The sequence below is a fragment of the Acidiluteibacter sp. genome (assembly GCF_055129545.1).
In genome coordinates this window covers 1-57,671 of the sequence record NZ_JBSRUB010000034.1, presented here as the reverse complement: position 1 = coordinate 57,671, position 57,671 = coordinate 1, and the positions used below count along the sequence as shown (strand labels likewise).

Annotated in this window: 38 protein-coding genes (1 of these 38 running past the window's edge); 13 read left to right on the top strand and 25 right to left on the bottom strand. The window is 35.2% G+C overall.

What is annotated here, in order from left to right:
- The 12 genes from ACTB0X_RS16165 to ACTB0X_RS16110 form a co-directional block, all read right to left on the bottom strand.
- Positions 1 to 939 carry the 5' portion of a hypothetical protein gene (locus ACTB0X_RS16165; RefSeq protein WP_463026073.1) on the bottom strand. The gene continues 816 nt to the left of window position 1, outside the view, so only the first 939 of its 1,755 coding nucleotides appear in the window; it begins with the start codon at positions 937 to 939; its stop codon lies off the left edge, out of view.
- A 75-nt stretch (positions 940 to 1,014) separates the two neighbouring features.
- Positions 1,015 to 2,406, bottom strand: coding sequence for a hypothetical protein (locus tag ACTB0X_RS16160; protein WP_463026072.1), 1,392 nt, complete (start codon positions 2,404 to 2,406; stop codon positions 1,015 to 1,017).
- A 227-nt stretch (positions 2,407 to 2,633) separates the two neighbouring features.
- A complete protein-coding gene (locus tag ACTB0X_RS16155; RefSeq protein ID WP_463026071.1) occupies positions 2,634 to 3,350 on the bottom strand; it encodes an LOG family protein in 717 nt (238 codons plus the stop codon).
- The gene (uvrA, locus tag ACTB0X_RS16150) at positions 3,347 to 6,199 is read right to left on the bottom strand and encodes an excinuclease ABC subunit UvrA (protein WP_463026070.1); all 2,853 of its coding nucleotides are present in this window, start codon (positions 6,197 to 6,199) and stop codon (positions 3,347 to 3,349) included. The genes ACTB0X_RS16155 and uvrA overlap by 4 nt, the downstream gene beginning before the upstream one ends.
- 39 nt (positions 6,200 to 6,238) lie before the next feature.
- A complete protein-coding gene (locus ACTB0X_RS16145; RefSeq protein ID WP_463026069.1) occupies positions 6,239 to 7,174 on the bottom strand; it encodes a lytic transglycosylase domain-containing protein in 936 nt (311 codons plus the stop codon).
- Positions 7,171 to 8,247: an MraY family glycosyltransferase gene (locus ACTB0X_RS16140; protein WP_463026068.1), complete on the bottom strand. Its 1,077-nt coding sequence runs from the start codon at positions 8,245 to 8,247 to the stop codon at positions 7,171 to 7,173. The genes ACTB0X_RS16145 and ACTB0X_RS16140 overlap by 4 nt, the downstream gene beginning before the upstream one ends.
- Positions 8,247 to 8,789 (bottom strand): dTDP-4-dehydrorhamnose 3,5-epimerase, encoded by a 543-nt coding sequence (gene rfbC / locus ACTB0X_RS16135; RefSeq protein ID WP_463026067.1) that lies wholly within the window; start codon positions 8,787 to 8,789, stop codon positions 8,247 to 8,249. The genes ACTB0X_RS16140 and rfbC overlap by 1 nt, the downstream gene beginning before the upstream one ends.
- On the bottom strand, positions 8,786 to 11,230 hold the full coding sequence (locus tag ACTB0X_RS16130) for a polysaccharide biosynthesis tyrosine autokinase (RefSeq protein ID WP_463026066.1): 2,445 nt from the start codon (positions 11,228 to 11,230) through the stop codon (positions 8,786 to 8,788). The genes rfbC and ACTB0X_RS16130 overlap by 4 nt, the downstream gene beginning before the upstream one ends.
- A gap of 22 nt (positions 11,231 to 11,252) precedes the next feature.
- Complete coding sequence (locus tag ACTB0X_RS16125; RefSeq protein ID WP_463026065.1) at positions 11,253 to 12,017, bottom strand: polysaccharide biosynthesis/export family protein; 765 nt, start codon at positions 12,015 to 12,017, stop codon at positions 11,253 to 11,255.
- Positions 12,018 to 12,085: 68 nt separating this feature from the next.
- On the bottom strand, positions 12,086 to 13,285 hold the full coding sequence (locus ACTB0X_RS16120; RefSeq protein WP_463026064.1) for a glycosyltransferase: 1,200 nt from the start codon (positions 13,283 to 13,285) through the stop codon (positions 12,086 to 12,088).
- A gap of 65 nt (positions 13,286 to 13,350) precedes the next feature.
- Positions 13,351 to 15,246, bottom strand: coding sequence for an asparagine synthase (glutamine-hydrolyzing) (gene asnB / locus ACTB0X_RS16115; RefSeq protein ID WP_463026063.1), 1,896 nt, complete (start codon positions 15,244 to 15,246; stop codon positions 13,351 to 13,353).
- 72 nt (positions 15,247 to 15,318) lie between these two features.
- A complete protein-coding gene (locus tag ACTB0X_RS16110) occupies positions 15,319 to 15,708 on the bottom strand; it encodes a DUF423 domain-containing protein (RefSeq protein ID WP_463026062.1) in 390 nt (129 codons plus the stop codon).
- An 89-nt stretch (positions 15,709 to 15,797) separates the two neighbouring features.
- On the opposite strand from ACTB0X_RS16110, the gene ACTB0X_RS16105 reads away from it, so the two are divergent.
- Positions 15,798 to 17,135 (top strand): saccharopine dehydrogenase family protein, encoded by a 1,338-nt coding sequence (locus ACTB0X_RS16105; protein ID WP_463026061.1) that lies wholly within the window; start codon positions 15,798 to 15,800, stop codon positions 17,133 to 17,135.
- A gap of 31 nt (positions 17,136 to 17,166) precedes the next feature.
- Here the strand turns inward: ACTB0X_RS16105 and ACTB0X_RS16100 are convergent, their stop codons facing one another.
- The 4 genes from ACTB0X_RS16100 to ACTB0X_RS16085 all read right to left on the bottom strand — a co-directional run bounded on the left by ACTB0X_RS16100 (position 17,167) and on the right by ACTB0X_RS16085 (position 23,424).
- A complete protein-coding gene (locus ACTB0X_RS16100; RefSeq protein ID WP_463026060.1) occupies positions 17,167 to 17,781 on the bottom strand; it encodes a fumarylacetoacetate hydrolase family protein in 615 nt (204 codons plus the stop codon).
- A gap of 6 nt (positions 17,782 to 17,787) precedes the next feature.
- A complete protein-coding gene (locus ACTB0X_RS16095; RefSeq protein WP_463026059.1) occupies positions 17,788 to 18,555 on the bottom strand; it encodes an exonuclease domain-containing protein in 768 nt (255 codons plus the stop codon).
- Positions 18,556 to 18,642: 87 nt separating this feature from the next.
- Entirely contained in the window at positions 18,643 to 22,005 is a 3,363-nt protein-coding gene (locus ACTB0X_RS16090) for a hypothetical protein (RefSeq protein WP_463026058.1), read from the bottom strand.
- A gap of 105 nt (positions 22,006 to 22,110) precedes the next feature.
- Complete coding sequence (locus ACTB0X_RS16085; RefSeq protein WP_463026057.1) at positions 22,111 to 23,424, bottom strand: dihydrolipoamide acetyltransferase family protein; 1,314 nt, start codon at positions 23,422 to 23,424, stop codon at positions 22,111 to 22,113.
- Positions 23,425 to 23,554: 130 nt separating this feature from the next.
- Here ACTB0X_RS16085 and ACTB0X_RS16080 point away from each other — a divergent pair, with 130 nt between their 5' ends.
- Positions 23,555 to 24,160 carry a T9SS type A sorting domain-containing protein gene (locus tag ACTB0X_RS16080; RefSeq protein ID WP_463026056.1) on the top strand — a complete coding sequence of 202 codons (606 nt, stop codon included), beginning with the start codon at positions 23,555 to 23,557 and terminating at the stop codon, positions 24,158 to 24,160.
- On the opposite strand, the gene ACTB0X_RS16075 is transcribed toward ACTB0X_RS16080, so the two are convergent.
- Positions 24,157 to 26,130: a glycosyltransferase gene (locus ACTB0X_RS16075; RefSeq protein ID WP_463026055.1), complete on the bottom strand. Its 1,974-nt coding sequence runs from the start codon at positions 26,128 to 26,130 to the stop codon at positions 24,157 to 24,159. The two genes, ACTB0X_RS16080 and ACTB0X_RS16075, sit on opposite strands and share 4 nt — an antisense overlap.
- 8 nt (positions 26,131 to 26,138) lie before the next feature.
- Entirely contained in the window at positions 26,139 to 26,759 is a 621-nt protein-coding gene (recR, locus tag ACTB0X_RS16070; RefSeq protein ID WP_463026054.1) for a recombination mediator RecR, read from the bottom strand.
- A gap of 135 nt (positions 26,760 to 26,894) precedes the next feature.
- Here recR and ACTB0X_RS16065 point away from each other — a divergent pair, with 135 nt between their 5' ends.
- From ACTB0X_RS16065 to ACTB0X_RS16055, 3 genes are all read left to right on the top strand, one after another.
- Positions 26,895 to 28,349, top strand: coding sequence for a sodium:solute symporter (locus ACTB0X_RS16065; RefSeq protein ID WP_463026053.1), 1,455 nt, complete (start codon positions 26,895 to 26,897; stop codon positions 28,347 to 28,349).
- A gap of 81 nt (positions 28,350 to 28,430) precedes the next feature.
- Positions 28,431 to 29,336, top strand: coding sequence for a hypothetical protein (locus ACTB0X_RS16060; protein ID WP_463026052.1), 906 nt, complete (start codon positions 28,431 to 28,433; stop codon positions 29,334 to 29,336).
- 4 nt (positions 29,337 to 29,340) lie between these two features.
- The gene (locus ACTB0X_RS16055; protein WP_463026051.1) at positions 29,341 to 30,021 is read left to right on the top strand and encodes a hypothetical protein; all 681 of its coding nucleotides are present in this window, start codon (positions 29,341 to 29,343) and stop codon (positions 30,019 to 30,021) included.
- Positions 30,022 to 30,024: 3 nt separating this feature from the next.
- Here ACTB0X_RS16055 and tamL read toward each other — a convergent pair whose 3' ends face one another.
- Positions 30,025 to 32,304: a translocation and assembly module lipoprotein TamL gene (gene tamL, locus ACTB0X_RS16050; protein ID WP_463026050.1), complete on the bottom strand. Its 2,280-nt coding sequence runs from the start codon at positions 32,302 to 32,304 to the stop codon at positions 30,025 to 30,027.
- 50 nt (positions 32,305 to 32,354) lie between these two features.
- On the opposite strand from tamL, the gene ACTB0X_RS16045 reads away from it, so the two are divergent.
- Positions 32,355 to 33,098: a TrmH family RNA methyltransferase gene (locus ACTB0X_RS16045; RefSeq protein WP_463026049.1), complete on the top strand. Its 744-nt coding sequence runs from the start codon at positions 32,355 to 32,357 to the stop codon at positions 33,096 to 33,098.
- On the opposite strand, the gene ACTB0X_RS16040 is transcribed toward ACTB0X_RS16045, so the two are convergent.
- Positions 33,073 to 34,749 carry an NAD(P)/FAD-dependent oxidoreductase gene (locus ACTB0X_RS16040; protein WP_463026048.1) on the bottom strand — a complete coding sequence of 559 codons (1,677 nt, stop codon included), beginning with the start codon at positions 34,747 to 34,749 and terminating at the stop codon, positions 33,073 to 33,075. The two genes, ACTB0X_RS16045 and ACTB0X_RS16040, sit on opposite strands and share 26 nt — an antisense overlap.
- Positions 34,750 to 34,767: 18 nt before the next feature.
- On the opposite strand from ACTB0X_RS16040, the gene ACTB0X_RS16035 reads away from it, so the two are divergent.
- From ACTB0X_RS16035 to ACTB0X_RS16005, 7 genes are read left to right on the top strand one after another with little or no spacing between them, the layout of a single operon-like run.
- Positions 34,768 to 36,072: a T9SS type A sorting domain-containing protein gene (locus ACTB0X_RS16035; protein ID WP_463026047.1), complete on the top strand. Its 1,305-nt coding sequence runs from the start codon at positions 34,768 to 34,770 to the stop codon at positions 36,070 to 36,072.
- Between the two features lie 48 nt (positions 36,073 to 36,120).
- Positions 36,121 to 38,256 carry a hypothetical protein gene (locus tag ACTB0X_RS16030; RefSeq protein WP_463026046.1) on the top strand — a complete coding sequence of 712 codons (2,136 nt, stop codon included), beginning with the start codon at positions 36,121 to 36,123 and terminating at the stop codon, positions 38,254 to 38,256.
- A gap of 25 nt (positions 38,257 to 38,281) precedes the next feature.
- Positions 38,282 to 40,468, top strand: coding sequence for a T9SS type A sorting domain-containing protein (locus tag ACTB0X_RS16025; protein ID WP_463026045.1), 2,187 nt, complete (start codon positions 38,282 to 38,284; stop codon positions 40,466 to 40,468).
- Positions 40,469 to 40,518: 50 nt separating this feature from the next.
- The gene (locus ACTB0X_RS16020; protein ID WP_463026044.1) at positions 40,519 to 41,946 is read left to right on the top strand and encodes a hypothetical protein; all 1,428 of its coding nucleotides are present in this window, start codon (positions 40,519 to 40,521) and stop codon (positions 41,944 to 41,946) included.
- A gap of 3 nt (positions 41,947 to 41,949) precedes the next feature.
- Complete coding sequence (locus ACTB0X_RS16015; RefSeq protein ID WP_463026043.1) at positions 41,950 to 44,799, top strand: TonB-dependent receptor; 2,850 nt, start codon at positions 41,950 to 41,952, stop codon at positions 44,797 to 44,799.
- Between the two features lie 2 nt (positions 44,800 to 44,801).
- Positions 44,802 to 45,818 (top strand): PorV/PorQ family protein, encoded by a 1,017-nt coding sequence (locus ACTB0X_RS16010; protein WP_463026042.1) that lies wholly within the window; start codon positions 44,802 to 44,804, stop codon positions 45,816 to 45,818.
- Positions 45,818 to 47,011: an NHL repeat-containing protein gene (locus ACTB0X_RS16005; protein ID WP_463026041.1), complete on the top strand. Its 1,194-nt coding sequence runs from the start codon at positions 45,818 to 45,820 to the stop codon at positions 47,009 to 47,011. Before ACTB0X_RS16010 ends, ACTB0X_RS16005 begins: the two co-directional genes overlap by 1 nt.
- Before the next feature lie 56 nt (positions 47,012 to 47,067).
- On the opposite strand, the gene ACTB0X_RS16000 is transcribed toward ACTB0X_RS16005, so the two are convergent.
- From ACTB0X_RS16000 to ACTB0X_RS15980, 5 genes are all read right to left on the bottom strand, one after another.
- Positions 47,068 to 47,736 (bottom strand): T9SS type A sorting domain-containing protein, encoded by a 669-nt coding sequence (locus ACTB0X_RS16000; protein ID WP_463026040.1) that lies wholly within the window; start codon positions 47,734 to 47,736, stop codon positions 47,068 to 47,070.
- A gap of 180 nt (positions 47,737 to 47,916) precedes the next feature.
- Complete coding sequence (locus ACTB0X_RS15995; RefSeq protein WP_463026147.1) at positions 47,917 to 49,545, bottom strand: acyl-CoA carboxylase subunit beta; 1,629 nt, start codon at positions 49,543 to 49,545, stop codon at positions 47,917 to 47,919.
- 139 nt (positions 49,546 to 49,684) lie between these two features.
- Positions 49,685 to 50,932: a T9SS type A sorting domain-containing protein gene (locus ACTB0X_RS15990; RefSeq protein ID WP_463026039.1), complete on the bottom strand. Its 1,248-nt coding sequence runs from the start codon at positions 50,930 to 50,932 to the stop codon at positions 49,685 to 49,687.
- Between the two features lie 130 nt (positions 50,933 to 51,062).
- Positions 51,063 to 57,122, bottom strand: a complete 6,060-nt coding sequence (locus tag ACTB0X_RS15985) for a T9SS type A sorting domain-containing protein (RefSeq protein WP_463026038.1) — start codon at positions 57,120 to 57,122, stop codon at positions 51,063 to 51,065.
- 358 nt (positions 57,123 to 57,480) lie between these two features.
- Positions 57,481 to 57,671: T9SS type A sorting domain-containing protein (locus tag ACTB0X_RS15980; protein ID WP_463026037.1), on the bottom strand; the 191-nt coding region annotated here is incomplete at its 5' end.

Sequence of the window (57,671 nt, the reverse complement as noted above, 5' to 3'; positions counted from 1 at the left end):
TTTATCATAAAAATCAATGATACCATCTTCATCGTAATCATTATTGTCGTAGGCTGCAAAGTCAATCACTTCATCTTTATCAAACCCATCTTTGTAGGAGTCCACTTTTCTAAAGTTATAAGTAATAGAAACGGTCGATGCTAAAAAATAATCATTGTTCGCATTTGCTCTATCTCCTGCAAGTCTGCTTGGAGGTGAGTGCACATCAATTCCATCTATGTCATCAGTAAAGGTTAAATGGATGGTAGATGCTAATCTAAAATTAATTTGATCCGTAATTTTCAAACCAAATCCAACTCCCAAAGGAATTGCCACTCCTCTTTCAGGATATAAACTTTTTCCACCAAATTGGGCTTGGCGAATATCAGTTTCATAAGAATAATCACGAGTTACTTCCACAGCAAACTCTGCACCTGGGTCATCCTGAGCGATATTTCTGATTGTTCCATCGTTCCAGTAATAATAAGGATTCCCTTTACTGTCGAGAAGATCAGTTTTGGAATTAAACTCAAAAATCTCAACACCTGCTGTGATAAATGGACTGAAATTTCTATCTGGATTTAAGAAATTCCCAAAATTGTATTCAAAGTTTAATCCACTTGCTCGAATAGTCGTTTCAAAGTTTAGGTTTCTCTCCACACGTCTTTCTTCAACACGCATTTTTCCAAACATGAAATAGACATTTAAACTCAAATAGTCTAAAATGGGTTGATGAACATATAATTCATAAACTGGATTGCTCACAAATGGATTACCGTATTTATAATCCCTAAGATCTCCGTAAAACGAAATGAGACCAACTCCTAAACCAATTGTAGGGGGAGTGAAGGTTGATGGAGATTTTTCTGTTGCTTCTGTAGTATCAGACTCATATTGAGCAGATAAATTAATCGAAAACAACAAGCATAGTATGGTTATAAAAAGGGATGAGGTTTTCATTGGCTTGCACTCTAGTTATCAGGATTTAAATATACGTGCTTTTTTGTAATTTATGAAGAAAGCAAGCCCAGAATGTTACTTAAACCACTGTTGGTTGCTAATCATTAATGCCTCCTGAACTGTAATTCGGTTACCTTGATTGTATGCAGTTACAAATGCATCAGAAATTTTATTGTTTGCTGCCCATACTTGATTTCTTTTATCCCTAGCTTCTTTATAAACTGGAAATTTACCTATGGTATATTTTCTCCATCCTTCATGAAATTCTGTAGCAACTTGTTCTGATATGGAATGTACTTTCGAAAAGTAGTTATTCGCCACTTCTTTATGTCCCGCTGCAATTTGAACTTTATAGGATATTCCTGTTTCCGGGGATGGGATGTTTGTAATGTTTTCTACTAGTTTATCTTCTTTAATTTCAGGTTGTTTAGTTTGAATAGGAGTCTCTACAATTTCTTCATTTTTTACTTGTGTGACTTCCTCTTTTGCTTCTTTGATCACTTCAGGTTTCACTTCTTCTTCAATCTTTTCCGGCGCAACGTCAGCTAATTGTTCAGTTTTATCAACTTCGGTTATATTGTCAGTGTTTATGATTGAAGCGGATAAATTAGTAGCATAGGTCTCTTCATTTTTTAAGTAGGAAAATTTTCCAGTTATTTCTGGTTCACCCGTAATTTCAGCAGTAGCTTCGATGATGTAGGTTGAAGTTACTGACTCGCCAAATGGCAATGCCATCCAAAGTAATTTTACTTGATTTCCTTTGAATGAAAAGAAACCTTCATTGGAATTTTCTTCTGAAGCAACAAATCCATTTGGAATTGTTTCTTCAATTTTTCCAAAACTGTTAATTTCATTTTTTTCAAGAATAAGTGTCACTCTAAACTGATTTGTTTTGTTTGGGATTTGAGCAATTTCCCTATAAATTAAATAATCATCTCCCTCTGCAACCAGTTGGTTTTTAGGTTTGCCTTGTTTTGTCGCTTTTTTCTCTTCTTTTTGACTTGGTTTCTCCATTTTTGTTTCAGATGCAATAGCATTCTCTTTACCTATTGTTACTGATGATGGGCCAAAATCAATATTTTGTCTTTCATTTTCCTCAATGTATGAAAACTTTCCTGAAAATGAGGCAGGACTTTGAACATCACTATTCGGTGTTAAAGCATATTTAACTAGAATTTCATTTTCTGATGGAAGAGCAATCCAAATAATCTTTAAAATATTGTCTTTAAATGAAAATGTTCCTCCTTTTGAGTCAATTATTTCAACATTAAATCCTCTTGGTATGTCTTGTTGAAGTTTAGCGAATCCATTTAATTCATTTTTTGTAATGGTTACCTCAATCGTATCTGTTACATTGATTTCCATATTGGTTGGGAAGTCTTGTTTTACTGTAACTACTTCGCCATAAAATAGTTCAAAAATAACAACCCCAATAAGGTTTAATAATAGAATAATCGACTTTACCATCTCTATAGTATTTTGTATTTGTTAATAAGGTGTTAGTTAACTGTTGAAGGTAGAATTTCGCTTTTGTAAGTTATTTTCTACTTGATGTTTGAGCTAAGTGATAATTCAAACAGAGTTTTCAACAATTGTTAATAACAGCTAAAACAAAGCTATAGATTAACATCCTAGAGAAAATGATGGTTGTGGTTAAGTTATTAACGCTTTTTTGTTCAAAAGGCTAATTGAGCTTAGAAGTTCGGTTTAAGTAGGTACTTTTTATAAAAAGAATCAATGTATTCAACAGCTTCCTCTTCTGTATCAGCTAAAAAGAAAAGATCTAAGTCGTCTTTATGAATGTTGTTATTGGTTTCTAGAAGTACCGTTTTCATCCATTCAATCAGTCCTCCCCAAAAGGATTTGCTCATTAATACGATTGGAAATTTTGCAATTTTATTGGTTTGTATTAAGGTTATAGCTTCAAAGAGTTCATCTAAGGTTCCGAAACCTCCCGGAAGAACTATAAATCCTTGAGCATATTTCACAAACATCACTTTTCTAACAAAAAAATAATCAAAATTCAATCGTTTATCATCATCAACATATGGATTAAAGTGCTGCTCAAAGGGCAACTCAATATTCAATCCTACGGATTTTCCACCAGCTTCATGTGCTCCTTTGTTAGCTGCTTCCATAATGCCTGGGCCACCACCAGTAATAACTCCGTAACCTTTTTTACATAATTTATAAGCCAGATTTTCAGCAATCTTATAATATTTATGATCTTCTTTTGTACGTGCAGATCCAAAAATGGAAACACAAGGTCCAATTTTAGATAACTTCTCATAGCCTTCTACGAATTCAGACATGATTTTAAATATTGCCCAAGAGTCGTTGGATTTAATCTCATTCCAATCTTTATCTTCAAACTTGTCTGCTATTCTAAAATCTTTTTCGTCTTCTTTCATGATTTGCTTTTTAATTCTTCCAAAAGAAATGGTGCTGTATGGCTTGTTTTAGATCGACTTACTTGTTCAGGTGTTCCTTCTACTATTATTTTTCCGCCTTTTTCTCCACCTTCTGGGCCTATGTCAATTATATAATCAGCTACTTTAATAATGTCTAAATTGTGTTCAATCACTAAAACGGTATTGCCAGCATCCACTATTTTATTCAATACCTCTAGTAAAATACGAATATCTTCAAAATGCAATCCTGTAGAGGGTTCATCTAAAATGTAAAAAGTATTGCCTGTGTTCTTTTTAGACAACTCAGTCGCAAGTTTTACCCGTTGAGCTTCTCCACCTGACAAAGTAGTGGAAGCTTGACCCAATCTAATGTAGCCTAAGCCAACATCCTTTAGTGTTTGAATTTTATTTAGAATTGAAGGAATATGACTAAAATACTCCACCGCTTCATTAATTGTTAAATTTAGGACATCGGAAATAGATTTTCCCTTGTAACGTATTTCAAGCGTTTCTCTATTGTATCGTTTTCCATGACATTCTGAGCACTCAACATAAACGTCTGGCAAGAAATTCATTTCAACAGTTTGGAGGCCTGCTCCTTTACAAGTGTTACAACGACCTCCTGATACATTAAAAGAAAAACGGCCTTGTTTGTAACCCCTTATCTTAGCTTCTGGCAATTCACTGAATAATGCTCTGATATCTGTAAAAACACCCGTATAAGTTGCCGGATTTGACCGTGGTGTTCTTCCAATTGGAGATTGATCGATGTCAATGACTTTGTCAATGTGCTCTAATCCTGTTATTTTTTGATAAGGTAAAGGCGATTTTCTACTTTTATAAAAATGTTGACTGAGTATAGGAAATAAGGTTTCATTGATTAAAGTAGATTTGCCACTTCCCGAAACGCCACTCACACAGATAAACTGACCCAATGGTAAGCTGATGTCTACCGATTTAAGATTATTTCCTGTGGCTCCTTTCAATACTAACTTTTTTCCATTTCCTTTTCTTCTATCTTTTGAAAACGGGATTTGCAAATCACCATTTAAATATTTGGCAGTCGTGGTATTGTTTTTAAGAAAATTCACAGGGGAATCTTCCCCAATTATTTGACCACCATTTACACCAGCCATTGGACCAATATCGATTAGATGGTCAGCAGCCAACATTATTTCTTTGTCATGTTCCACTACAATAATGGAATTGCCTAAATCTCTTAAGTCTTTTAAGGAGTTGATTAATCTGATATTATCTCGCTGATGCAATCCGATACTTGGTTCATCTAAAATATAGAGTACTCCAACTAATTGAGATCCAATTTGTGTGGCAAGACGAATCCGCTGAGCTTCTCCTCCTGATAATGATTTTGATGGTCGATTTAAACTCAAATAATTAAGGCCTACATCAAGTAGAAATTGAAGTCGGGTGTTAATTTCTTTAAGAATATCCTTAGCAATGACTTGATTTTTTTTAGTGAGCTTTTTATCGATAGAAAGCATCCATGCACTTAAGTCTTCAATACTCATGTTGGAAACATCGGCAATGTTGAATTCATTTATCTTGAAGTAATAAGCTTCTTTTTTTAATCGATTGCCGTTGCATTCAGGGCAATCTATTTTATTCATAAACTTGACTGCCCAGTTGGTAATTAAACTTGATGGATTGTCATCAAATTGGCGACTTATAAAATTAACTATTCCTTCAAATTCAAATGAATAGGAGTTGTTGACCCCTGCGATTGAATCCTCCATTTTTAGCGGAGATGATGTGCCATAAAGTATAATTCGCATGGCTTCATCACTTATTTCATTGACTGGTGTAGTTATTTTAAAGTCATATTTTCGGCCAATTGCCTCTAACTGTTTAAAAATACATTTATCTGTATATTTTCCAAGAGGTTCAAAAGCACCTTGTTTGATCGATTTTTTATCGGATGGAATTATCTTATCTAGATCTACTTCAGATACTTTTCCTAAGCCACTACAATTTTCGCAAGCACCATATGGCGAATTAAATGAGAAAAAATTTGGCGCAGGTTCGTCATAACTAATACCAGTTGACGGACACATTAAGTTTTTACTAAAGTGTCTTGGATCATCTTCTCCTTTCGGTAAAATCAGGATGGAATTTTTACCATGCTTCATTGCTGTAGCAATTGATTCGTCTAATCTTTTTCTAGTCTCTTTTTTTATTTCTAAACGATCAATAACAATTTCGATATCATGCACTTTGTAACGATCCAATTGCATGGTGTTGGTTATTTCTTTTACTTCTCCATCCACTCTAACACGGAGAAATCCCATTTTTACGATTTGCCTAAACAATTCTCTGTAATGGCCTTTTCTACCTTTAATGATGGGCGCAAGAATTGAGATGGCTTGGTTGTTATAGTCAGTTGAAATTAAATCTACTATTTCATTCTGGCTATATTTGACCATTTTTTCTCCTGTGTTGTAGGAGTATGCGTCAGAGACTTTAGAAAATAACAATCGAAGAAAATCGTAAACTTCAGTGATAGTTCCAACTGTAGATCTTGGATTCTTACTCACTGTTTTCTGCTCGATAGATATAACGGGACTTAAACCTGTGATTTGTTCTACATCTGGTCGTTCTAGGTTTCCTAGGAATTGTCGAGCATAAGATGCAAAACTCTCTATATATCTCCGTTGACCTTCTGCATAAATAGTATCAAATGCTAAAGAAGATTTTCCACTTCCACTTAATCCGGTTATGACCACAAATTTTTCGCGTGGTATCGTGACATCTATATTTTTGAGGTTATGAACTCGAGCACCTGAGACAACAAGTGGTTCTACTTGCTTGGTTTCAATTGTTGATTTCGGCATAAATTATTAGAAATAGGGTCTCTAACTATAAAATGAAAGTTATTTTAACTCTCCTTCATTAGGTAATTTTATAACATACGTATTGCCATTTTTGTTTTTTAGATAATTTTCACGTAACCATGGATTGAAAAATTTCAATATTTTATAATTGATTTTTTTCTCTTTCGCATAGGTGGCGAAATTTTCAACACTTCCTGTTATTGTATCGGTATAAAAACTAAAATTTTTGTACAGATCTTTCTTTCGAATGTTAAACCCGAAGTTCTCTGGATTTTCAAATATTAACTTTAGGGCAGCAATTCTAAAAACATATCTTTCGGTCTCAGAATTCAATAATAAATCCCAATAATTAGTGGCCAATTGACGACTCATTTGAGATTCAATTCTGCCCATGCCCGCATTATAAGAAGCTGCTACAAGGCTCCAACTGCCAAATTTAGCATATGATTTTTTTAAATATTGACAAGCTGCGAGAGTCGACTTTTCAACGTTATAACGCTCATCAACTTCATCATTAATTTCTAAACCATATTCTAAAGCTGTGGGCTTCATAAATTGCCAGAACCCTGTAGCTCCTGCTGGCGAAATTACATTATCGAACCCACTTTCTATTAAAGCGAGGTACTTAAAATCTTCAGGAATGTTCTGCTCTTTTAAAATCGGCTCAATGACAGGAAACCACCTATTGGCTTTTTTAAAAAATAATATTGTTTGGGAATGAAAATAAGTATTTACATGCAGCTCACGATCCAACCTTTCTCTAATTTCAAAATCAGTTAAAGGGATTTTTTCATCAGCAAAAGAAACTTGATCAGGAATTGAAAGAGAATAGATATTATAATTTAGGTCTATTCGCTCTTGATATGTTTTTTCTTCTTTTGAAGTATCAAAAGCGTAACTGAAAAGACTAACTATTCCTATTCCGGCTAAAAATGTTAGAAGGTAAGATCCTATTTTTGAGAATGTATCTTTCATATTTTGACTGCTTTTGGTTTCGTTCTTTTAGTTATTAAAAATAACGATAAGAAAACCAAAAAAGCGTATCCACCGAATAAAAATGTGAACATTCCAGACCAATCTTCAATAGAGAGTATATAAATTATTAACAATGTATTTACAGACCCTACTAAGCCTATGATTAGCGCGACTTGTCGGTCTGAGAAACCTAGGTAAGACAAATGATGTGTTGTGTGATCTTTTCCACCGATGAATGGAGAGTTGCCTTTTGCAAGTCTGTTGATGACCACCGTTGTGGTATCGCTTAATGGAATTAAAAAGGCTAAAATAACAAATACAAATTGTTTTGAAATTGCAACTTCTTCAGTAAAACCAATAGGATTCCATAAAAAATGAATGGACATCGCACTTAAAATAATTCCAAGAAATTGACTTCCAGTATCGCCCATGTACATTTTTGATGGGTTCCAGTTAAAATACAAGAAACCAACTAAGCCAGAGATCATGCAAGAGGTGAGCAGAAAATAAATGGATTGCGTATCTGTTGAATAGGCTCCAACTATTAACATGGAGGTAAATGCAAAAATAGAGGCTAGTGTGCTGATTGCATCCATATTGTCTAGCATATTTATGGAATTCATCATACCAACTACCCATAATATAGTGATTACGTAATTTGCAACAGTGGAGTCAAAAAGCTGAATGTAAGTGCCACTAATAATTAATACAATGGCACTCGCAAATTGTACAATAAACTTGAGTGAAGGGTTGGTGTCATATGCATCATCAGCAAGCCCCATTAAAAATGCTAAAGTAGATGCTATTAGGATGCCTAATGTTTCTGGTTTTGCAAAAATTAAACCATGGTCAAAAAATAAGGGGTAGGCTGAATAGGAGAGTAAAAAAACAATGAAAAAAGAAATTCCTCCAAATGCGGGTTTTGTCACACTAGCCCATCTAACAGTATTTTCATTTTTTGCTCGTCCACCTAAATTTTTTGAAAAGCTTAGAAACAACTTATTAATCAAAAATGAAAAACAAAAGGCAATGAATAAAAAAATAAGGTATTTACTAGCGTATATGTTTTCCATTAAAAAGGACTTGTAAAACTTTTGAAATCAATATAATTAATATCTTTTTCTGATAAGATGGGAGATTGAAGCCCCCAGTCGATAGCGATACTACTGTCGTTCCACATTAAGCCATCTTCTGATTCCTTGTTATAGACGTTTGTGCATTTATAAGAAAATATAGTGTCATCTTCTAAAGTTAAAAATCCATGAGCGAACCCTGGTGGAATATAGAATAGTTTCTTATTTTTTTCTGAAAGCTCAATCTTGAAATGTTGACCATAAGTTTTAGAATCTTTTCTAAGATCAACCGCCACATCAAGAACTGCTCCTTTCAATACTTGTACCAATTTACCTTGAGAGTATGGTGGTCGTTGAAAATGTAACCCTCTTAGTACATTTTTTGTCGAACGAGAGATGTTATCCTGTTTAAACTGTACGGTGAAACCTAAATCAATAAATTTAGATTCATTGTAAGATTCATAAAAGTATCCTCTATCATCATGAAATACTTTTGGTTCTATAACTAGTAAGTCAGGAATTGGGGTAGTAGTTATTTTCATTTTTCTTTTCGTTTAAATACTCTTTGAAATAAATTGTCTTTTTGGTTATTACTTTCTTCATAATATCCATAGCCATAACCATAACCATAACCATAACCGTATCCATAGCCATATTTGCCTCCGTATCCATAACCTGCAGAGTTTGCATTGAAACCATTTAAAATTACTGACAATTTTGTAATCTTATTATCAGTGATTAATTTATCAATATTCTGAATAAAGTTCTTTTTCGAATATTCAGATCGAACGATGTAAAGCGGGTAATCTGCTTTTTGGATAATACTGATACCATCTGTTACTAGACCTACAGGAGGGTTGTCAATAATTACTAGATCGTATGATTTTTTGAGAGTTTCAATAAGTTCATCTAACTTCCCACTAATAATTAGTTCAGAGGGGTTTGGAGGTGTAGGTCCGGCAGTAATAAAGTCTAAGTTTTCCTGCTTACTGTGTTGAATACAACTTTCTAAGTTATCTTTTTCAATAAGGAGCGTACTCATACCTTTAATGTTTTCTGCTCCAAAACCCAAGTGTATCTTAGGTTTTCTCATATCTAAATCAAGTAAGATTACCTTTTTTCCAGAGTAAGCTATAATTCCAGCAATATTAATAGCTACAAACGTTTTGCCTTCTCTTGAAATAGTAGAGGTAACGGCCATCAATTTTGGTCCTTCTTTGGCAGAAATAAATTGGAGGTTACTTCGAATTGTTCTAAAAGCTTCAGCGATTAATGATTTAGGGTTTTCGTTTACGACAAGTTGCGATACGGGGATGTCTTTTTTGTATTTTGGTATGATTCCGAGTATACTAAAGTTAACTTTTGAATACTTTTTTATATCAGCAATGGTAGTAATCTGATTATGTAAAGTATACCTGATTACTAATAACACAATACTTAAGAAAAGGCCTCCAAGTATAAATCCAATTACAATAAACTCTTTATTCGGTGTTATTGGTGTTCTTGGAGTTGAAGGTTCTTCTAGAATAATCATTTGTGAAACAAAACCAGCTTCGGAGATAGAATACTCTGTCCTTTTTTCAAGCAACATTGTATAGAATTTTTCATCTATTTCAAATGTCCGTTGAAGTCGATTTAATTCTATTTCCTTTTCTGGAACACCAAAAAAATCTTTTTCTGCAATTTCTAGCGTTTTTTCAAGTTCGCTAACTCTATTGTTCATTTTTGAAGAAATTGCCTGTACGGTAGTGATCAACAGCTTTTTTTGAATATCAATCCGAAAATTAATGTTCTTAACTTGATCACTTGAAACTGTATTGGAGTACAATTGATTTTGTTTCTCGATTAATAAGCTGTTTAAATCTTGAATTAGGCCTTCTAAAGAACCCTGGAAATCAGATCCCATTAAAACAGGAATGATTTGATAAACATCTATTTCTTCAGGATTTACATTTATTTGGTTGTGGATTTCCTCGAGAATGTTTTTTTGAATAGTAGCATCAATAATTGCATTGTCTAATTGATTTAGCTTTTCAATATATAAAGAAGAAAATTCTTTAACACCTGAAACTTTATTATCTCTTTTAAACTCCTGTATTGTCTTCTCAGATTTTTGTTGACGTTGATATACGCTGCTTAGCTGTTCATTAATAAAGTCTAGAATTCTGGAAGAGCTTTTTTTCCTTCTATTGATATCATATACTTGAAATTCCTTAATTAATGCTTCAACAAAATCTTGAATTTTAAAAGGATTTTCATCAATGAAAGAAATTTGAATTGTTTTTGCAGCAGGATTTAGAATCGAAACAGATAGTTTATTTACAAAATCACTTGCTAGAACTTCTTTATTATTCAGTTTAAAAAATAATTGATTTTGCTTTATCTGATTATTGAAATTCTTGATGAAGGCAAAGTTTATTATTTTAATCTTTAAACGTCCTTCAGGAATTTCAATCCATTTATCAAATGATATATCCTTGTTGATATTTTCTTGATTTGAAGCAATGTATTGAATTGTTCCTTTTCGTTCATTTTTAAAATCAATATAAATTTCCCTACCTACTAAGCTAGAGTCAGTTAGGTCGAATTCGACGGAAAATGGGGATTCAATGTATAATTCTTTTTCTAAAAATTTCCCTTGAGAATAATAACTAACCTCCATTGGGAGATTTTCAATTGTTTTTAGGATGAGGTATTTTGATTTTAAAAGTTCTATTTCTCCAGAAATATCACTTGTTTCATTAAATCCTTCAACTTCTAATAATTGATTGGCTCTGTCATTTTTTTCAATTTGAATAACTGCATTTACTCGATAGGTAGGAACAGAATACCTTAATGTTAAGAAGGTTGCTACTAATGCAATCAACAGAATTAACGCTATCCAGATTAAGTTCTTTCGTAAAATGAACAATAAAAGCCCAAGGTCGAACTCATTCGCAGCGCTAGTATTGTTTTGATTGGATAGGTTAGAATTTTCATCCATAAAAAGTACTCAGCTTGAATTATTATTGTCGATTTATAACAAGTAACAATGTAATTGTAGAAACTAATAAACTTATTATTGGGGCAATTTCAGCAATGACTTGTCTTCTTGTTACACCAACTGGTTCTACATAAATAATGTCATTTGCTTGAAGAATAATATCCGCATATTTCAATCCTTCAATTTTAGATAAGTCGATTAAATAAATATCTGGATCTTTTAAGTTTCCTCGAATTAGTTTTATTCTATAAGCTTTTCCTTCTTGGGAAATTCCGCCTGCTAATGCAAGAGCTTCTATTAAAGTTGTATTATTATTCATTAATGTGATGACCTTACCACTTCCGTCACTGCCAGGAAAAATAGTTACTCTTCGATTTGTAATGTTTAGTAATACAAAAGGGTCAATATATAATTCTGCGTATTTTTCTTCTAAAAGTAATTCAGCTTCTCTCAAAGTTAGTCCTGATATCTGAGTCCTTCCAAGAATTGGCAAATTGCAATATCCGTCAAATTCCACTAAATATTCCAGTGAAACATTTCTTAAATTTGTGTTGGTAGCTGTTGTGTTTGAAGTTGTAAAATCGATTAATTTAAATCCATCATTTGTATATAAACGAAAATCTATTAGATCATTCGGGGCAATCTTATACTCTAAATCGCTTTCTTTTGGAGGTTCGTCAAATTTAAATTTTTTTGAAGTCTTGAGCATGATGCTAGGATTTAGTGGATTACAAGAGTATAAACCTAGGAATGCTATACATCCTAATAAATAAAGAATTTTTTTCATGAATGTTTTGACTATTGATGAATGAGTTGCAAAGCTATTAAAATATATCAACTTGGAGTAACAAAAGCTTATCGACCCTTGGTTAATAATTCATTGTACAACCTACTCATATCTGATGCTAATCGTTCATAATGAAATTTGCTTTTAACATGTTCCCATCCGTTTGCTCCTAGACGATCTCTTAAGGCTTTGTCTTCAATTAGTTTGATTAGATTTCTAATGTAATCTTCTTTGTCATTTTGATTGACCAATAATGCTGTCTCATTTTGAAGGACAGTGTTTTTAATTCCACCAACTTTAGTGCTTATGATCGGCTTATTGGCTGCTTGAGCTTCTATCAAACTAACCGGTGTTCCTTCATTAAAACTAGTTAGTGCTATTATATCTAACCCTGAATTGGCCCAATCAATATTTTTAATCCAAGAGGTGAAATGAAGAGGAGCAGGGTTGTTTCCTGTGAATTCTCCGTTAACATGTGGCAGACCAATTTGTGTGGCGTATGCTTTTAGGTTTTCTCTTTCTTCACCATCACCAATAATAAATCCTCTCACTTTAAGATTAGTTCGATTTCTAACTTCATTAATAGCATCAATAAATAGGGGATGATTTTTTATGGGAACTAATCGTCCAATTATTCCAACTGCGACCTCATCATCTTTAATGCAATACTGCTTTCTAAAGGAAGCACGTTTCTCAATGTTGTTAATTTGAAACTTATTTAAATCGAATCCTAAAGGAATGACTTCAACTTTATCTGCACTACAGATATTATATCTTTTTGTTAGTTCTAACTTTTGACGATCACTAATGGCCACTATTTTATCAGTTTTAAGTGCCAAGCCACGTTCTATGTTTTTGTAGATGTTTGTTTTAATACTTCCAAAATAGGAATGAAAAACATGGCCATGAAAGGTGTGAACGATTTTAGCTTTTCCGTAATTAATTGCGGCTAATCGACCAAGTGCGCCGGCTTTGGAGGCGTGAGTATGAATGATGTCTGGTTGAAAGTCTTTGATTATTTTTTTTATTCTTTTGTAGGCTTCTCTGTCTGAAGACATGCTAACCTCTCGTTTCATCTCTTCAATTATAGTTGGCTTTATTCCTAAATTAGTTAGAATATGTTGTGAGCTTTCTTCCGTCTCATCCCACTGCCCACCTAATAAAAGTGTTTCAAATTCGGGTTCAAGGTATTTTGTCAAATAGGCTGCATTAAAGGTTGGTCCACCTAAATTGAATCGATTAATAATACGAAGTACCTTTTTAGCCATGAATTAAAACTTTGAAACAAATGTAAATTGCTTTGGTCGGATATATATCATTATTCGTCGAACTGTCAAGATAAGTATTTTTTCCACCAATTGTTGAAGATAAGAAGCGCAAAAATAGTTGCTGGACTATCTCCGGGATAAGTTGATTGTAATTTATTCTTCAGTTCAGTTACGGATTTTAAGTTAAAAAGGTTTTGGCTTTTGATGAATTCATCCGAAAGTAAATCATCATGAATAAGGGATTTAAGTTCTTTGTTGAACCATTTGACTAATGGAACCTCAAAGCCATGTTTAGGTCGATTATAAATTTCATCAGGTAATAGATGTCTACCTGCATCTTGAAGAATTTTTTTCTTCATTTTTCCATCAATTTTATAATGAGAAGGCAACGAAAATGCAAACTCCACTAAACGATGATCTAGAAATGGCACCCTTACTTCTAAACCATTTCTCATACTCATGCTGTCCACTTTTTTAAGCATATCTCCTTTAAGAACTATTCTTACATCAGTTAATAAAACTTCATTAAAGTCAGAACTATTAACGGTGGATAGTAGTTTTTCTTTTCTTGAGAAATAGGTGTTTTTTGGTGTTTCTTTTAACAACATATTTGTTACAGATGCTTCATCCATTAAGGATGCCCAAGCCCAATATCTATCTTTATTACTAAGTTGAAGACCTTCACTAAATTTTGATAGTTTTCGAAAGAGATTCCCAGTTTTAGAGTTTCTAGATTGTGGCATATACTGCCAAACTGGGCCAAGATTAGAAACCATCTTATTGACTAGATTTCCTTTTCTTGCTTGAAATTCTGCCATATGCTTATGATAGCCCGAAAATATTTCATCTGCACCATCACCCGATAAAGCTACTGTAACGTGCTTCTTAGTTTCTCTACTTAATATGTTGACTGCAAGAGCTGAAGAGTCAGCAAAAGGCTCGTCTATGTTCTCCATAAAGTCATAAAAACTAGCTAACAAATCAGTGTTGGATAGCTTGAATGCATGGTGATTGGTTTGGTATTTATTAGCTACTAATTCGGCATATTTTGTTTCATCGTAAAGTGGCTCATCTTTAAATCCAATTGAAAATGTTTCAATTGCCTTTTTTGAAGATCTCGAAGCAATTGCAGTTATTAATGAAGAATCAATACCTCCACTTAAAAAAGTGCCTAACGGTACATCTGCTACCATTCGTTGCTGAACCGATTCTTCTAAAATTGAGATCAATCTTTTTTGAGCAGACTCGTAATCAAGTATTTTGTTTGATGGCAGTTCACTTGTAATCTCAAGTTGATAATAAGTGTCCATTTGGATTTTGCCATTTGATTGAATAATTGCAAAACTTCCACTATCAAGTTTCTTTACATTCTGAATAAAGCTGTGTGGCTCGGGTAGGTAGTTTAATTGCAAATAGATATTTAAGGAAGTATGGTCTAATTCTCTTTTTATTGGAAATGCAAGTAAACTATCCATATTGGAAGAAAAGATGAATTGATTTTCATCCTTATAATAGATCAATGGTTTAATTCCAAATCGATCTCTTGCTAAAAATAACTCTTGAGTTTGTTTGTCATAAATAGAGAATGCAAAGAATCCGTTTAAAAAGGTGAGGCATTTTTCTTTATAATGAATGTACATTTGAAGAAGTACTTCTGTATCGCTCGAAGTTTTGAAGTGGCAGCCAAAGTTAATTAGCTTCTCTTTTAACGTCAGGTAATTGAATATCTCACCATTGAAAACGATAATATATCTGCCAGTTTCATCAGTAAATGGTTGATTGGATTGATCAGTTGTATCAATAATCGATAATCTTCTATGTCCTAATCCAACAGTATTGTCAAGGTGAACTCCTTCTGCATCAGGCCCTCTTTTCTCTAATTTTTTTGTGGCGTTAGCAACATGGTCAATGTTTAATTGTCCACTTTCGTTAAAAGCTAATATTCCGCAAATTCCACACATTTAAGAAATCATTAAAGTCTATTCTATTGAGAAAGAAAGGTAGTTATGCTAATTTGTATGGACAACTATTTATTATATTTTTTTTCGAATTGATGCAATCAATAAAATTATCCAACCTGAGATTAATAGTAATCCACCGATAGGAGTTATAGGACCCAATAAGGATAATCCATCAATACCTAAAAGTGATTTTGTACTTAATAAATAAATAGAGAATGAAAATAGTATGGTCCCGATTATAAATAAATTAGTGACAATACTTAGTGGTTTGGAAGTAGAATTAATTCTACTTCCAATGAAAAAAAGCATGATGGCGTGAAATAATTGATAACGAACACCCGTTTGAAAACTTTCTAATTGCTCTATTGAAAGGTGACTTTTGAGTGCATGCGCTCCCATGGCACCTAAAGCAACAGCCAGTAGGCCGAACGTTGATCCAAAAATAAATGCTTTGTTTTTCATTAGAGAATATATTTTAACTGTAATATAATTTGATATTGACAAAGGTAAACCATTAATTTAGCCTACTCACAAAAGAGAATAAATTTCACATGAAAAAGATATTGTTGATAGGAGCAGGGCGATCCACTATTTCGTTGATTGATTACTTGCTAGAGAATTTGGAAAAGGAAGATTGGACGTTATTAGTTGGGGATCAAAATATCGATTTCGCTGAATCAAAAATTGGAAATAATAAACGGGCTACTGCTATTGCATTTGATGTAACTGACGATGATCAGCGGACAAAGGAAATTGAGGCAGCGGATATTGTAATCTCAATGTTGCCTGCTCATATGCATGTTTCTGTTGCTAAAGATTGTATCCGATTTAAGAAAAATATGGTTACTGCTTCCTATGTTTCAAAAGAAATGCGAGCATTAGAGCAAGAAGCCATCGCGAATGGAGTGACGATTATCAATGAAATTGGTGTAGATCCAGGCATTGATCATTTATCTGCCATGAAGGTGATAGATGAAATTAGAGGAAAAGGAGGAAAAGTGATAGAATTTGAAACTTTCACTGGTGGACTAATTGCACCTGAAAGTGACAATAATCCTTGGAATTATAAATTTACATGGAATCCAAGAAATGTGGTGCTGGCAGGACAGGGAGGAGCGGTAAAGTTTATCCAAAGCGGAACCTATAAATACATCCCTTATCATAAATTATTCAGAAGAACTGAGATTATAGATGTGGAAGGGTATGGCAAATTTGAAGGATACGCCAATAGAGATTCTTTAACGTATCGTTCTGTTTACCATCTAGAGGATGTTAAAACAATGTATAGAGGGACTTTGAGAAGGCCTGGATTTTCTAAAGCATGGAATGTGTTCGTTCAATTAGGCGCAACGGATGATTCTTATCAAATTGAGCATTCTGATCAGATGACATTTAGAGATTTTATAAATCTTTTTTTGGCCTACAACCCAAATGATTCTGTGGAATTAAAATTGAAATACTATCTAAATATGCATCAGGATGACGTGGATTTATTTAGCAAGTTAGAATGGTTGGATATTTTTAAACCAATAAAAATTCCTTTAAAGAATGCTACGCCAGCTCAAATCTTACAATATATTTTAGAGCGCAAATGGTCATTGAATAAAGAAGACAAAGACATGATTGTGATGTGGCATAAGTTTGTATACGAATTGGATGGAGAGCAACATGAATTGCATTCATCAATGGTAGTGAAAGGAGAGGATAGCTTAAGAACTGCGATGGCAAAAACAGTAGGTTATCCAGTTGCTATTGCTGCAAAAATGTTATTAAAGGGAATAATTGATATGCCGGGTGTCCAAATTCCAATTGCAAAAGAGATCTATGAACCTGTTTTGGAAGAATTAAAAAAATACGGAGTCAATTTCAAGGAGAAAATGATCCACTAAAATAAAAGGCTCGGCGATTTCGCCGAGCCTTTTATTTTATCTTCAAATCCAATACTTTTTGATTGGCCAAGAATCCTTCGAGGTGGTCGTTGATACTCACTTTTCCGACCCCTTCAGGAGTTCCTGTAAAAATTAAGTCGCCGATTTTGAGCGTAACAAATTGTGAGATGTAAGCAATAATTTGATCGATTGAAAAAATCATATCTACACTGTTTCCAATTTGCCTTTGCTCCCCATTGATAGTTAAATAAAAGTCGATGTCTTTAATGCTTTTAAATTTATTAATCGGAATGAATTGATTTCCAACTGGTGCAGACCCATCAAATGCTTTCGCTTTTTCCCATGGCAACCCTTTTTCTTTACATTCATTTTGTATGTCTCTTGCTGTAAAGTCAATTCCTAAACTAATTTCATTGTAATATTTGTGGGCAAATCGCTCTTCAATATTTTTTCCCAATCGATCTATTCGAACTACAATTTCTGTTTCATAATTGATCTCGTTTGAGAATTCAGGAATGAAAAATGGCATTTTTTTTGGCAACAGAGCAGTGTCAGGTTTAAAAAAGAAAACGGGCTCGGCTGGTAATGGATTATTTAGCTCTTTAGCGTGTTTGGCGTAATTTCTGCCGATGCAAATTATCTTCATACATTCTTATTTACCAAAACTTCTCATCTTAATCGCGGTCAATACTTTTTTTGTGTAAAGCGGGAAATCGCCTTTCATCATCCAATCGTAGTAGGAGGATTCACTTTTAAGAATTGATTCTACTGATTTTCCTTTGTGCTTGCCAAAATTGAACACTTCAATATTATTATCATCAAATACAATTCGACCCATCAAGTCCGCATTGTTTCCTCTTTTTGAAAATTCAGACAAAAAGTTAACATCATTTTCTAGTTCAGGGTATTTTTTGATTTGTGCTTCTAATACCTCATAAGTTGCCAAGTTATCTGCTTCAGCTCCGTGAGCTCCAACTAGTTCTTTATCACAATAAAATCGATAAGCAGCGACTAAGGTTCTTTGTTCCATTCGGTGAAAAATATTTTGAACATCCACTAATTTTCTAGTAGAAAGATCAAAGTCAACTTCTGCTCTTAGAAATTCTTCCATTAGCATTGGCACATCAAACTTATTGCTGTTGTATCCTGCTAAATCTGAATTGCCAATGAATTGTGCTATCCCCTTTGCCAATGCTCTAAAGGTTGGTTCATCTTTTACATCTTCATTAGAAATCCCATGAATACTAGTGGACTCTGCTGAGATAGGAATAGTCGGATTGACTCTTCTTGTTTTAATTTCTCTTTTTCCATCTTTATGCAGTTTTAAGATAGAAATCTCTACAATTCTATCAGAAGCTACGTTTACTCCTGTAGTCTCTAAATCAAAGAATACAATTGGCTTGTTTAATTCTAAATTCATTGGTTTGATTTTTTACAAACTTAATGGATTATTAAAAAAAAAGAGGGAAACTTTTAAAGTTTCCCTCTTTTCAACTTATATGTGCTGTTATTTCACGAATACTCTTACGTATTGGAATTTTTCGTAAACCTTCTTATTGGTTAAATAATCTCCTTTGTATTCAGGTCCTGTAATTAGCGTGTTAATGTCTACAAAGTTGTATTGACTAGGTTTTAATCCTCTCTTCAACATCACTCTTTCTAGTAATGCTTTCGTGTCATAAGCTCGCTTAGAAGAAACGATTGTATTGTTTTTCCAAGTTCTTGTTGGCACTTTAGATGCACTGGAAGTAATAATGATATCAGCATAACCTCTTTGTTTAACCAATTCTGCAATATCATTTGCAAACATTAAGAACTGTTGATTATTCTCACTAATGTCTTTTACGTTGTAAGTAAAGAATTTCTGGAAATATACAATTACACCTTCTAGTTCAGCAGGAGTAGGGTATGACTCATCATACTTAATCCCTTCTCTTGCTTCCAGGCTGTATGCTTTTGTATTGTATACTCTTTCTCCATTAGGCCCAATAGAATAAGTTAAACCAATATTTTTCTTCACAGTAGGAGTGAAAACATATAACCCATCTTTAACTTTATTCAATACCATTGGTTCTCCATCCGAATTTGTCAATAAAATTTGACTAGCTAGAGGATACTCCCCATCTATTGCATCAAACTCTACAAAATATTGTTTGTCAGTAGAAAGGTTGTAGAAGTTGAACGAACCTACTTGGTCGGTTGTGGCAGAGGCTAATAATGATTGCACATCATTTAATAACCTGACGTTAGCACCACTTACTGGTTTATTATTTATGGTTAGTAATCCACCAACGTTAGTGACATAAACAGGAGACTTGTCTGCTTCAGGAACAAATTCATACAGCCCTTTACCCACTTTTTTGAAGTTTAGTGGCTTGCCATCTTTGTTCATGATTACAATGTTATCATCCGTTGGTAATTGCTCATCTGGTGCATTGATTCGAATTAAATACTTTTTAGTCGGATCTAATTTGTAGAAATTGAATACTCCAGCATCATCGGTAGTAGATGAAGACAGTAAGGATTGTTTATCGTCTAACAAATCAATACTAACACCTCTCAATGGTTCTCCATTGCTTGCGATTGCTCCTTGAACTGTCGCTTCTTTGGAGACGGTTGTTTTTATGTTATCCGGAATGAACTCAAATTCCCCCTCACGTATTTTTCTAAATATAAGTACCTCGCCTTTTTCATTCACGATTGAAATATCATTCTCGTCAGGCAACTGTTCTTTTTCTACATCAAAAACAATGAGATAACGTTCATTAGAATTTAACTTACTAAAATTAAAAACACCGGCATTATCAGTTTCTGTATAGGCAATGAGGTCATCATCTTTATCAAACAGTTTCACATTAACTTTCTTTAAAGGCATTCCATTTTTTGTAGCTAATCCTGCAATATCAGTTGTGTAAGTTGCTTTTTCAGCTGCCTTCCTTGGGTTAAATTGATAAAGTCCTTCACCGATCTTTTTGAATAGAAGTTCTTCACCTTTTTCGTTCATAATGACTATCTGATTACGACGCAAAACTTCAGGGTCTTCTGTATTAATTCTTATAAAGTAAATACTGTCAGGATCTAAGCTAGCGAAATTAAAAACTCCTGCATCGTCTGTCGTAGAGCTATTTAATAAGTTTTTGTCCATGCTTAGAAGGTCTATTGAAACACCACTTTTCTTAGCACCTTCAACAGTTAGGACACCATTTATATCTTCTTTCTCTCCTGCAATAAGTTCACCGTTTTTCCCGACACGAACCGGCTTCAAACGAATTGCTTTATAGATTTCTTGATACATAGAACCATCAGGAACGAATATATCTTCTTCATAAGACTGGTATTCGTCAGCCTCATAAACTAAATGATAGCTCGTGTTTGGACGAAGTATAGCACTAAATTTTCCATCTCGTTGTCTTGGCGTGTAGTACCCAACTAAAGTTCCTGTAGAATTGTCCACAATAGTAACTTGTGCTCCTTCAGGGGGAGTCATTCGATCTATAAAAGTAAATTCTCCTGTGTATAAAGTAAGTCCAGTTTCTTTTGCATCGAAAAGTTGAATCATATAAATATCTTTGTCTCCGTAGCCTTTTTCTTTAAACGAAGAAAAATAACCTCTTTTACCATCTGGCGTGGTTACAAAAAATACATCATCATCCACTGAGTTTATTGGATAACCTAAATTTACTGGTTTTGCCCATTTGTTACTATCTTCTAAATAAACCACACTAAAAATATCATACCCTCCGATACTTGAATGTCCATTAGAACTGAAGTACATCGTAACTCCATCGGGGTGAATAAATACACCATCTTCATCACCTGAAGTGTTAATTTGTGGACCAGCATTTTGAGGTGCAGCCCAATTTCCTGTAGGTAAAAGATTACAGAAGTATACATCTTTACCGCCAAAACCACCTTCACGGTCACTTACATAGAATAATTTTTTTCCGTCAGGGGAAATGGCTACGTGAGTTTCATAAGCATCTGAATTAATATTTGATCCAAACTTTGTAGGGGTAGACCACACTTCAATGCCTGCAGAGTCAGATTCTAGTTTAGAATAATACAAATTTCCATCGCCATTATCATCTTTATAGATATAGAGTGTTCTGCCATCAATTGAAAGATTTATTGTGGCTTCGTGTCCTGTAGTATTTATATTTAATCGCTCTGGTTTACCCCATGAGCCATCGTCATTATAGGAAACATAAAGGTCTTCGTAATACAATGCATCATTGTAATCCTTTAAATATAAATTGGAGCTATCATCTAACAATCTTCTTGAAGTAAAGTAAATCGCTGACTCATCAATTCTGACAACTGGACTGTAATCCGGGTATTCAGAGTTTAATTCTCCACCCAAGTTTGTTACCTCAATATTTACAGGGTGAGCTACAGAATATTTAGCATATTTAGCTTGTTCAATTCTTCGCTTATTATTGTCGTATAAATAGTTTTTAGAAGTAATCGCTTTCTCAAATTTTTCAAAACTTACTATTGCTTCATCAAATTTGTAATTTAAATGCTGCGCTATTCCTAAATAATAATGGGCATAAATAGGAGCACTTTTTTCACTTGTTGAATAGGGATCATAATTTGTAGCCACATCGTTTGCTGCTACTTTTAAATAACTTATTGACTCTGCTTTCTCCTTATTGCTGGTAGAGTTCAACATACAAACACCAACGTTATAGTTGATGTTGGCGTTGTCCTTATTCCCGTCGTACAAATCCATCCAGATTGGAAGCGCTACTTTATAATTATTTTCTTCCATTAAATAGTTGGCTTCAACAAACTTATCGCGGAAGGATTTTTGTGCAAAAGCAGTTATAGTTAATAAACTAATGCACAATAAAAAAAGCGTCTTTTTCATAAAAAGATATAATAAGGGATTATTAATATCCTACAAATATATTCTAAATGAGGAATATTAAAAGAATCAAAAGTAAATAATCTACGAAGTGTAGGGTTTCGTCGATTAAAAACCTCGATTCAAGTCAAAATTTTCTAAATAATCAGCTACTTTTCTTACGAAGCTTCCACCCAAAGATCCATCAACCACTCTATGGTCATATGATAATGATAAGTACATCATATGTCTAATTCCAATTGTATCCCCAAAAGGAGTTTCGATTACGGCCGGCTTTTTCTTGATGGTTCCAATCGCCATAATTGCAGCTTGTGGCTGATTGATGATTGGAGTGCCCATTACGTTTCCAAATGATCCAACATTGGTCACTGTAAAGGTTCCACCTGAGATTTCGTCTGATTGTAATTTGTTGTTTCTAGCTCTATTTGCTAAATCATTCACGGCTTTAGTTAAGCCAATTAAATTTTTCTGATCTGCGTCTTTAATAACAGGAACAATAAGGTTTCCAGAAGGCAAAGCTGTAGCCATTCCAATGTTAATATGTCCTCTTTTTATAATGTTGTTTCCATCAATAGAAACATTAATCATCGGAAGATCTTTAATCGCGCTAGCAACTGCTTCAATAATTATTGGAGTGAAAGTAATTTTTTCACCTTCCCTCTTTAAAAATTGATCTTTTATTTTGTTTCTCCAAAGCACGATGTTTGTTACATCTGCTTCTACAAAAGAAGTAACGTGAGGAGAAGTGTGCTTAGAACGAACCATGTGTTCAGCTATCAGCTTTCTCATTCGATCCATTTCAATAATCTCATCTTCACCGCCAATACTTATCGCTGGTGCAGATGGAGTAGGAGTGCTAGATTTTGCAGGAGCCGGAGCCGCAGCAGGCTTTGATTCAACTGGAGCTGTATTATTTCCTCTATTTTTTAAATAACCCAATAGGTCATCTTTTGTAATCCGATCATCCTTACCTGTACCACTAATTTGATCAAGTTCGGCTGAAGTAATGCCTTCGGTATCTGCGATACTTCTCACTAATGGAGAAAGGAATTTACCTGAGGTAGTGTTTTTTTCTAATTTTTCAGATGACGCTGTTGCAGCCGGAGTTTCTGCTTTTACTGGGCTAGCTGCAGTTGAAGAAGCAGCAGCAACTGGAGCGGCTGAAGTAGCTGAATTAGATCCTTCAGTTTCTATTATTGCGATTACTTGTCCTACTTGAACTACATCATCTTCTTTGAATAATAGCTTTTTTATGATTCCATCTTCAGGCGAAGGAATCTCTGAATCAACTTTATCAGTGGCTATTTCAATAATAGCTTCTTCGGCTTCTACTCTGTCACCTTCGCTTTTTAACCATTTAATAATAGTTGCTTCTGCAACACTTTCGCCCATTTTAGGCATAACTAATTCTACTTCTGCCATCTGTTTCTTTTAAATAATAACGTTGCAAAATTAGCCAAAATAATAGTTTTCACAGAGACGGAATCATTAAAAATCACTTCGGCCAAAATATGGTCAATTATTTTTCGTTTACTTAACTTTAGAAATCAGTATGAAAAAATATATCCTTGTCATTTATTTCGCTTTGTATTTAATTAATAGTGCTTTCTCTCAAGTTGATCGCATTGTGAAATTTTCTGCAGAATTGTCTGGTCAAAGTGTAATCGTTACATGGGTTGTTGGGGCAGGCTCTACTTGTCAAGAAGTCGTGGTTCAGCGAAGCGTTGATTCTATAGAATTCAGAGATGTTTATTTATATCCATCCATTTGTGGAGATTCTGACGAACCGGTGGTTTACAATTGGATTGATCGTTCGCCAACAAATTATAGTTTAAATTATTACCGAATGAAAATTGAAGGAGTTGACTATACTGAAGCTGTAAAAGTTGATTATAATTCTAAGGTATTATTTGGAGAAATTAATCTTTTTCCCAATCCTGTTGAGCAACAATTGGAGTTTTGGTTTGAAAACAATCTGCGGCAACAATTTCAATATCGGATTATAGATTTTTCAGGCAATGTACTTGTTTCAAGTTTGAAAACTTCTGGACAACACGTTAAATGGGATGCAACTATATTGAACGCTGGCGTTTATATTTTGGAACTCAAAAATATTGATAATGGAACCGTAAAGACCAAAAAGTTTGTCAAACTTTAATGGGGATAGTTCCCTAACTTCACCATGTTTTTAATAATAATTTCGATATCCTTAGCTGTGGAATAATTTCTAGAATATTGATAATTTGTTTTGTTTATTAAATCTGGATCAATTAACTCTCTTTCAAAATTATCTGCAGGCGTAAGCACTCCTTTTTTATGCAATGGCAATTGGTCACCAATTTTGTCAGACCAATGGTAACCGACCCATGAAACTTGACCTTTCAATACACTGAAAATATTGGATATAAATTGTGCCTTTGTTTTAACAATTAAAAGCAGAATTGGGCTAATTAGCATTGACACTATAGAAATGCTGATATCTAAGGCTCGCTTTTTTCTGCGATTACTTGGCTTGCTTATGGCATTTGTATCCATAATATAGAACTCTCCACTATTCTGGATGGAGTTGCTTCCAATGATGTATAAACTTTCTGGAGGTGCAATTTTAAACTCAACGTTTTTGTCTTTTATCTCAGACATTTGAGATAAAATTTCATTGGCATCAATATCTTTGCTGCAAAAAATCACCTCATTTATCTTGTAGATTTCTACTACATCGTTTAGCTGATACAATCGGCTGAGGTAATAATTGTCTGCTTCTATATTGCTTTCTTTACTTGGATTAATTCTTGCCAAGAAATCTGCTTCAACTAATGTTTCTTTTAAAAACTGCTCTATTCGCTTAATTTCTTTTTTGGTACCTACAATTGCTATGCGTTTTGATTGTTTTCCTCTTAGTTTATTAATGCCTAAAAAATGCAAAATTAATCGAACCAATGGCAGCGCTATTAATCCCCAAAGAATACTGAAAACAATAATGGCTCTTGAAAATCGAAATTCTTCATCGAGTAATGAGTAGGAGGAAAGAATAATGATTCCACCTAAGGAAATGCCCTTAAAAAGGTTTGCTATTTTATGTTTTCTACTGTAAACGCTACTGAAAATATTGGACACAATAAAGATGGCGATCATTACTATAAACCCAATGTTAATGAGTTCATCTGGGTATGCTCCACCATCGACAAATCGCACATTCTCTTCATAATAATCTGTAATGAAGTACATTCCAATTAAAAGGATCAATGCGTCTAAAATAGGCAAAGCAATTTGGCGCACGAATCGCATCATTAGTGCAATTGCAGCTCTGAGGTAAATCGCTAAATTGATAAAGAATGAAAACAGCTTCGCATTCTTCTGAGAGAAGTGTTTCTTGGCAAAAATGACCATTGCTTTATAAAACACAAACACATAATTGATGCTGCTCTTTTTAGTGCTTTCTCCTTTGTAGTGGATTATCCTAGCGGTTGGGAAATAATAATTTTTATATCCTCCTAGTGTAATTCGATAACTTAAATCAATGTCTTCTCCATACATGAAAAAGCTTTCATCCAACAACCCTACTTTATCTAGTGTTTCTTTTCGGAGCCACATATAAGCACCTGAAAGTACATCGACTTCATTTGTTTCATTATTGTCTAAATAGCCCAAATGGTATTTCCCAAATTTCTTAGATTTTGGAAAGAGTGAAGACAATCCAAAGATTTTATAAAAGGCAACTGAAGGAGTCGGTAATCCTCTTTTAGATTCGGGCAGGAAAATTCCTTTCCCGTCGATCATACTAATTCCTAAGCCACCTGCATCTGGCGTGGCTTTCATAAAATTATAACAGTCAAGGAATGTATTTTCTTCTACTACTGTATCAGGATTTAATAACAAAACAAACTCACCCTTAGATAATAGAATTGCCTGATTGTTCGCCTTGGAAAAACCTACATTTACTTTGTTCTCAATTCGAATAACATCCGGATACTTGTCTTTTACCATTTTCATGGAGCCATCTACCGAATTGTTATCGACCACAAAAACCTCACATTCTCCGAGCTTGTTTGCAGCGATTTGCACTGTTCGCAAACAATTCTCTAAAAAATATTGAACATTGTAATTGACTATAATTACGGATAACTTCATGCGATAAATTAAGAAGAGAAGGTTTGTTCAAACGGAATTCTATTTTGAATGGAGCGTCCTAGTGTGATTTCATCGGCATATTCTAATTCGTCTCCAATTGCCACTCCTCTTGCAATAGTAGAGAGATTAACGTCAAAATGTTTTAATTTCTTATAAATGTAAAAATTGGTGGTGTCACCTTCCATCGTTGCACTTAAGGCCATGATCACCTCTCTTACTTCCCCTTTGCCCACGTTTTTAATGAGAGAGTCTATATTCAAATCGTTTGGACCAATACCATCCATAGGGGAGATGATTCCACCTAAAACATGGTATTTGCCTTTAAATAATTGGGTATTCTCAATGGCCATTACATCCCTAACATCTTCGACTACACAAACAATAGATCCGTCTCTGTTCATGTTGCTACAAATGTCACACATTGGCGTATCCGAAATGTTATGACAATTTTGACAATAGGAAATGTTATTTCTTAAATCGATAAAGCTTTGACCGAATAGATTGACATCTTCCTTTTCTTTTTTAAGTAAATGAAGTACTAGTCTCAATGCAGTTCTTCTACCAATTCCAGGTAAGGTGCTAAATTGCTCTACGGCATTTGATAAAAGTTTGGAAGGATAATTTCCCACAGAAAGGCTAAAATTTTAGATTGATTCAAAATTACCATCTTTATTGGAATATCGGTTTTAAGTATTCATAATTTCCGTTTGTTCCTTCGGTCAATTACAGAAAAAAAGCTTTATTTCGTGACTCAAAATCGAACTATGAGTCCTATTGTTATTCTATCCATCATTATTGCTTATTTTCTATTACTTATAGGAATTAGCTATTTCACCTCAAGAGGAGCAGATAATGATTCCTTTTTTGTAGGGAACAAAAATTCCAAATGGTATTTAGTTGCTTTTGGAATGGTGGGTGCATCATTGTCGGGAGTAACTTTTGTCTCTGTTCCAGGATGGGTCAATACGAGTCAATTCTCCTATATGCAAATGGTTTTTGGGTATTTGTTTGGTTACTTTATTGTAGCCAATGTGTTGATGCCGATGTATTATCGATTAAATCTAACATCAATTTATACCTACTTGGAACAGCGTTTTGGTTTTTGGTCGTATAAAACTGGAGCGTTTTATTTTTTAATATCAAGAATTATTGGCGCTTCATTTAGACTGTTTCTAGTAGCTAGTGTGCTTCAATTGTCCATTTTTGAAAGTTGGGGAGTTCCTTTTTGGGTCACCGTTGCCATAACTATTCTCTTGATCTGGGTTTACACTTTTAAAGGCGGAATTAAAACAATTGTATGGACAGATACGCTTCAAACTTTTTTCATGTTAACTGCAGTCGGAGTAACCATATTTGTTATCGCGAATCAATTGGATTGGAGTTTTGGAGAAATGGTAAGCCAAGTAAAGGAAAGTGATTATTCTCAGATTTTCTTTTTCGATAATTGGAACTCTAAACAGTATTTTTTAAAATCATTTTTAAGTGGTATTTTTATTACTGTAGTAATGACTGGACTGGATCAGGATATGATGCAGAAAAATTTGAGTTGTAAAAATATTCAAGAAGCCAAATGGAACATGTATTCCATGAGCATAGTGATGGTATTTGTTACGTTTGTCTTTCTATTTTTAGGAGCATTGTTGTATTTATATGCAGCCCAAAAAGGAATCGTTTTGCCAGAGAAAGCGGATCAATTGTTTCCAATGTTAGCAACTGGGGGATATTTAGGTTACACTGTTGCTGTTTGTTTTATATTGGGGTTAATTGCCGCAGCTTATTCTAGTGCGGATAGTGCATTAACCGCTTTGACCACTTCGTTTTGTGTTGACATTATTGACATTAATAAGAAACCGGCTCACAAAAAGGAAGCATTGCGAAAAATGACCCACATCGGAATGTCATTTGTGCTATTCTTAGTGATTCTGTTGTTTGAGTTAATCAATGATGACAGTGTTATCGACTCCTTATTTAAAGCTGCAGGATATACTTATGGGCCACTATTGGGGCTTTATGCGTTTGGATTGTTCACCAAATTGAATGTAAAAGACAAATGGGTTCCATTAATTTGCTTGGCATCTCCGATCATATGTTATGTAATTAATGCAAATTCTGTTCAATTGTTTAATGGATATCAATTTGGATATGATTTATTGATTCTTAATGGAGGGCTTACTTTTGTTGGGCTGTACCTCATAAAAAGTAGAGAAGTTGAAAAGTAATGACATTATTTTTACTTAACAATTTTGAATCCCATTACTTATTTCTAAATTAGTTGACTCAAAACTTTATTTGTTTTCAAAATGAACATATTAAAAATCGCATCAACTAGTTTTGCCGTTTTAACAATTAGTACAATTGTAGCTTGTGCAGAACCTCAATCTTCCCAATCGGAAAATAAAACTGAAAACGCAGACTCTCTAGAGATGGCTGCAACTTCAGCAATCAAACCGGATGAAAATTATTATCCCATTCCTTCACCTGAAGAAATGTTTGCATTTATCAAGGCAAATCAATTAAAGTATGACCCGTCAAAAGTGATGGAAAATGATATTTCATCATTTTTATCCGAGCAACAAAAAGCCATTGCGTTTGGAATGTTTTCGACAAATTTAGCCTACGTAGCTTCATTTGAAGATTTTCAAAAGTCTATTGCCTATTATAAAACAATTCGACAACTAGGAATTGATTTGGGGATTGAAGGAGCTGTTTCGGACAATACGATGAATAAAATTCAGGCGAATTTGGATCAGCCAGACTCATTAATGAAAATTGTAAATAACTCTTACAGAGAGTCTGTTGAGTTTTTAGAGAATAATCGACGTGGTAATATAATGGCAATTATTGCCGCAAGTGGTTGGATTGAAAGTATGCACATCGTTCTTTCTTCTCTTCCGAAATATGATGAGTCAAATCCTGTGATGCAACGAATTGCCGATCAGAAACTAATTTTTGGAAACTTATTGGCCTATTTAAAAATGCACAGCGATGATGAAATGGTTTTAGAAACAATGGAAACCATAAGTCCGGTGAGGGATGTGTTTTTAGGCTTTGAAGAAAGAAAAGTTGGTAAGGTTACCAATGAAAAGAAAGGAAAGAAGTTGATATTAGGTGGGGGAACAAAAATTTACATGTCTGCAGATCAATTCAAAGAGTTGAAAGCAAGTGTTGAGCAGGTTAGAAAATCAATGTTAAATGAATCAATTTAAGAAAATGAAAAACAATATACTTTCAATTGCTCTTTTCGGAATTGCAACAATCCTGATTGGTGGGGCTCAAGCTCAATCTTGCAATTATTTTCACAAGAGGAACTGTGTTTCTGAAAGCGAAATTCCTATGCAGGAGGACACTCAATCTAAAAGTGCTTTATTTTCTAAAGGACAGCAATCAGATTTTAACATGGTAGCCTACAAAGGTCAAGATTATAGAATTGTATTGTGTACGGATGAAATTTTTTCGGAGCCATTGGAGTTTAGAATCTACGAAAAGGTGAGAGTAAGAATTGACCCTGCAGCAGAAGCCGCTGCAGCTCTAAAAGAAGAGCCTGCACCAGCTAAGCAGGAGGAAGCAGCTGCCGATGACGATGGTTGGGGAAGCACTGCATCTTACGATTCATATAGTGATGACAGTTGGGGTGATTCTGGCGGCGATAATAATAACTCTGGCGGTGGAGAATATAAGGAGACCAAGTTTAAATTGGTTAAAGAATTATTGTACGATAATAAAGAAGATGGAATGGTTCAAGAAATTGAATTTACCGCAGAGAATACAAAAAGTTTAACTATTGAAGTGAAAGTTCCTGGAGAAGCCGTTCAGAAAAAATTAAAAATTAAAGAAGTTGGTTGTGTTGGTGTAATGGTAGAGCATACGAAGTCGGGTGGACTAGGGTTTTAATTCTTAGAATGGATACCCAATACCAATATTGAAATTAGTATTCTTTATACGAACATCATATGTTAGATTTTTTGGAGCACCTGGATCTTTAAATGGAGTAGCGGCATCAAAACGTAGAATAAAAAAGGTAAAATCTAAACGAATTCCTGCACCAATACCAATAGCTAAATCATCCCATAGCTTATTGAATTTAAATTCGGTAGAAGGGCGATTGTCGCCTTGTTTGTATTCCCAAATATTTCCTGCATCCACAAATGCTGCACCTTCAATGATTTTTGTAATGTCAAATCGATATTCAACATTGGCTTCAAGGCTAACATTACCTATTTGATCCACTTGATTTTCTTCATCATTTGGTAGGGAGCCTGGACCTAATTCCCTTGCTTGCCACGCTCGAATTCCATTTGCTCCTCCTGCAAAAAAGCTTTTCTCAAAAGGCATTACATTAATATTGCCATAAGGCATTCCTAAACCTGCAGCAAAGCGGTAAACTAATGAAGTAAACCTATAATTACGGTAAATTCTTAAATCGATATCTGACTTAATGTATTGCGCATATCGGATTCCTGCAATATCATATGTTTCGCTTTCATTCTTTGGTGTTCCGGATAATTTATTTACGGCGGTTAACGTATTTCCGGCAAACTCTATGTTCCCTCTAAAAAAATGAGCATTTCTCTTTTTGGTATAGTCTTGATTATTGAAAATGAAACTGTATTTAGTAGCTGATATAAAGTGATCTCTATAGCTGTTTTGAATAAACGGGTTGTTGATTGATTCCAATCGTTTATTAAAACTCTCGCTTTTGTCTAGTTTAATATAACTAATGTCAATAGGTTGAATAATATGTGTTTTTTCGGGTGTTTCATTCCATGAATAGGCCAAATATACTTTTGAAACTCTACGCGTATAATCTGGGCGTTGCTGAAAATTATAGGACAAGTTAATGGTAGTTTTAGGGTTGGTCCTTGCCGAAAATTTATCTGCAGAAAAGGGCAATAAAAAACGTGGAATATCTAGGTTGATTTCTGGTCCAAATTCAATGGTGTTAAATGGGAGGCCATTGGTAATGCTTGAATTGGATTCATTATCTAAAACCTGTTGTGCTTCCAAACCTCCTTTTAGCCTTACACTAAAAGTTTCAGCTCCTTTGAATGCATTGGCATTTTGAAACCCAACATTTCCTGAAATACCCAAGTTTCCACCACTGTTTGTTCCTTCAGCTTCAATGGAAAAACTTTTTGCTTTTCGAGGGGATAAACTAATGAAACAATTTAGCGTGTTTGGGTTTTCAAAATCTTTTTCAAATCGAATACTGATGAAGTTAAAGGCCCGAAGTGCTGATAAATTTCGGTAGGTTAAGTCTTGATTTTTTAATAGGTACAGTTCTCCTTTTCTTAAAAAAATAGACCGTGCTATTGCTTTGGGCTTAAACTTAAATCTTCCCTCATCAATAAAGTAGATGTCTTTTTCAAAAAGCGTATCACTGGCAATTTGATAGGTTAATTGATTGTCGTAATTAAATCGAACAAATACATTATTAATGGTGTATTTTTCGTGAGGCTCGAAGTAAACTTCACCTTCATAAGTTTTCTTTTCTACATCTTTTATCCCCAATTGAATCGACGCCAATTTATTGGATGTGTCAGCTTCAAAAAAAATGTATTCTTTAGTGAAGTAATAATAACCTTCATTTTTCAGTAAGCGTGTCAATCTATTTCGTTCTTCTTGCAATAAATCTACATCGAAGCGTTTTTTCGGTTTTATCAATAAATTGGAGCTATCTCTTTCTACGTGATAATAAATAGTCTTGTCGGTAATCGAGTATTCTAAGTCAGAAATTCGATATGGTTCACCCTCGTCAATATGATAATCTACTTTTATCTTTTGTTTATTGATTGATGTAGTGTAGCTTACTTTCGCATCATAGAAGCCTCGATTGTTGAGGTACAACTTAAGTTGACTCGCCGTTTTTCTGGTCAATAAGGAATCATAAATGACAGGAGGTTCTCCAATGGCATCCTTAATTCTACTTTCAGCCTTGTCGTAGTATAAGTTGTATATCCCTAAATATAATGGGAATACGCCAAGAAGTCTTCGGTTAGGTTTCTGTTTTACTAAACCGTAGATGGTTTCTTTGTCAAGTTCATCATTCGTAACTTTTACTTTAACTTTGCTCACCAACAACTCATTCTCGTTGAGGTGTCGAGTAGATTTACACGCATTCATTAACAGCGCAGTAACGATTGCGAAAAAAATTAATAAATGACGATTGAAATTCAACTGACTGAGAAAAGTTTAGATGTTCATTTTCTGCGAAATTAATAATAAGCATGCTTTCAAATCGTCAAATTAAACTAATCCAATCGCTCAAGCAAAAGAAATTTCGAATCGAGCATCAATTATTTGTTGCCGAAGGTGAGAAAATAGCTGCTGAAATAATAGAAAATCAATCGTTTGAAATAGAAACTGTTTTTGCAACTAAAGGTTGGATTCAAGAGAATCAATCTTCTATAAAATCAACAATGGAGATTTGTGAAGTGTCAGAAAAGGAGTTGGATAAAATCTCTTTTTTGACCACGCCCAATCAAGTCCTTCTTTTGCTTAAAATGTCAACTGTTAAAAATCAACAACCAGATTGGACGATAGCCATAGAAAAATTACAAGATCCCGGGAACTTAGGAACCATTATTCGCATTGCGGATTGGTTTGGAATTTCTCAAATTATATTAAGTGATGACTCGGTTGATGTTTATAACCCTAAAGTGGTGCAAGCTACAATGGGATCTATTGCCAGAGTTTCTATAGAGTACCAAGATCTAGAAAAATGGCTTTCAACTCAAAAAAGACCAATTTATGCGGCAGCTTTGGGTGGAGAAAGTCTTTACCGGACTACTTTTGAATCAACAGGAGTTTTATTGTTAGGTAATGAAAGTAAAGGCTTGTCAACTGAAATATTGAGTAAAGTGACTCATTCAGTTGAAATTCCGAAAAGGGGAGGGGCTGAGTCACTAAATGTGTCAGTAGCTTGCTCAGTTTTCGCAAGTGAAATTATGCGTCAAATTTCGTTGCGATAGCCGAAGCACATTTCATTCCATCTATAGCAGCAGAAACTATTCCTCCCGCATATCCTGCACCTTCTGCACAAGGATACAATCCTTTTAAAGTGGTGTGCTCTAGGGTGATTTTATCTCTAGGAATTCTTACAGGAGATGAGGTTCTACTTTCGACACCTACAATAATTGCATCGTCGCTGAGGTAGTTTCGCATACTTTGTCCAAACAATTCAAAGCCTTTGATTAATCTGGTTGCGATTGGTTTTGGTAGTTCTAAATCTAGTCGGGTTTCTTTCGTTCCTGCTTTGTAAGAGTTGATTGGAAGAGAAGAGGAATTTCGTTGTTTTACAAAATCTTTCAGTCGTTGTGCGGGCGCTATCTGACCAATCTGGGTGGTCAAATCATTTCCTGCAACTTTAAATGCCAATTTCTCTACATATTGTTGGTATTGCATGCCCCCTAATGGACCGCTAAATCCAAATTGATGAATGTCTTTTTCTTCTACAGGCACCACAATTCCAGAGTTGGCAAATGGATTGTTCCGTCTAGATGGAGACCATCCATTGGTAACAATTTCTCCGGCATTGGTAGCACATGGAGCTATAATTCCACCTGGACACATGCAGAATGAATAAACACCTCTGCCATTTACTTGCTTCACTATTCGGTATGCCGCTGGTGGTAAAACATCGTCACTGCTTTTACCGTGATACTGCATGCGGTCTATTAATTCTTGAGGATGTTCTACACGAACGCCCATTGCAAAAGACTTTGCTTCAACTTCTATTTTACGATCATGTAGTAAGGTAAAAATGTCACGGGCGGAATGTCCTGTTGCTAAAATTAAGTTACTGCAAGTGATTTTTTTATCATTATTGATTTCAATTCCTTCCAACTGATTGTTAGAATAGAAAATATCGGTCATTTTTGAATTGAAATGTACTTCGCCACCTGCTTCTATAATTCGGTCACGCATCGCAACAATAATTTGAGGTAATTTATTGGTTCCAATATGCGGGTGCGCATCCACTAAGATCTCTGAACTAGCGCCATGTTCTACAAATAAGTTCAGGATTTCATCGACGTCACCACGCTTAGTGCTTCTGGTGTATAATTTCCCATCAGAATATGTGCCGGCGCCACCTTCTCCAAAACAGTAGTTAGATTCAGGGTTCACTGTTTGCGCCTTTATAATCGCTGCCAAGTCTCTTCTTCTCGCACGAACGTCTTTTCCTCGTTCAAAAATAATCGGTTTGATTCCTTGCTTTAATAGCTCTATCGCTGCAAAAATTCCAGCAGGACCAAACCCAATAATGACAACTTCTTTGGAAGGTTTTAATTTTTTGAAGTTGGTTTTATAGGGAGCCTTAGTTTCTGGAACAGCAGTGTAAATATCGACTCTTAAATTTATTTTTATATCCCTTTTTCTAGCGTCAATCGATCGCTTAATAATTTCAAAAGTCAGAATAGCCTTTTCAGGTATTCCTGATGCTATCGACAATTGTTTTTTTAATTCATCGTCATTTCTATATTGATCTAAAAAAAGGGTGGTGTCGATTGTTTTTTTCAAAAGTTGGTTGGCACATAGCGCCGAATTAGGATTGATAATAAATTGTTCAAAAATACTTGTTAAATTATTTCGGTATTCAGCGGAATAGAAGTTTTTTTGCATAAAATTATAACTATTATAATGGGGAAGTTCTTCTCGATTGCGTTCATTTTTATATCAGCTATAAATAGTGTTAGTTCTCAGCAACTTGACACTGTAAAGATCATGTCTTACAACTTGCTGAATTATAGAAATTCCACTACTTACTGCACCAATTCTAACAACAACACCGCCGATAAAGAGGGGTATTTAGCAACTATTGTTGGGCATGTGAATCCAGATGTCATTGTTTGCAATGAAATTGGAGCCAATTTTGCCAATGGGTTTTACTTAATGCAGAACTCACTAAATGTGAATGGAGTGAGTCATTGGGCGCAAGCCAATTACTTTGCTTCCTCAGGCTCTGACCTCAGTAATATGTTGTATTTCAATACGACAAAAGTAGGCTTGGCTTCGCAAGATCAAATTGAACGTGATACGAACAACTCTCCAATCGTCCGATTGATTGATGTGTATCGGTTGTATTACGAACAACCCAATATGACGGCTCAAACGGATACAGTATTTTTTACTGTTTTAGCGGCTCATTTAAAAGCAAGCAATAATGCAGCAGATCGATTAGAACGTGAAAAAACGACCGCCGCAGTAATGAAATACTTGGATGATAATAATTTGCAAGGAAATGTATTCATCTGTGGCGACTTTAACGTTTATTCCGGTTCTGAGGGCGCTTTTCAAAACCTAATCAATTATTCTGCAAATCCATCCGTACGCTTTTTTGATCCAATTAATGCCATTGGAAGTTGGAACAACAACAGTAGCTTTAGTTATGCACATACCCAATCTGTTCGTTCATCGAGTAATGGTTGTGCTGCAGGTGGTGGTATGGATGATCGATTTGATTTTACGTTAGTTTCTGATGAAGTCTTGAACAATGTAGATCGGATGAAATACATTGCTAATTCATATTCTGCCTTAGGTCAAGATGGGAATCGATTTAATGGAAATATTAATTCTCCCTTGAATACGTTGGTTCCAGTAAATGTTGCGAATGCGCTATATAATATGAGTGATCATTTGCCTGTGGTTTCGTCTTATGAGATAGATTATTCTATTCCAACTGGGGTTGCTTCTTTTCAGAACAATGAACAGATTCGAGTGGTAAATCCCATCAATGCTATTTTAGCCATCATTAAAGAGGGAGCTAACTTTAATCAAGCAAGTATTCAATTGTTTGATATGAATGGCAGATTATTAATTGATGAAACCAGTAACCAGTCGTCTTTTATTAGAATTAATACGTCTTTCTTACAAAGAGGGGCTTATATCCTAAAAGTATATGAAGGAAAGGAATTGGTGAAAATTCAAAAGTTAATAAAGATTTAACACAACAATCAAATTGCCGATTTTATAATAAGGAACTTTGCAACGCTTATGAAAAAAGGATTATCTATATTATTTCTCTTTAGTAGTATTTTGGTTATTGGCCAAACGGCTTCTTTTCAGGAACGAGTAACATCAGTTTCTAACACCCGTTTGACAGTGACCAATGTTGGTACATTCGGAAATGCTTTTAGAGGGTATCGAGATGGAAGCGGAAATGAATCTTGCGAGTATCCTGCTGGTTCAGGAATAGAGCACCTTTTTGAAGGTGGAGTTTGGTTTGGTGGATTATTGAATCAAAAGGAATTGGTTTCTACTTCAGCTTTTGATCAGCCACAAGGGTATGCTACTGGTAGAGGAGGGTACGAATTTACGGGAGCCATTGGGAGTCGTCTGAATGTTCGTTCTTCATTGTACGACAGTCCAAATTTTAATCCGCAAGCTGTTTCTCATGAAGATTTTGTAGCTACTTTTACTGATACCAATTTGTTTGTACCTGGAACTAATGTTCCTATCGCAAGTCATACAGAACCCTTAAATATTAAGATTATACAGAAAACCTATAACTGGAACTTTACGTTCAGTGATTTTTTGGTGTTTTTAGATTTTGAGATTATTAATTTGGGTCGTCCAGGTTCAGTAAATAATGCAATTGATAGTGCCTTTTTTGCTTTTTACGCCAATTCAGTAGTCCGAAATATTAACATTACCCCTGCAGGTTCAGGTGGAGTTTCTTTTTATGATAAAGGTGGAAATGGATTCGAAGATTCTTTAGACTTGGCTTATACTTATGATAAAACTGGTGATGTAGGTTTTACAGACAGTTATATCGGTCAGAAATTTTTAGGAGCTGAAGATAAGTTTGGCTTTCACCATCCGACATTGGATCTAACGTTTAACTCACATTACAGTGCATGGACGTTTAACAGTTCATCTGATCCAATATTCTTTCAACCAGCAAATGATAAAGCTCGCTACGATAAAATGGCGAAAGGGTTGAATGATAGTCCTTGTTGGGAAGATGGATCTGCACAAGGATGTACTGGTCGAAAGTATCAAGACATAATAAATGATGCCGGGAATCGCTCTGACTTGGTTTCCATAGGGCCGTTTAGGGATTTTAAAAAGGGAGATACCATTCGAGTTTCCTACGCCATTATTATGGCGAAAAAGTTTGACGATGGAAAACCAACCGCAGACAATTCATTCGAACAAAAAAAGAACTTATTTGCCAATGCCGATCGAGCACAATTGGCTTATTATGGAGAAGACATCAACTTTAATGGGGTCTTGGATCCAGGTGAAGACAACAATAACGATGGAAAGATAACTCGATTTATTTTACCTGAACCACCTGCAATTCCAAGAACGAAAGTAGTTGCTCAAGATAAAAAAATAGAATTGTATTGGACGGAAAACTCAGAAGAATCCATTGATCCAATTACCAATAAAAAAGATTTTGAAGGGTATAGAATTTACCTATCAAAACTAGGGTTTGATGTCACTGGTGTTCAAAATCTATCAGAAGATTTAGTGGCGTTGGATGAATATGACTTGCCCAACAATGGAAAGTTTAAGGACATTGGGTTGGATGACATTCGTTTAACAACTCCGGCATTATTTACTGGTGACACCAACGTCTATCATTACAAATATGTCATTGACAATTTATTGGACGGATGGCAATATGCAGTGGCCGTTTCAGCCTTTGATACTGGTGACGAAGAAAGTAATTTGGAATCATTAGAATCAAGTATTTTAGGGAATAACTTTAGAGTATTTCCTGGGAAAAAGCCTTCAGAATCATTTGATGAAAACGAACCTTATGCTTATCCAAATCCTTATTATTTAGGAGCATCTTGGGAAGGAAGAAGTAATTTTCAAGAACAAAGTAGAAAGTTGATTTTTAGCAATCTTCCTGAAAGATGTGTGATTCGAGTATTCGCGCCTGCAGGAGATTTAATCGATGAGATTTATCACAACCCTGAATACGATGGTAGCGATATCAAATGGTTTGATACGTTTGGAGCAGAAAACAAAAAGAACAATAAGTTCTCAGGTGGTGAGCACGCTTGGGACTTACTTTCAAAATCCACTCAGATTATTAGCAGAGGAATTTATTTGTTCTCAGTAGAGAATTTAGACAACAACGAAACATATAGAGGAAAATTCACAATAATTAAATAGTAATAGAAATTCAAAAATTAAAATGATGAAAAAAATTTTACTTTCTTTAGTCGCAATGGCAGCAGGAACTTGGGCAATGGCTCAAACATCCGCTTCTATATACGACATCAGTTATGTTAGCCCAACAGATTTGGCTGCTTGTAATGATTCAAGCCAATATTTAGGGGATACAGTAAGAACAAGAGGTTACGTAGTTACTCCAGGTAACTTATCTGAAGTGGCTTCTGGTTCAGTTACAGGTGGTTCAAGACCATTTATTTATTTGATGGACACAGCTTCTGCCAATGGTGCTGCTGGATCTTTCAGAGGTATTGAGATTATGGGTGCAGCGGGAAGTCCGTTAACTCCAGTTACTGCAATTGAGAATGCACAAGCAGGAGATATCTTAGAAATTGTTGGAGTGCTTTCACAGTATCAAGGTGGATTACAAATGGCTCCTTTAAATAGTAGTTCTGTAACATTAATTTCTCCATCTTCAGTTACTCCAACCCCAGCATTGATCTCTATTGGAGATTTAAATGACCAGAGTAGAGTAAACAAATTGGCTACAGGTGAGCAGTGGGAAGGTTCTTTCGTAGAATTTCAAAATGTAACTGTTACAGCGGTTAGTTTCTTTAGTGGAAACAGAGTAAGTTTTGATATCGCTGATGCCAATGGGAATCAGATCAACGTATCAGATGAGTTTTTAGCTCAACGTTTACCATCTCATACGGTGGTTAACCCAAACTCTCCAAATTCAGTGGCGAATGGTGGCCCAGGTACAGGTACATTCGTTCCTCCAGTTGTTGGAACTTTATTTAGTTCAATTAAAGGAATGATTAGACATTCTGAAAATGGTTGTACAGGTGGTACAGGAAGAGGTTATGAATTGAATCCTTTTGACTCAACGCATTATGTAAAAGGAGCTACTCCTCCTGCACTTACTAATGTAGTTAGAACACCTTTAGTACCGAATGCTACACAAAATGTAACCATTACTGCAAATATAGTCGATAATGATGGTGTTGTAGTTTCTGCAAGCTTGTTTTATTCTGCAGATCAATCTGCGACTCGTTCAACATTTACTTCTGTAGCAATGACTGCAACAGGAAATTCATACACTGCAACTATTCCAGCATTTCCATTGGATACTATGGTAAGGTATTTCATCGAAGCAACTGATGATAGTGCTAATGTATCAACATTTCCAAGTGCCAATAGTGTAGGTTTTTATACTGTTAGCGCAGCAGGATTCTCTATAGTTGATGTTCAAAACCCTGGTCCAAATTCAAATACTGATTCTCCATATAATGGACAATCTGTTACTTTCACAGGAGCAGTAACTTCTACTTTGAATCAATTCAATTTAGGATATGTTTATATGCAAGATACTACTGCTACTGAATATGCAGGTGTTTATGTAACAGGTAACGCAGCCTTAGCAGGATTGGCAATTGGAGATGTTGCAACGATTACAGGAGACGTTTCTGAAGTATTTGGTGTGACAACTGTAACTGTTACAAATGTGACTAAATTAAATACCACTTTCAATATTGCTCCAATTTCAGTAACTCCTGATGCTAACTTTACTTCAAAAGGAGAAATGTATGAAGGTATGTTAATCAGCTTAGATGACCCGAACAATGGAAAAATCGATGTGATTGAAGCAGACTTAAATAATGGTGAATTTGGTATTGGTTTAACCGGTTCTACTGATTTTGTTCGAGTATTAAATGGAAGAGTAAGTGGTACATCTGCTCAATCTTCTTTAAATGTATCGTTGATTACAGATTCATTCTATATTCAAAATCAAGGTGTAATGAATGTGCCAGCTATCATCACTGATACAACTCAAGACATGGACGCAATGGTTGGAATCTTATGGTATTCTTTTGGCAGCTTTAAATTGACTCCAAGAAACAATGCAGATATCATCAATTTCTCTTTACCATTGGTAATTGTTGGTGTTGATGAAGTAGTGAATAATACAATCGAAATGAAGTATTATCCAAATCCTGCTTCAAACAATGTGACTATTGAAGTGAAAAATGCAGAAGGCGTAAACTATGAAGCGTTTTTCTATGATTTAAAAGGACAATTATTGAAGTCTGAATCATTGAGAAATACAACAACAAACGTAAACGTATCTAATTTTAACAACGGTGTTTATGTTGTTAGAATAATGAATGGCAATGAAGTAGTAGGAACTACTAAATTGGTTATTTCAAAATAATTTCTTTTATTGGGGAGTGGAACTTTATCCACTCCCCTTTATTTTTATCTATGAAGCATTTAGCAATCATTTTTTGTTTCTTATTTTTAGTCGCTTGCGACAAGGGAGAGAAAGAGTTTAATCAAGCTCCTGAAACACAATTTTCCGTTAAAGAAATCAACCTATCCGGTGAAAACAGATTGAACAGTGTTGTTCGATTAAGCTGGTATGGTAAAGATCCAGATGGGTATGTAAAAGGCTATGAATTGTCTTTTGACAACACCAATTGGAGTTACATCACCAACCAAGATTCTACTTTTCGATTTTCAATTTCTGCAGAATCTGATACAGTAGATATTAATATTTATGTAAGAGCAGTAGACAACGAAGATCTTGTTGATCCTACTCCGGCTTATTTAAGAATCCCTTTAAAAAATACACCACCTGAAGGAATGTTCAATGATCAATTGGAATTTCCGGATAGTGTAAATATTGTCGCAACAGGCGCATGGACTGCGACTGACGTTGACGGCAATGAATCTATCAAAGCTGCTTTCTTGAAAATTAATGATGGTCAGTGGTTTGAAATTAATAGAGATAGAAAAACATTTTCAATCATTCCACAGAATCCAACAGTGAGTGGCAGAGGGAATGCATTGATTTACTATGAAAATGACAAAAATCCGAGTTCTACTATTTTAGATGGAATTCGAGTGAATGATACCAATACGTTCTACTTAAAAGTAGTAGACGTCTCCAATGCAGAAAGTAAAGTTGATACTTCTAAAACCTTCTACTTGAGAGGAAAGAACAATGATGTCCTGTTGATTTCAGGATTGTCATCCATTCCTTCGGATATTTATAAAAATACCATGAACAACATTGGTGTTTCTTACGATTACATCGATTTCTTGGCAAATAATTCACAAAATTTGCCCCGTTTATGGAACCCTACTTTTACGTTGATGTTGTTGCAATACCAAAAGGTAGTTTTCTTTTCGGATGAATCAGCAGTTATAAATCCATACAACAATCAATCAGGAATGTTGCTGGAATTTGCAGCTCCTTCTTTTCAAGAATATGCGAACATAGGAGGGAAATTTTTTATCACCACTGATTTTAAAACGACTTCAAATATGCAACCCATTTATGGAGTAATGCCGATTGATACATTGGCAGAATCTTCTGATTTTGGGGTGCGAATTTTTAATGACAGTGCGATTGTCCCTACAGATAATAACTTCCCAATTTTACAGCCAACCAATTTCGTGGATGGGGTAAATACTTTTTATCCTACTTCTGATGCAGCTGTTTTTTATACCGCTCAGATTAAGAAACCAAATAACAATTGGAAAGGTCCAAAAACTGTGGCTTCAGTGCGGAGAAAAAATGGAAAAGCGTATCAAGTGTTCTTTTCAGTTCAGTTGTGGAAGTTCAAAAAAAATCAATCAGATTTAGACGCATTGTTTAATCAAGTATTGAATGTAGAATTCAATTAATAGATGAAGAAATTTAAATTAATAATAGCGCTTCTTTTAGCGAGTTTTAATCCTCTTTTTGCTCAAGAGGATAAAGGAGATGCCGCTAATACAGGAACGATAAAAGGGGTGATACTAGACGAACAGACAGGTGAACCTTTAATTGGAGCGACTGTTCTGATTGTTGGAACATACCGTGGAGCATCAGCTGATTTGGATGGGAATTTCGAATTTCTAAAAATGAAGCCTGGTGATTATTCCTTAAAGTTTACATTTATTGGTTTCGGAGAAAAGCAATACAATGGAGTAACCGTAAAAGCGGGAGAAACAGCGACTCTAAATGTTAAAATGCTACCAGCATCTCAAACCCTAGAAGGGGTTACAATTGTCGGAAATAAAAGCATTGTCAATTTAGAATCTGCGAGTACTGAGGTTACCATTTCTCGAGAAGAGATTAAAGAAATGAACGTGAGAGACGTTCAAGAATTGGCCGCCATGCAATCGGGAGTTTCCAAAACACCAGATGGATTGCAGATCAGAGGAGCAAGAGTATATGAAACCCGATACATCGTTGATGGGATTTCTGCACAAGATCCATTGGCCGGAACTGGTTTTGGTTTAGATGTTTCTTCAAGTTCTATTGAAAGCCTGAACATCATTACAGGTGGAGTGGGAGCTGAATATGGCGATGGTTCATCTGGAATTATTTCTACTACCATTCGAGAAGGTGGAGAAAAAGTGGAAGTTTCTGGAAGCTGGATGCGAGACAACTTTGGGTTTAATGAAAACCAAGGAACAGCTTGGAATACTGATATAGCAGAATTTTCAATTGGTGGCCCAATGCCTTTCACAAACAAAAGACTTTCCTTTTTTGTGAACGCTACTATGAATTTGTCCGACAATTATTTTGGACCAACTGCCAATCAGTTGCATTCATCTTTGTTCTCAAACAATGATTCTTTGTGGTCGCCACGACAAGACAATGCTTACACAAATACGGTAAAGTTAGCCTACAAGTTTAAAAAAGGAACCAAAATTACCATTACTAATCAGCACAGTTTACGTGTCAATCAAAACACAAGGACGCTGCAAATTGTTGGATTCGACGCAATACTTCAACCAGGTTTTCAGTGGGAAAGAAGTTTGAATTTAGACAATGCGACTACCTATACACACCAGTCTAATTTGACTGCTTTAAACTTAAAACACCTCATTAATGAACAATGGTGGGTTAATGTTTCAGTGGGTCGATTGTTTACCAACTTAAGAGCTGATGCCAATGGTCGACCATTTAGATATCCTACTGTTGATCAGATTTACGATGAAAATTCAATTGTTACTGATCCGGTTACGATATTCAACCCTGGAGAAGATGTTCAGTATGTGTTGCCTGGGCCTGGTTTGTACAACAACAATGGAATTTCTCCAGTGTGGCACGATCACTATGCTAGAGAATTGACTTTGAATACTTCACTTTCGAGATATTCTAAAAGCGGAGATAATAAATTATCGTTTGGTTTCGAGCATAAGTCTACTGCTTACCAATGGGTAGATGTAACCAAGCCATGGATTGGAGCACCCATTGTAATCAATGATTCATTAACAACGCCATCGACTAGTGTTGGATCGTCGAATGATATTTGGGCGGTAAAGCCTTTTAATGGTGGTTTTTTTGTTGCTGATGAAATACATTACAAAGGAATCATAGCCACAGTGGGTTTACGATTGAATTATTGGGCACCAGGAAAATTTGCTGATAATGCAGTGAACGATCCAAACTCTCCAGTGATTGATCAAGTAAGAGAAGATTATAAAGACAAAACAATTGATGTTGCAGGATATAGAGTTAAGACTCGATTACTGCCAAAGATTAATGTTTCCTTTCCTGTGACAGAAAACAATGTGCTGTATTTCAACTACGGGCATTCTATGAAACTGCCTCATCCACGCTTTTTATATGCAGGGTTGGATCCTGATTACCAAGATCAATCCTTCTTATCAAACTTAGGAAACCCGGACATCGATCCTGAAGTAAATATTTCTTACGAGATTGGGTATAAAGCTCAGATTACAAAGGATTTTGGGGTAAATGTAGCCGCGTTTAACAACAACCGATTTGATTACATCGTGCAGCGAAGTGTGATCGTAAACGATCAAACTGGACGACCAGTAACCAAAAGAATGTACATCAATCAAGATTATGCAAAAGTGATTGGAGTTGAAGTAGGTATTTCTAATCGTTTTGGAAAGTTTGTGAGAACCTTCTTGAATGTGACTTACCAAGTAGCTAGAGGAAAATCAAACTCTGCTAGAGAATCTGGGTTGCAGATTGAGCAAAATGGTTCGGTTCCTTTAACTTCTGAGCAGTATTTAGCTTTTGACCGACCTTGGGACATCACAGGGGGAATTATCCTAAAGGGAGATACTTCTCTTAGAATCTTAGGTGTTTCTACCAATGGCTTTAGAGCTTTCTTCTCTGCTAATTATCAATCTGGATTTAGATACACGCCTTATGCCTTTGATGGGTATAATGATTTGGGAAGACCTTTGTATCGATTGGAAGAAGATAAATATTTGTCTAAAAGTGCCAAAGCTTGGTTTAGTGGAGATTTAAAATTGAGCAAAGACATTTCATTAAAGGATAAGAACTCCGGTATTACCCTTTCAATTGAAATAAGAAATATATTCAATAATAAGAACGCACAAATTGTGAACCCGATCACTGGTAAAGGCTATGAAGTGGGAGATGATGTACCGAACGACTGGAGAGATCCAAGATACATTGGTCCTGAAGAAAGCGGAGTGCCTTCAGATAACCCTGCTAGATATTTAGCACCAAGACACATTTTATACGGAATCGCATTTAGATTTTAAGCATGAAAAGAACTTTATATATACTCCTTCTAGTTTTAGGTATTGTCGCATTCAATAATGCTTCAGCTCAACTGCTGCCTAACTTTGGAGGTCAACGAGCGGGATTGTCGTCATTGTCGTTTTTGAAAAATGACATGAGTCCAAGATCTGCAGGTTTATCCGGAACAAGTGTTGCGCTTTCTGGCGATGCTTTTTCGTTGTATTCTAATCCAGCTTCAGCCACAGATGCAAAAGGATTTACTTTGGCAACTTCTAATTTGAGTTTAGGAGCTGGTGTTCAACAGTCTTATGTTTCTGCTATTTTTCCAAGAAAAAATGAATCGGCATTTGGCGTAAGCATGAATATTTTAAATTCAGGTAAAATGGATGTTCGAACAGAATTTCAGCCTGAAGGAACCGGAGAGAAATTCTATGTGACCAATATGGCTTTGGGGTTGACCTATTCCAAAAAGTTGTCGGATATGTTTTCGGCAGGAGTGAGCTTTAAATACATCTATGAGCAAATTGCAGAGTATCGAAATTCCACTGTTGCAGTAGATGTTTCTTTCTTGTATTACACCGATTATAAAGATTTGAAATTTGCCGTAATGGTGCAAAATTTTGGAGGGAATTCAGCCCTAAGTGGTGATGAAGTGCAAGTAAGCTTTAATAGAGATTTAAATTCATTGGAGTTGCAAGATTATACGGTGCCTACTGTGTTTAAATTGGGCGCATCTATCGTTCCATTGAAAAAGGATCGATACTCATTAACAACTGCAATACAGTTGAATCACCCGAATGACAATGCGGAGAATTACAGAGTAGGATTGGAGTTTGAGTACATGAAACTGCTATTTGTAAGAACCGGAATTAAATTGAACATTGATGGACAAGGTTATCCAACCTTTGGTTTAGGTGTTCGGGCTAATGTAGCTGGGTTTCCAATTCACATTGATTACGCTGCCAATCCAACAGAATATTTTGGATTTCAACACATGATTGGATTGTCTATGGCATTTAATAAAATGGAGGAACGGTAATGATAAAAAATAGAATTATTCAATTATTAATGTTGACGTCCATTTTGCTTTTCACTTCATGTGAAAAATATTTTGGAGATAAAACAGACTTGGACTTTATCGAAGTACCAACCCAAAACTATAGAGAAGTGGCGTATGTTCCTGTGCAGCCTGCTTTGGTAAATTTTGCTCGACCTACTTTTGTATTGGCAGGATTTGACGAATTGATTTATGTTGTAGATCAAGGCACACAAGAAATTATAGCATTTGATGAGTCGGGTAGAGAATTGGGTCGAAAGTTTGTACCAGGAGTGATTTCAATTGCTCAGGATAGAAGATTAGATATTTTGGCAATCGGAAGCAAGGACACTATTATCAGTGGAAAAACAAAAAAGTTAACTTGTATTTATCGACTAGATCTCTCAACTCCTTTTGGATATGGAATTAAAAATGCAAAAATAACGAAGCAAATCATTCATCCTTTTTACGATCGAGTAACGCTGCAAAATTCGGATTCATTGGTAGTTTTCAATGGGATTGCGACTTTAGCAGATAATAAATATTATGTTACACGTCAAGGAACAGTCAATAATCCCAATTCAGCGCGAACTCCAGATGATGCTGTTTTGTTATTTGATGCCAATGATAAATATGTTACTCCTATAGCAGTAACTGTTAGTGGTGCGAATGTGCGTGATTATTTTAAGAAACCTTACGCTATTTCTTCATTGGTAAAACCACCACAGATTAACGCTTCTTCAAGTCAAAATTTTATTGTGACTTCTTTAAGTGATGAAACGGTGCTAAAGGTGCAACGAATTGAATATACAGAGTCTGATTTTGGAAGTCAGTATAATTCTGCTGTATCAGTCCCCGGAGACGATTCAGAAGCTGATGGTTTCTTGTTTACGCCTTATAAATTTGAACAACCTTATGGAGTAACAATTACAGGAGATGGAACGAACTACATCTTTGTTGCAGACCGCGAAAAAGATTCTATCTACCAGTTTTCTGGAAGTGGCTTTGAAGGCGTAACGCCACCACCTGCTTCTGGAGAAACCAAGTTTGTAAAGACTTCTTTTGGAGGAACAGGTAGAGAATTGACTCAATTTAATGAACCTACTTCTGTTGCCTACAACAATAAGATTCTCTACGTAGCCGATGCTGGTAATGGCAGAGTGCTCAGATTTAAATTGACATTGGATATTAGATAATAACCGATTTCTTTATATAAGTTAACGGCTCTTTCAAAATTCTGAAAGAGCCGTTTTTATTTCTTTACAAATTTCGTCGTCTTTGTATTAGTACTCTCCCTTATTCTCAAAAAATAAATCCCCGGCTCTAGATCAGCAACCGAAACTCTCCCATTGATTGTAGAAGTGGTTCTTAAAATACGCCCATTAAGATCAATAATTTCAACTCTATTATCTTGACCGCTATAATGAGAAAGAATGATTTCATCATCAACAGGATTGGGGAATACACTGAATGGTTTCTTTTCCAATTCAGCAATAGATGTTGTGTTTCTAACATGAATTTGAATGGTGTCAGAGCCATATCTTCTATATTCAGTTGGAGGGTTACTATTATTATTTATCCAACTCCAGTGACATTGCAGGTTGTAATCTCCTGGTTGTGATAAAATAAATTGAAGAGTATCTTTTCTGCCTCCACAATACATGGAGGATGCACCAGAAAAGTCAAATGTTAAATCAAAAATAATATCTTGACCTTTTAATGAATCGGTTAGACTGTAAAGTGGACTACAAAAAGTTGGGGGCGGACCATTATCTTTTAAACCTGAAAAAGTTTCAAAAATTAAAGTATCTCCTAGAGTGATGGTATCTGGATAGGTATTGGAGATGTAGTAGGCAGAGGATTGGGCCTTTATACCAATCCAAGAACTAAGAACGAATATTAATGAGATTAAATACTTCATGTTTTCAGGTATCAGTATGGAAAGGGATTGTAAAAATCTAACTATTTGTAATTACGCTCTCTAAAAATAATAATTAATTCATTGAAACCACAATTATAACTGAAATAAAAAATCCCCATCAAAGTATTTTTAACTCTGATGAGGATTTATTCGTTTTCTATTGAATATTCATTTCAAATTCTACGTCTGCATGACGCCTACATTAAATGGCTTTTCGATAGGAGCGTGGTTTGCTGCTTCTATACCCATAGAGATCCAATCTCTGGTATCTTTAGGGTCAATGATAGCATCAACCCATAAACGCGATGCTGCGTAGTAAGGAGACGTCTGAGTGTCATAACTGGACTCAATTTCGGCCAACATTTTTTGTTGAGCTTCTTCAGTAATCACTTCTCCCTTTGATTTTAGAGACGCCACTTTGATTTGCAACAATACTTTTGCTGCTTGAGCACCGCCCATTACCGCTAATCTTGCTGTTGGCCAAGCCACAATTAATCGAGGATCGTATGCTTTTCCACACATGGCATAGTTTCCTGCTCCATATGAATTTCCCATTAAAATGGTAAATTTAGGAACCACTGAATTGGCCATGGTGTTTACCATTTTAGCACCGTCTTTTATGATTCCTGCATGTTCAGATTTAGAACCCACCATAAATCCAGTCACATCTTGTAGAAACACCAATGGTATTTTCTTTTGGTTGCAATTCATAATGAATCGAGCTGCCTTGTCTGCCGAGTCAGAATAAATCACTCCACCAAACTGCATTTCTCCTTTCTTGGTTTTTACTAATGTCCGCTGATTTGCAACAATTCCAACTGCCCAACCATCAATTCGAGCGTAGCCACACACCAATGTTTGACCGTATAATTCCTTAAATTCTTCAAAACTGCCATCATCTATTAAATTTGAAATGACATCTTTCACATTGTATTGTTTCGATCGATCTTCTGGAATTTGACTGTAAATATCTTTTAAAGGAGCTTTTGGCAAAATTGCTTTTTTACGGTTAAATCCGGCTTTATCAAAGTCCCCAATCTTATCCATAATGTTTCGGATAGAAGTCAAACAAGCCGAATCATCTTCACATTTATGGTCGATCACTCCTGAAATTTCACTTTGAGTAGTGGCTCCACCCAACGTTTCATTGTCGATGTTTTCACCAATTGCAGCTTTCACCAAATAGCTTCCTGCTAAAAAGATAGTTCCTGTTTTGTTGACGATCAAAGACTCGTCGCTCATGATTGGAAGATATGCTCCACCAGCCACACAGCTACCCATTACGGCCGCTATTTGGGTAATTCCCATTGCCGACATCTTCGCATTGTTTCTAAATATTCGACCAAAGTGTTCTTTATCAGGAAATACTTCGTCTTGTAAAGGCAAGAAAACACCTGCACTGTCTACCAAATAAATTATCGGAATTCGGTTTTCCATGGCAATTTCTTGTGCTCTTAAATTTTTCTTTGCAGCAATTGGAAACCATGCGCCAGCTTTTACCGTTGCATCATTGGCTACCACTAAACATTGCTTGCCAGAAACGTAACCCATTTTTATAACCACACCTGCCGAAGGACAGCCGCCGTATTCTTCATACATGTCATTGGCGACAAAGGCACCAATCTCAATGCTTTTAGTTTTTTTGTCCAATAAAAAATCGATTCGTTCTCTTGCAGTGAGTTTGCCTTCTGCATGCTGTTTGGCTATTCGCTTTTCTCCACCACCTTTATAGATTTCTTCCAATTTTTTATTCATCTGAGAGATTAACAAACGCATACTGTCGTCATTCTTACTTTTCTCTAAATCTATTTTCTTCGCCATAATTGTTTTTTATCCTTTGAAGTTCAAATATAATTAAACAATCAGGTTTGTATTTGAGTTCATCGAATTAAAAAGCCCCCAAGATGAAAATCTTGAGGGCTTCATATGTTTAGTTTTGAATCAATGTTTAGTTCACCACTAATTTTTTAGTGATGATGGAAGATCCATTCACTACTTTAACGAAGTAAACTCCGCTTTCAAATTGCGATACATCGATCACTTTTGAGGAGTTTCCATCGCTCACATTGATCAAATCATTCATTACTTGTTGACCTTTTAGATCTTCTATAGTCATTTCATAACTTCCTGAAGCTACATTGTTAAATGAAACACTCACATTGTTTTTAGCAGGGTTAGGGTAAAGAATTAAGTTATTAGAGATAGAATTGGTTTCATCTAATCCTATAATCATTTGATAAGGCCAGAGAATGAAATCATCAATCGCAAATCCATCTTTTTGGATGGTGCCATTGGAATGGAAAACAAACCTAAATTTTACTTTTGAATAGCTGCCAGTATTTAAGATATCATTAAGTACAGGAATATAGTTTCCAGCTCCTGCATTCGAACTTCCAGTCCAAACCATTTTTGAAGTATCAGTATAGAAGTTAATTGAACGCAGAGTTGGAAGAGCTTTTGTCCAAGTTTGCCCGCCATTTATGGATTTCTCCATCCAAACATAATCTGAATCTGATTCAAGGTTAAAAAGTATTTTAAATCCCACTTCTATTATATCTCCAATAGACAAAAAGGAATAATCGAAACAAGGAGATTCTAAATAGGAAATTTCATTAGGATTATAATTTCCATTTGCATTGGTAATAGATGCATAAATCCCCGATGCTGCGTTACTAATAAATGGTGTATTTGGGGTTCCTTTTTCCCAAGAATTATTTTTGCCATAAGTATGCCAATAAGCTGTGGGTCCTTCAAAGTTACCTATTATCTGTATGGATTGATTCCACGGTATTATACCATTCACTACCGTTTTATTTAATGTATCATTCATTTGGATGGAATCTCCATTCAAAGCGACATACACTTGGATTTCATACACTCCATTGGTTTGCAAATTTGCAGTAGAGGTGAAGGTATAGTTGAAGCTATTTCCGCCTAAAATAGATGATATGATTGTCTCTGTTACTGGCGCTCCTCCATTGATACGATAGGAAATCGGAAAGTTAGAAATGGCCACCGAATCATGGTTGTGAATTTTTACTTCAACAAATGACAAGGTTGAAATTCCACAGTCTGAAACCGGCGAAAGAATAGAATCCACAGACAAATCAACAGAAGCGGAACTATGAAAAGGAAAGAGCAGAAGAACTATGGATGTGATCCAAAATTTAAAGGGATCGGTTTGTTGTATTTTCATGGGTAACGATTTGAAATTTAGATAGCTTAAAGAACGTGATTATTTCAATTAAAAACAAATCAATTGATTACAAAAAAAGCCCCCAAGAGAATATCTTGAGGGCTTTAAATGTTTAGTGTTGAATCAATGTTTAGTTCACCACTAATTTTTTAGTGATGATAGAAGATCCATTCACCACTTTAACGAAGTAAACTCCGCTTTCAAATTGCGATATATCGATCACTTTATTAGTGTTTCCATTACTCACAGAAATCAAATCATTTACTACTTTCTGACCTTTTACATCTTCAATGGTCATTTCATAATTTCCTGAAGCTACATTGTTAAATGAAACAGTCACATTGTTTTTAGCAGGGTTAGGGTGTAAGCCGAAACTATTCTGATTAAATGTATTTTCATTTACTCCAATAAGCGTATTGATTCTAAAATTGTCAATTGCAAATCCATCATTTTGGTTTGTGCCATTTGATTTGAATGCAAATCTAAATTTCACTTGTGAAAGTCCTCCAATTCCGGTTATCGAATTCAATACAGGAATATAGTTTCCAGCACCAGCATTAGAGAAATTATCCCAAGTATTATCAGTCAGATTGTTGTAAAAATTAACAGATCCAAGGTTAGGTAAAACTTTCGTCCAAATTCCTCCATTGTTGGTTGTCATTTCCATCCACACTTGGTCTGAATCTTGTTCGGTCTTGAATAACACGTCAAAACCAATATCAAAAGGATCTGCTGATTGGAAATATGATAAATCAAAACACGGAGTTTCTATGTATGATAGTTCATTGGCATTGTGGTTTCCTGCAGCTGAGGTTACATAAGCTTTAGTTCCACCTGCAGCTCCACTAATATAAAAGGTGCTAGGAGTTCCAATTTCCCATGAGTTATTGGTTCCGTAGGTTATCCAATTATTGCTAGTGCCTTCAAAGTCATTGAAATAATTCGGGAATGTTTGATTTATCGGTTGAGCAAATCCACTGTTAATGATTGAGCTAACCGTATCATTCAACACATCACCATCACCTGGTACTGCGATATATGATTTAAGAGAATAGCTACCCACTGTTTGAATATTTACAGTTGAGGTAAATGTGTAATTCAAGCTATTTCCAGGTAAAATGGTTGAAGTTACCGTTTCTGTTACAGGCGTACCATTGTTTAAAACATAAGTAACAGGGAAGTTTGACATTCCAGTTAAACCCACGTTACTGATACTCACTGTCACATTTGAGGTAGCCGACAATCCGCAATTTGACACTGGCGAAACAATAGAGTCAATTGCTAAATCTACTCCTACAGTATCAATTAAACTTATTTGATCAATGGCAATATCACCTGTACAACAAGCTACATTTACCCCTCTGAAAATAATTTGAATCGATTTTCCTTGGTAACCTTGAAGAACCACAGAGGTGTCAATCCAACTGTCACTTTGAGATGTCTGTTGCTGACCAACAAAGCTTGCCACTACATTAGAAACTCCATTGGTATCGATTAATACATCCATTCTGTCTACTAATGTACCATAGTTGAATAATGAGTACTCCAAGAATAACGTTGTTTTTGCAGGATCAACGAAAATAGGAGGTGAAGATAAATAGGCTGTATCTCCAGCAGTACCGCCAGAAGTTTCCATGTACATATAGATTCCACTGGACGTTCCAAAATTGGTTCTATCCCACAATGGACCTGTACTAGTAGAATTTGCATTTGATCCAGAACCAGTTTCAGATTCCCATCCCCAACCAGAGTTGCCTGAACTTGTCCATCCATTTGAATATGAAGGTCCTGTTTGAGCTGGTGCAAATGATTCAAAATCCTCAGTGTATGGAATACCATAAGCAGTTCCAAAACTATATGGGCCTACTTGAGGTGAAGAATCTGTAGGACTACAAATCTCACGAATATATAGGTCATAAGCTGTTCCAGAAGTTAAACCACCAATTGTCGAAGTAGAAGTGGCAGCAGTTCCAAAGTTTCCAGTTCCAGGTGTAAATCCAACACTACCAATCTCATAACTCCAAGTAGATGTTGCACCTCCTGTTATTACGATATCAGCAGAAGTGAAAGCAACATTTTGGAAAACTACAGAAGTTGGGGGAGGGCAAGAAGGAGGGTTGAATTCATCAGCTCCCATATCTACAATTGTAGAACCTGAGAGTGGACGACTATCTCCATCAATGTCTATTGCCACACCTACAGAATTGTCACCTTGACCATTTACCAAAGTACCTAATAAGTGAAGGTCAGAATTAACATTCATAAAAATTGGGTCCCCTTCAATACTATTTGTATTTAAAGTCGGTTGAGCAATTACGTAAGTTGCTAAATCGGTATATGAAATGCTATTCATAGATAACAAACTAGAACCTGATGTATAGTAATTGTTATAGTTTAAGTTGGTAAACATCGTTAGGTCTGAAACATTAGTGCTTAATGCTTCTGAGCCATTTGAGTAAAAAATATTATTCCGAACATCAAAATCTTGACTATTGGAACCTGTTCCATACAAACGAACTGCTGGAGAAGCGCCGCTATTTGAAACCACAGTATTGTGATACATATTAACACTATCTGCATAATACACATACAATCCATAGTCTGTGTCTGAGTAAATCATGTTGTTAATAAACTCTGTTTTAATCGTCTTTGGCCAGTAATAAGTGAATATGTAATAATACAAGCCGTAGTCTGGAGCAAATATTTTGTTTTCATTAATCTTTGCATTAGAGGTATAATAGATATACGCTCCATCTGCATTGACATTAGCACGCTCCATTAAGTTGATATCATTGCCAATCAAATCTAACGTATCGCAGTAATAAGTATATAACCCATAATAGTAGGTCTGACTGAAGATATTGTTTACAATTTGAATGTTTTGAATAGCTTCTCCTGTCGATCCATAGGCATATAGTCCATAATAACCGCCTTTTATTGTATTACTTTCAAATCGAATATTTCTTCCAGACCCACCTGATGAATTACCGCCTATACTTGAAGAAAGTAATAATCCGTTCAAAGTAGAGGAAGTTCTTGTAGTATCAACTTCTAAATAACAGTTTGAAACCACTATGTTTGAAGAATTTGCAATAATCGCTCCTGCTGCATTTGTTGTTGCAGTAGCTTTTAAGCTAAAGTTCTTGATGGTTACATTGTCTGTATTATTGATAGATATAGCGCCAATGCCATTTCCATTTCCTGTATAGGTGACAATTGTTAATGATGAGTCAATACCATCAATTAAAATTGGACTTCCAACACCTGAACCTTCTACATTGTCTAATGAAATGTTGTCAGCATAGCTTCCCGCAGAAACTGTAATGTTTACAGGACCACAAACACCAAAAGTGCTAAGATCTGTTGACATTGATGTTAAATCTATAAAATTAGTTGCACTTGCAGGTAAACTTGGGTTAACTGTGTAATTCCCAACTAGGGCTGCTCCAACATATCTAGAAGCAGTATCATTTGGAGTATACGAGTCAGGAGTAGTTCCATTTGGAGCACTTAACCATGCCACAAAATCGGCTCCAACTCCAGTTGCAAATGCATAATTTGTTAATAATACGGTGTCTTTATTCCCAGTAACAGCCCCTGCAGTATCAATAATTGTTTTGTAGGCAATTGGGGTTTGTAATACACCATCAATCGACCAATTAATCATTACACTATCTACTTTTACTGCGCCATTGTTAGAAATTACAATAGATACAGGTTGAGTGCTTGCACAAAACGGTGTAGGAACCTCTATTTTAGTTGCTGCTACATCTAATGGTGGTGACTGGATATTGAATGAACCAATATCATTAGCCGTTGTAATTCTTGGAACACCATTAAAGTCTTCAGTTACTTGTGGTGCAGAGAATCCAGAAGCATTTAGTGCAATATTCGTCGGTTGAAAATCATTCCCAACTAAATTTACAAATTGAGGATCTGTATCCAAGTCATTTGCACCAACTCCCGACGCTTTCCAGTCAGCTAAGGTTGATTTTGCAGAACCGTTATAACCATAGTATTTACTTCCACTTCCTGTAGTATTTATAAAAACATTATTGTGGTTGGTGACAGCTACTGCTTGAGTGAAGTAAAGGCCATAAACAGTTCCATTACCACCTCGAGAGATAGAGACTATGTTGTTTTGAAACTCTGTCCCATTAGAAGCAGTTGGGTGGTACAATGCATATGAACTACCACCTGTTCCAGAGGTATTATCCAATGAAACGGTGTTATTGTAGTAATAGGTATTGTCACTACCTCCGTCATACATTGCATAAACACTACCGTTGTGATTGAAACCATAGATTAAGTTATTCATCACAATGTTTGGATTTGATGCAGGTGCATCACTACTATTATATATAGCGTAGCAAGTAGAAGTTGAGGTCAAAGCACCATCAAATAAATTGTGAATTCTATTTTTATTTATACTTTGATTGGTGTGTCCAAACATATAGAGTCCATAAGCTGTGGTAACGACTGTTCGATTTGGTCGACTTATGTCATTGCCTTCATATATCATATTATCAGAATAGTACAAGTAGTTCCCATAATAGTAGAATCCTCTAATCTTGTTATTCTTAATTATGATATTAGTAGATGGAGATGCTGAAATTCCATAGAATGAAAATCCATAATATCCACCTACAACTGTATTTCCTTCGAAGGTAAAGTTGCTAAAGTTAGACCCAGAAGATGCGCTAGTTTGTAAACCACTTATTCTAACAGCTGCGTAATTAGTAGAAGTGGATGAACTGTCTACCAGAAAGGTGCTATTTTTTATTGTTACAAAATCAATATCATCCAGATATAAAGCTACACCGTAAGTGCTTCCACTAGCTGTAATTGTTAAACTATCCATTATGATATAAGAAGAGTTGACAATTGAGAATGTTGCTCTTTCGCCTGAAATTGTTGCAGGAAAATCCAACACTTCACCATTCCCATTAATGTAAAGTTGAGCATTTGCATTACCTTGAATCCCTGAAACATTAACTTGCTCCAAATATGGACCAGATCCTGGAGCTACATCAACAATAACATCTCCACAAATATTGGACTGATTAATAAATGTAAAAAAGGAATTAAAGTCAACAAAGTTTGTGGCTGAAGGTGATGCCATTGAATTTATTGTAAAGTTCCCACTTACACCAGGACCACCGATTTCTACTTTATTGGTGTCATTAAATGCGACTGTATCAGCTACTCCGTTTACGTTTGCAATCCAAAACTTTACATTGTAAGGGGAAGTGCCTAAAAATTTGAACTTTCCTAGATTAATAGCCTCAATACTATCAGGCTGTAATGCTCCAACATATGAAATTGGAGATTGCAATGCACCGTTTACAGACCAGTTAATTGTTGCTGTAGTAATTGGATTAAATCCCCAGTTCTTTAAATCTATTTGAATTGGAATAGAATCTCCCAAGCAATAATTAGATGAATTGATTGCTAAAATTCCTCCATCATTTTGTTGATCTGGAAAATTCTTTAACTCAAAGTCATCAAAATAGGCCAACTCAGGACAGCTGTTACTACATGCAGCATACAAATCCATTCCGGCTAATCTATTAGTTCCTAAAACCGTAGTGTTAGATTGCACTGAGAATTTTTGAGAAGTAATCCAGATTCCGTCATAAAAGAAATCATGTCGATCACGATCTAAATCGAAAACATGAGTAATAGTTACCCACTCATCTAATCGCTCTGGAATTGGAAATTGTTGAGCAAACACAGAGATATATGACTCTCCATCTGGTCCTAAATAAACTTCAAAAGCATATTCCGTTCCTGTATTAGTGGCATCGATGGTATGTTGAATATTGTAATAGCCACCAGCACCTGCAGTTCCTAGGGTAGAAGGAATTAGAACTTTAAAACTAAAAGCATACCTTCCAGAAGTAGAATCCCCTAAATCCAGTAATACATCAGAAAGGGCAACGGCTGCACCTGGAGGTAGGCCATTCCAAATTTTTAAAGAGTTGACTCCATCGTATGCAGAGTCTCCTGATACAAGGGCGCTTGTAACAGCATTACCCCATCCATTCCAAAATGGACTTTGAGGTTCAATAATTGAATCTGTAACATAACTTTCAAAATCATCTTGCCAGATAACCTGAGCATTAAGTTGCTGGTTTGAGAATAATAGTGTAAACACTAATATTCCAAAAATGGTTTTCATTTTTTTCATAGTTAATTAGTTTAAATTAGAGATAAGGAATCTGCAATTTAATCAATTTTACACTTAGAATTTAGTTTTTTTTAACATTGGGAACTTTTTTTGATAAAAAGTTCATTTGAATAAATTGATGATAGACTTGTTTTTTTAGTTAATAAATATTGAATTACTGGTAGAGGAATTGTCTAATTCAATTTGGAATGTTTTACTAACAATGAATTAAAGATAGTTTAAGTTGAGTTGAACCAGTTGGTTGGATATAGGAATTGAGAAGTATTCAATAAATCAAAAAGGATAAACTGATTAAATCAAAAAGCCCCCAAGATTAAAATCTTGAGGGCTTTTGACTGTTATAGTTGAATGTACTTTCTTAGTTCACTACTAACTTTTTAGTTACGATTGTAGAACCGTTTACTAATCTTACAAAGTAAACGCCTTTCTCAAACTGAGAAGTATTCACCTTCTTAGTAGAATTGCTGTTGTTCACAGTGATCACTTCATTCACCACTTTCTGACCTTTTACGTCTTCAATAGTCAAGTTGTAATTTCCTGTTTCAACAT

Bases quoted from the DNA above. Each gene is read 5' to 3' on its own strand.
- ACTB0X_RS15990 (WP_463026039.1), bottom strand. From the start codon at position 50,932: ATGAAAATACAACAAACCGATCCCTTTAAATTTTGGATCACATCCATA.
- ACTB0X_RS16005 (WP_463026041.1), top strand. From the start codon at position 45,818: ATGATAAAAAATAGAATTATTCAATTATTAATGTTGACGTCCATTTTG.
- ACTB0X_RS16125 (WP_463026065.1), bottom strand. From the start codon at position 12,017: ATGAAAAAAATTCTTTATTTATTAGGATGTATAGCATTCCTAGGTTTA.
- ACTB0X_RS16060 (WP_463026052.1), top strand. From the start codon at position 28,431: ATGAACATATTAAAAATCGCATCAACTAGTTTTGCCGTTTTAACAATT.
- ACTB0X_RS16015 (WP_463026043.1), top strand. From the start codon at position 41,950: ATGAAGAAATTTAAATTAATAATAGCGCTTCTTTTAGCGAGTTTTAAT.
- ACTB0X_RS16095 (WP_463026059.1), bottom strand. From the start codon at position 18,555: ATGAATTTAGAATTAAACAAGCCAATTGTATTCTTTGATTTAGAGACT.
- ACTB0X_RS16010 (WP_463026042.1), top strand. From the start codon at position 44,802: ATGAAAAGAACTTTATATATACTCCTTCTAGTTTTAGGTATTGTCGCA.
- ACTB0X_RS16140 (WP_463026068.1), bottom strand. From the start codon at position 8,247: ATGGAAAACATATACGCTAGTAAATACCTTATTTTTTTATTCATTGCC.
- uvrA (WP_463026070.1), bottom strand. From the start codon at position 6,199: ATGCCGAAATCAACAATTGAAACCAAGCAAGTAGAACCACTTGTTGTC.
- ACTB0X_RS16090 (WP_463026058.1), bottom strand. From the start codon at position 22,005: ATGAAAAAGACGCTTTTTTTATTGTGCATTAGTTTATTAACTATAACT.
- ACTB0X_RS15985 (WP_463026038.1), bottom strand. From the start codon at position 57,122: ATGAAAAAAATGAAAACCATTTTTGGAATATTAGTGTTTACACTATTA.
- ACTB0X_RS16045 (WP_463026049.1), top strand. From the start codon at position 32,355: ATGCTTTCAAATCGTCAAATTAAACTAATCCAATCGCTCAAGCAAAAG.
- ACTB0X_RS16025 (WP_463026045.1), top strand. From the start codon at position 38,282: ATGAAAAAAATTTTACTTTCTTTAGTCGCAATGGCAGCAGGAACTTGG.
- ACTB0X_RS16155 (WP_463026071.1), bottom strand. From the start codon at position 3,350: ATGAAAGAAGACGAAAAAGATTTTAGAATAGCAGACAAGTTTGAAGAT.
- ACTB0X_RS16105 (WP_463026061.1), top strand. From the start codon at position 15,798: ATGAAAAAGATATTGTTGATAGGAGCAGGGCGATCCACTATTTCGTTG.
- ACTB0X_RS16000 (WP_463026040.1), bottom strand. From the start codon at position 47,736: ATGAAGTATTTAATCTCATTAATATTCGTTCTTAGTTCTTGGATTGGT.
- ACTB0X_RS16035 (WP_463026047.1), top strand. From the start codon at position 34,768: ATGGGGAAGTTCTTCTCGATTGCGTTCATTTTTATATCAGCTATAAAT.
- asnB (WP_463026063.1), bottom strand. From the start codon at position 15,246: ATGTGTGGAATTTGCGGAATATTAGCTTTTAACGAAAGTGGACAATTA.
- ACTB0X_RS16120 (WP_463026064.1), bottom strand. From the start codon at position 13,285: ATGGCTAAAAAGGTACTTCGTATTATTAATCGATTCAATTTAGGTGGA.
- ACTB0X_RS16160 (WP_463026072.1), bottom strand. From the start codon at position 2,406: ATGGTAAAGTCGATTATTCTATTATTAAACCTTATTGGGGTTGTTATT.
- ACTB0X_RS16075 (WP_463026055.1), bottom strand. From the start codon at position 26,130: ATGAAGTTATCCGTAATTATAGTCAATTACAATGTTCAATATTTTTTA.
- ACTB0X_RS16065 (WP_463026053.1), top strand. From the start codon at position 26,895: ATGAGTCCTATTGTTATTCTATCCATCATTATTGCTTATTTTCTATTA.
- ACTB0X_RS16020 (WP_463026044.1), top strand. From the start codon at position 40,519: ATGAAGCATTTAGCAATCATTTTTTGTTTCTTATTTTTAGTCGCTTGC.
- ACTB0X_RS16085 (WP_463026057.1), bottom strand. From the start codon at position 23,424: ATGGCAGAAGTAGAATTAGTTATGCCTAAAATGGGCGAAAGTGTTGCA.
- rfbC (WP_463026067.1), bottom strand. From the start codon at position 8,789: ATGAAAATAACTACTACCCCAATTCCTGACTTACTAGTTATAGAACCA.
- ACTB0X_RS16110 (WP_463026062.1), bottom strand. From the start codon at position 15,708: ATGAAAAACAAAGCATTTATTTTTGGATCAACGTTCGGCCTACTGGCT.
- ACTB0X_RS16100 (WP_463026060.1), bottom strand. From the start codon at position 17,781: ATGAAGATAATTTGCATCGGCAGAAATTACGCCAAACACGCTAAAGAG.
- ACTB0X_RS16055 (WP_463026051.1), top strand. From the start codon at position 29,341: ATGAAAAACAATATACTTTCAATTGCTCTTTTCGGAATTGCAACAATC.
- ACTB0X_RS16080 (WP_463026056.1), top strand. From the start codon at position 23,555: ATGAAAAAATATATCCTTGTCATTTATTTCGCTTTGTATTTAATTAAT.
- ACTB0X_RS16040 (WP_463026048.1), bottom strand. From the start codon at position 34,749: ATGCAAAAAAACTTCTATTCCGCTGAATACCGAAATAATTTAACAAGT.
- ACTB0X_RS16030 (WP_463026046.1), top strand. From the start codon at position 36,121: ATGAAAAAAGGATTATCTATATTATTTCTCTTTAGTAGTATTTTGGTT.
- ACTB0X_RS16130 (WP_463026066.1), bottom strand. From the start codon at position 11,230: ATGGATGAAAATTCTAACCTATCCAATCAAAACAATACTAGCGCTGCG.
- ACTB0X_RS16145 (WP_463026069.1), bottom strand. From the start codon at position 7,174: ATGAAAGATACATTCTCAAAAATAGGATCTTACCTTCTAACATTTTTA.